General features: G+C 69.7%; 55 protein-coding genes and 2 tRNA genes (2 of these 57 cut by a window edge). 33 read left to right on the forward strand and 24 right to left on the reverse strand.

The genetic code is table 11. The features are described 5' to 3' along the window. The 3 genes in view from ACFC1J_RS15445 to ACFC1J_RS15455 are tightly spaced (at most 58 nt apart) and all read left to right on the forward strand, a layout consistent with a single transcriptional unit that may run on beyond the window. Nucleotides 1-2,113: the 3' portion of a DNA polymerase III subunit gamma and tau gene (locus ACFC1J_RS15445; protein ID WP_375908382.1), read on the forward strand. Its footprint begins 335 nt before the window's first position; only the last 2,113 of its 2,448 coding nucleotides appear in the window; its start codon lies off the left edge, out of view; the stop codon is at nt 2,111-2,113. Nucleotides 2,114-2,171: 58 nt separating this feature from the next. Further along, entirely contained in the window at nt 2,172-2,765 is a 594-nt protein-coding gene (gene recR, locus ACFC1J_RS15450) for a recombination mediator RecR (RefSeq protein WP_375907902.1), read from the forward strand. Further along, complete coding sequence (locus tag ACFC1J_RS15455) at nt 2,762-3,784, forward strand: DMT family transporter (RefSeq protein ID WP_375907905.1); 1,023 nt, start codon at nt 2,762-2,764, stop codon at nt 3,782-3,784. Before recR ends, ACFC1J_RS15455 begins: the two co-directional genes overlap by 4 nt. Here the strand turns inward: ACFC1J_RS15455 and ACFC1J_RS15460 are convergent. Further along, a complete protein-coding gene (locus ACFC1J_RS15460; RefSeq protein ID WP_375907907.1) occupies nt 3,750-4,223 on the reverse strand; it encodes a DUF2871 domain-containing protein in 474 nt (157 codons plus the stop codon). The two genes, ACFC1J_RS15455 and ACFC1J_RS15460, sit on opposite strands and share 35 nt — an antisense overlap. Before the next feature lie 96 nt (nt 4,224-4,319). Here ACFC1J_RS15460 and ACFC1J_RS15465 point away from each other — a divergent pair, with 96 nt between their 5' ends. The 8 genes from ACFC1J_RS15465 to ACFC1J_RS15500 all read left to right on the forward strand — a co-directional run bounded on the left by ACFC1J_RS15465 (nt 4,320) and on the right by ACFC1J_RS15500 (nt 13,194). Further along, the gene (locus tag ACFC1J_RS15465) at nt 4,320-5,612 is read left to right on the forward strand and encodes a sensor histidine kinase (protein ID WP_375907910.1); all 1,293 of its coding nucleotides are present in this window, start codon (nt 4,320-4,322) and stop codon (nt 5,610-5,612) included. After that, a complete protein-coding gene (locus ACFC1J_RS15470; protein ID WP_375907913.1) occupies nt 5,609-6,226 on the forward strand; it encodes a response regulator in 618 nt (205 codons plus the stop codon). The genes ACFC1J_RS15465 and ACFC1J_RS15470 overlap by 4 nt, the downstream gene beginning before the upstream one ends. Before the next feature lie 140 nt (nt 6,227-6,366). Then, complete coding sequence (locus tag ACFC1J_RS15475) at nt 6,367-7,653, forward strand: aspartate kinase (RefSeq protein WP_375907916.1); 1,287 nt, start codon at nt 6,367-6,369, stop codon at nt 7,651-7,653. 170 nt (nt 7,654-7,823) lie between these two features. Further along, nucleotides 7,824-8,888: an aspartate-semialdehyde dehydrogenase gene (locus tag ACFC1J_RS15480; protein WP_375907919.1), complete on the forward strand. Its 1,065-nt coding sequence runs from the start codon at nt 7,824-7,826 to the stop codon at nt 8,886-8,888. Between the two features lie 80 nt (nt 8,889-8,968). Then, nucleotides 8,969-10,429 (forward strand): malate dehydrogenase (quinone), encoded by a 1,461-nt coding sequence (gene mqo, locus ACFC1J_RS15485; RefSeq protein ID WP_375907922.1) that lies wholly within the window; start codon nt 8,969-8,971, stop codon nt 10,427-10,429. 9 nt (nt 10,430-10,438) lie between these two features. Beyond that, entirely contained in the window at nt 10,439-11,059 is a 621-nt protein-coding gene (locus tag ACFC1J_RS15490; RefSeq protein ID WP_375907925.1) for a thymidine kinase, read from the forward strand. 131 nt (nt 11,060-11,190) lie between these two features. Next, nucleotides 11,191-11,916, forward strand: a complete 726-nt coding sequence (locus ACFC1J_RS15495; RefSeq protein ID WP_375907928.1) for a FadR/GntR family transcriptional regulator — start codon at nt 11,191-11,193, stop codon at nt 11,914-11,916. Between the two features lie 15 nt (nt 11,917-11,931). After that, entirely contained in the window at nt 11,932-13,194 is a 1,263-nt protein-coding gene (locus ACFC1J_RS15500; protein WP_375907931.1) for an alpha-hydroxy-acid oxidizing protein, read from the forward strand. Between the two features lie 61 nt (nt 13,195-13,255). Here ACFC1J_RS15500 and ACFC1J_RS15505 read toward each other — a convergent pair whose 3' ends face one another. From ACFC1J_RS15505 to ACFC1J_RS15520, 4 genes are all read right to left on the reverse strand, one after another. Next, nucleotides 13,256-14,041, reverse strand: coding sequence for an HAD-IIB family hydrolase (locus tag ACFC1J_RS15505; protein WP_375907934.1), 786 nt, complete (start codon nt 14,039-14,041; stop codon nt 13,256-13,258). Between the two features lie 179 nt (nt 14,042-14,220). After that, nucleotides 14,221-14,297, reverse strand: a tRNA-Pro gene (locus ACFC1J_RS15510). An 84-nt stretch (nt 14,298-14,381) separates the two neighbouring features. Further along, nucleotides 14,382-15,317 (reverse strand): metallophosphoesterase, encoded by a 936-nt coding sequence (locus tag ACFC1J_RS15515; RefSeq protein WP_375907937.1) that lies wholly within the window; start codon nt 15,315-15,317, stop codon nt 14,382-14,384. Continuing rightward, the gene (locus tag ACFC1J_RS15520; RefSeq protein WP_375907940.1) at nt 15,314-17,911 is read right to left on the reverse strand and encodes a transglycosylase domain-containing protein; all 2,598 of its coding nucleotides are present in this window, start codon (nt 17,909-17,911) and stop codon (nt 15,314-15,316) included. Before ACFC1J_RS15520 ends, ACFC1J_RS15515 begins: the two co-directional genes overlap by 4 nt. Nucleotides 17,912-17,985: 74 nt before the next feature. Here ACFC1J_RS15520 and ACFC1J_RS15525 point away from each other — a divergent pair, with 74 nt between their 5' ends. Both ACFC1J_RS15525 and ACFC1J_RS15530 read left to right on the forward strand, forming a co-directional pair. Further along, a complete protein-coding gene (locus ACFC1J_RS15525; RefSeq protein WP_309342382.1) occupies nt 17,986-18,210 on the forward strand; it encodes a hypothetical protein in 225 nt (74 codons plus the stop codon). Further along, a complete protein-coding gene (locus ACFC1J_RS15530) occupies nt 18,207-18,665 on the forward strand; it encodes a RidA family protein (RefSeq protein WP_375907944.1) in 459 nt (152 codons plus the stop codon). The genes ACFC1J_RS15525 and ACFC1J_RS15530 overlap by 4 nt, the downstream gene beginning before the upstream one ends. An 82-nt stretch (nt 18,666-18,747) precedes the next feature. Here ACFC1J_RS15530 and acs read toward each other — a convergent pair whose 3' ends face one another. Continuing rightward, complete coding sequence (acs, locus tag ACFC1J_RS15535) at nt 18,748-20,712, reverse strand: acetate--CoA ligase (protein WP_375907947.1); 1,965 nt, start codon at nt 20,710-20,712, stop codon at nt 18,748-18,750. 522 nt (nt 20,713-21,234) lie between these two features. Here acs and ACFC1J_RS15540 point away from each other — a divergent pair. From ACFC1J_RS15540 to ACFC1J_RS15585, 10 genes are all read left to right on the forward strand, one after another. After that, nucleotides 21,235-22,224, forward strand: a complete 990-nt coding sequence (locus ACFC1J_RS15540) for a TadA family conjugal transfer-associated ATPase (protein WP_375907949.1) — start codon at nt 21,235-21,237, stop codon at nt 22,222-22,224. Continuing rightward, nucleotides 22,218-23,174: a type II secretion system F family protein gene (locus ACFC1J_RS15545; RefSeq protein WP_375907952.1), complete on the forward strand. Its 957-nt coding sequence runs from the start codon at nt 22,218-22,220 to the stop codon at nt 23,172-23,174. Before ACFC1J_RS15540 ends, ACFC1J_RS15545 begins: the two co-directional genes overlap by 7 nt. Before the next feature lie 124 nt (nt 23,175-23,298). Continuing rightward, entirely contained in the window at nt 23,299-23,508 is a 210-nt protein-coding gene (locus ACFC1J_RS15550) for a DUF4244 domain-containing protein (protein WP_045273627.1), read from the forward strand. Continuing rightward, the gene (locus ACFC1J_RS15555) at nt 23,505-23,969 is read left to right on the forward strand and encodes a TadE family type IV pilus minor pilin (RefSeq protein ID WP_375907954.1); all 465 of its coding nucleotides are present in this window, start codon (nt 23,505-23,507) and stop codon (nt 23,967-23,969) included. The genes ACFC1J_RS15550 and ACFC1J_RS15555 overlap by 4 nt, the downstream gene beginning before the upstream one ends. Beyond that, the gene (locus ACFC1J_RS15560) at nt 23,969-24,310 is read left to right on the forward strand and encodes an Rv3654c family TadE-like protein (RefSeq protein ID WP_375907957.1); all 342 of its coding nucleotides are present in this window, start codon (nt 23,969-23,971) and stop codon (nt 24,308-24,310) included. The genes ACFC1J_RS15555 and ACFC1J_RS15560 overlap by 1 nt, the downstream gene beginning before the upstream one ends. Before the next feature lie 62 nt (nt 24,311-24,372). Further along, the gene (gene topA / locus ACFC1J_RS15565) at nt 24,373-27,222 is read left to right on the forward strand and encodes a type I DNA topoisomerase (RefSeq protein ID WP_375907960.1); all 2,850 of its coding nucleotides are present in this window, start codon (nt 24,373-24,375) and stop codon (nt 27,220-27,222) included. Beyond that, a complete protein-coding gene (gene tmk / locus ACFC1J_RS15570; protein ID WP_375907962.1) occupies nt 27,219-27,854 on the forward strand; it encodes a dTMP kinase in 636 nt (211 codons plus the stop codon). Before topA ends, tmk begins: the two co-directional genes overlap by 4 nt. A gap of 84 nt (nt 27,855-27,938) precedes the next feature. Beyond that, entirely contained in the window at nt 27,939-29,096 is a 1,158-nt protein-coding gene (locus tag ACFC1J_RS15575; protein ID WP_375907965.1) for a DNA polymerase III subunit delta', read from the forward strand. Next, the gene (locus ACFC1J_RS15580; protein ID WP_375907967.1) at nt 29,093-30,649 is read left to right on the forward strand and encodes an alpha/beta hydrolase; all 1,557 of its coding nucleotides are present in this window, start codon (nt 29,093-29,095) and stop codon (nt 30,647-30,649) included. The genes ACFC1J_RS15575 and ACFC1J_RS15580 overlap by 4 nt, the downstream gene beginning before the upstream one ends. 136 nt (nt 30,650-30,785) lie before the next feature. Continuing rightward, nucleotides 30,786-30,858 (forward strand) — tRNA-Thr (locus tag ACFC1J_RS15585). 191 nt (nt 30,859-31,049) lie between these two features. On the opposite strand, the gene ACFC1J_RS15590 is transcribed toward ACFC1J_RS15585, so the two are convergent. The 6 genes from ACFC1J_RS15590 to ACFC1J_RS15615 form a co-directional block, all read right to left on the reverse strand. Beyond that, nucleotides 31,050-31,508, reverse strand: coding sequence for a GNAT family N-acetyltransferase (locus tag ACFC1J_RS15590; protein ID WP_375907970.1), 459 nt, complete (start codon nt 31,506-31,508; stop codon nt 31,050-31,052). Nucleotides 31,509-31,761: 253 nt separating this feature from the next. Further along, nucleotides 31,762-32,478, reverse strand: a complete 717-nt coding sequence (locus tag ACFC1J_RS15595; protein WP_375907973.1) for an SDR family oxidoreductase — start codon at nt 32,476-32,478, stop codon at nt 31,762-31,764. 16 nt (nt 32,479-32,494) lie between these two features. Beyond that, a complete protein-coding gene (locus ACFC1J_RS15600) occupies nt 32,495-32,809 on the reverse strand; it encodes a carboxymuconolactone decarboxylase family protein (RefSeq protein ID WP_375907976.1) in 315 nt (104 codons plus the stop codon). Nucleotides 32,810-32,813: 4 nt separating this feature from the next. Further along, on the reverse strand, nt 32,814-33,236 hold the full coding sequence (locus ACFC1J_RS15605; RefSeq protein WP_375907979.1) for a cupin domain-containing protein: 423 nt from the start codon (nt 33,234-33,236) through the stop codon (nt 32,814-32,816). Beyond that, nucleotides 33,236-34,093 carry a helix-turn-helix transcriptional regulator gene (locus ACFC1J_RS15610; protein WP_375907982.1) on the reverse strand — a complete coding sequence of 286 codons (858 nt, stop codon included), beginning with the start codon at nt 34,091-34,093 and terminating at the stop codon, nt 33,236-33,238. Before ACFC1J_RS15610 ends, ACFC1J_RS15605 begins: the two co-directional genes overlap by 1 nt. Nucleotides 34,094-34,097: 4 nt before the next feature. After that, nucleotides 34,098-34,976, reverse strand: coding sequence for an aldo/keto reductase (locus ACFC1J_RS15615; RefSeq protein WP_375907984.1), 879 nt, complete (start codon nt 34,974-34,976; stop codon nt 34,098-34,100). 101 nt (nt 34,977-35,077) lie between these two features. On the opposite strand from ACFC1J_RS15615, the gene ACFC1J_RS15620 reads away from it, so the two are divergent. From ACFC1J_RS15620 to ACFC1J_RS15635, 4 genes are all read left to right on the forward strand, one after another. After that, on the forward strand, nt 35,078-36,529 hold the full coding sequence (locus tag ACFC1J_RS15620; RefSeq protein ID WP_375907987.1) for an MFS transporter: 1,452 nt from the start codon (nt 35,078-35,080) through the stop codon (nt 36,527-36,529). Nucleotides 36,530-36,645: 116 nt separating this feature from the next. Then, nucleotides 36,646-37,182, forward strand: a complete 537-nt coding sequence (locus ACFC1J_RS15625) for a flavodoxin (protein ID WP_375907989.1) — start codon at nt 36,646-36,648, stop codon at nt 37,180-37,182. A 227-nt stretch (nt 37,183-37,409) separates the two neighbouring features. After that, nucleotides 37,410-38,042 carry an isochorismatase family protein gene (locus ACFC1J_RS15630; protein ID WP_375907992.1) on the forward strand — a complete coding sequence of 211 codons (633 nt, stop codon included), beginning with the start codon at nt 37,410-37,412 and terminating at the stop codon, nt 38,040-38,042. Then, nucleotides 38,039-38,584, forward strand: a complete 546-nt coding sequence (locus tag ACFC1J_RS15635) for a DUF1697 domain-containing protein (protein WP_375907995.1) — start codon at nt 38,039-38,041, stop codon at nt 38,582-38,584. The genes ACFC1J_RS15630 and ACFC1J_RS15635 overlap by 4 nt, the downstream gene beginning before the upstream one ends. On the opposite strand, the gene ACFC1J_RS15640 is transcribed toward ACFC1J_RS15635, so the two are convergent. Continuing rightward, a complete protein-coding gene (locus ACFC1J_RS15640) occupies nt 38,571-38,837 on the reverse strand; it encodes a hypothetical protein (protein ID WP_375907998.1) in 267 nt (88 codons plus the stop codon). The two genes, ACFC1J_RS15635 and ACFC1J_RS15640, sit on opposite strands and share 14 nt — an antisense overlap. Nucleotides 38,838-38,862: 25 nt before the next feature. On the opposite strand from ACFC1J_RS15640, the gene ACFC1J_RS15645 reads away from it, so the two are divergent. Beyond that, nucleotides 38,863-39,381 carry a CGNR zinc finger domain-containing protein gene (locus ACFC1J_RS15645; RefSeq protein WP_375908001.1) on the forward strand — a complete coding sequence of 173 codons (519 nt, stop codon included), beginning with the start codon at nt 38,863-38,865 and terminating at the stop codon, nt 39,379-39,381. On the opposite strand, the gene ACFC1J_RS15650 is transcribed toward ACFC1J_RS15645, so the two are convergent. Next, nucleotides 39,360-40,007, reverse strand: a complete 648-nt coding sequence (locus ACFC1J_RS15650) for a TetR/AcrR family transcriptional regulator (protein WP_375908004.1) — start codon at nt 40,005-40,007, stop codon at nt 39,360-39,362. The genes ACFC1J_RS15645 and ACFC1J_RS15650 overlap by 22 nt on opposite strands. Before the next feature lie 47 nt (nt 40,008-40,054). Here ACFC1J_RS15650 and ACFC1J_RS15655 point away from each other — a divergent pair, with 47 nt between their 5' ends. Next, entirely contained in the window at nt 40,055-40,510 is a 456-nt protein-coding gene (locus ACFC1J_RS15655; RefSeq protein WP_375908007.1) for a nuclear transport factor 2 family protein, read from the forward strand. Between the two features lie 53 nt (nt 40,511-40,563). Here the strand turns inward: ACFC1J_RS15655 and ACFC1J_RS15660 are convergent, their stop codons facing one another. Together ACFC1J_RS15660 and ACFC1J_RS15665 are read right to left on the reverse strand one after the other, a co-directional pair. Further along, on the reverse strand, nt 40,564-41,976 hold the full coding sequence (locus tag ACFC1J_RS15660) for an APC family permease (RefSeq protein WP_375908010.1): 1,413 nt from the start codon (nt 41,974-41,976) through the stop codon (nt 40,564-40,566). A gap of 13 nt (nt 41,977-41,989) precedes the next feature. Next, the gene (locus ACFC1J_RS15665) at nt 41,990-43,711 is read right to left on the reverse strand and encodes an amidohydrolase (RefSeq protein ID WP_375908013.1); all 1,722 of its coding nucleotides are present in this window, start codon (nt 43,709-43,711) and stop codon (nt 41,990-41,992) included. Between the two features lie 144 nt (nt 43,712-43,855). Here ACFC1J_RS15665 and ACFC1J_RS15670 point away from each other — a divergent pair, with 144 nt between their 5' ends. Next, entirely contained in the window at nt 43,856-44,470 is a 615-nt protein-coding gene (locus ACFC1J_RS15670; protein WP_375908016.1) for a TetR/AcrR family transcriptional regulator, read from the forward strand. A 90-nt stretch (nt 44,471-44,560) separates the two neighbouring features. On the opposite strand, the gene ACFC1J_RS15675 is transcribed toward ACFC1J_RS15670, so the two are convergent. Both ACFC1J_RS15675 and ACFC1J_RS15680 read right to left on the reverse strand, forming a co-directional pair. After that, entirely contained in the window at nt 44,561-44,827 is a 267-nt protein-coding gene (locus ACFC1J_RS15675; RefSeq protein WP_375908019.1) for a Txe/YoeB family addiction module toxin, read from the reverse strand. Continuing rightward, the gene (locus ACFC1J_RS15680; RefSeq protein ID WP_375908022.1) at nt 44,824-45,066 is read right to left on the reverse strand and encodes a type II toxin-antitoxin system Phd/YefM family antitoxin; all 243 of its coding nucleotides are present in this window, start codon (nt 45,064-45,066) and stop codon (nt 44,824-44,826) included. The genes ACFC1J_RS15675 and ACFC1J_RS15680 overlap by 4 nt, the downstream gene beginning before the upstream one ends. A gap of 498 nt (nt 45,067-45,564) precedes the next feature. Between ACFC1J_RS15680 and ACFC1J_RS15685 the strand changes: the two genes are divergently transcribed. The 3 genes from ACFC1J_RS15685 to ACFC1J_RS15695 all read left to right on the forward strand — a co-directional run bounded on the left by ACFC1J_RS15685 (nt 45,565) and on the right by ACFC1J_RS15695 (nt 48,095). Continuing rightward, complete coding sequence (locus ACFC1J_RS15685) at nt 45,565-46,194, forward strand: DNA-directed RNA polymerase subunit beta (protein ID WP_375908025.1); 630 nt, start codon at nt 45,565-45,567, stop codon at nt 46,192-46,194. A 228-nt stretch (nt 46,195-46,422) separates the two neighbouring features. Then, nucleotides 46,423-47,313 carry an aminodeoxychorismate lyase gene (locus ACFC1J_RS15690; RefSeq protein WP_375908028.1) on the forward strand — a complete coding sequence of 297 codons (891 nt, stop codon included), beginning with the start codon at nt 46,423-46,425 and terminating at the stop codon, nt 47,311-47,313. A gap of 50 nt (nt 47,314-47,363) precedes the next feature. Further along, complete coding sequence (locus ACFC1J_RS15695; protein ID WP_375908031.1) at nt 47,364-48,095, forward strand: flavodoxin family protein; 732 nt, start codon at nt 47,364-47,366, stop codon at nt 48,093-48,095. Between the two features lie 72 nt (nt 48,096-48,167). Here ACFC1J_RS15695 and pstB read toward each other — a convergent pair whose 3' ends face one another. The 6 genes from pstB to ACFC1J_RS15725 form a co-directional block, all read right to left on the reverse strand. Next, nucleotides 48,168-48,947, reverse strand: coding sequence for a phosphate ABC transporter ATP-binding protein PstB (gene pstB / locus ACFC1J_RS15700; protein WP_375908034.1), 780 nt, complete (start codon nt 48,945-48,947; stop codon nt 48,168-48,170). An 18-nt stretch (nt 48,948-48,965) separates the two neighbouring features. Next, a complete protein-coding gene (gene pstA, locus ACFC1J_RS15705; protein WP_375908037.1) occupies nt 48,966-50,060 on the reverse strand; it encodes a phosphate ABC transporter permease PstA in 1,095 nt (364 codons plus the stop codon). Then, nucleotides 50,057-51,070, reverse strand: a complete 1,014-nt coding sequence (pstC, locus tag ACFC1J_RS15710; protein WP_375908040.1) for a phosphate ABC transporter permease subunit PstC — start codon at nt 51,068-51,070, stop codon at nt 50,057-50,059. Before pstC ends, pstA begins: the two co-directional genes overlap by 4 nt. Before the next feature lie 165 nt (nt 51,071-51,235). Beyond that, nucleotides 51,236-52,363 carry a PstS family phosphate ABC transporter substrate-binding protein gene (locus ACFC1J_RS15715; protein ID WP_375908044.1) on the reverse strand — a complete coding sequence of 376 codons (1,128 nt, stop codon included), beginning with the start codon at nt 52,361-52,363 and terminating at the stop codon, nt 51,236-51,238. A 122-nt stretch (nt 52,364-52,485) separates the two neighbouring features. Continuing rightward, entirely contained in the window at nt 52,486-53,493 is a 1,008-nt protein-coding gene (locus ACFC1J_RS15720; protein WP_375908047.1) for an NUDIX domain-containing protein, read from the reverse strand. Further along, nucleotides 53,490-55,346, reverse strand: partial view of an RNA degradosome polyphosphate kinase gene (locus ACFC1J_RS15725; protein ID WP_375908049.1) — the 3' portion only. Its footprint extends 309 nt past the window's final position; only the last 1,857 of its 2,166 coding nucleotides appear in the window; its start codon lies off the right edge, out of view — the gene reads right to left on this strand; it ends in the stop codon at nt 53,490-53,492. The genes ACFC1J_RS15720 and ACFC1J_RS15725 overlap by 4 nt, the downstream gene beginning before the upstream one ends.

Genomic DNA, 55,346 nt, shown 5'->3' on the forward strand with positions numbered 1-55,346 from the left:
GGCGCACATGGTGACGCCGCAGGGCTTCAACGCCCTGCTGAAGCTCGTCGAGGAGCCGCCGCCGCACATCAAGTTCATCTTCGCGACCACCGAGCCCGAGAAGGTGCTCGGCACGATCCGCTCTCGGACGCATCACTACCCGTTCCGGCTGGTGCCGCCCGCGGCGATGCTCGAGTACGTCGAGAAGCTGTGCGCCGAGGAGGGCGTGACCGTCGCCCAGGGCGTGCTGCCGCTCGTCGTGCGCGCGGGCGGCGGGTCCCCGCGTGACACGCTCTCGCTGCTCGACCAGCTCATCGCGGGCTCGGAGAACGGCGACGTCGGCTACGAGCGCGCGGTCGCGCTGCTCGGCTACACGCACTCCGCACTGCTCGATGAGATCGTGGACGCGCTCGCCGCGGGCGATGCGGCCGGCGCCTTCCCGGCGATCGACCGGGTGGTGCAGACCGGACAGGATCCGCGCCGCTTCGTCGACGACCTGCTCGAGCGGCTCCGCGACCTCATCGTGATCGCGGCGGTCGGGGACGCGGCCTCCGCAGTGCTGCGCGGGGTCCCGGAGGACGAGCTGACCCGCATGCGCGGCCAGGCCGCGGCGTTCGGCGGTCCGCGCCTGTCGCGCGCGGCGGATCTCGTGAGCTCGGCGCTGGACGACATGTCCGGAGCGACGTCGCCGCGTCTGCATCTCGAACTGCTCGTCGCCCGCGTGCTGACCGCGCTCTCCGGAGGCGGGGAGACGGCGCCCGCGGCGATTCCCGCTGCTGCGGCTGCTGCCGCCCCTGCTGTTCCCGCGGCTGCTCCCGCGGCGGCTGCTCCGGCTGCGGCGCCGTCCGCTGCCCCGGCTCCGTCGGCGAAGCGCGATGCCTCGACGCCGCCCACCGGCGCTGCGGTCCCGGCCTCCGTCGGCGCACCCGAGCCCGCGGCTGAGCCTGCCCGGGCCTCCGCGGCCGAGACCGCGCCTGCGGTCGATGCCGAGCCTGCCCCGGCGGCCGAGGCGACACCCGTCGCCGAGCCCGCCCCCGCATCGGAAGCGGCCCCCGTATCGGAAGCGGCCCCCGCGGCCGGTCCCGTCGACATCGACCGGGTCCGCGCCGCCTGGACCGCCGTGCTCGGACGACTCGAGAAGATCAGCCGCGGATCCTGGCTCGTGGTCACCGCGGTGCAGCCGCTCGCCTACGACGCCGAGACCGAGGTGCTCACACTCGGGTTCCCCGGACCGAACGATGTCGCCCGGTTCAAGGGCACGAAGCCCGGTGACGGCCCCTCCGACCACCTGCGCGCCGCGATCGAAGGCGAACTCGCCGTCAAGGTCAAGTACCTGCCGGCTCCGCTGCCCGGGGCGGCTCCCGAACGGAACTTAGCCGAGAGCGGGAAGGCCCCGCGCCCCTCCGACCAGACCTCGTCCGAGCCCGAGGAGCGCGGCTCCGACGCGACGACGCCCCCGGTGCCCTCCTCGAGCGCGGCTCGCGCACCGCGGCGCCCGGCCCCGACGTCCGCCGCCCCCGTCACGGAGTGGGCGGTCGCCGCGATCCCTCGGGGGGAGACGGAACCCGCCCCGCCGGCGGATACTGCCAGCACCGCGCCGGTGGCGTCCGAACCCACCGTGCCTGTGACCGAACCCACGACGTCTGCGGACGCCGGACCGGCCGCATCCGAACCGCGGGTCGCGCAGTTCCCGGTCGACGAGGAGCCCGCCGACGTCGAGGCGATGCCGGCGTCCGGCTGGTACGAGCCGGGGCATGACGGCGACGTCCTCGACGACGAGCCGCCGTTCCCCGACGACGCCGACGACCCGGGCCCGGATGCCGGTCCTGGTCCGGATGCCGGTCCTGGTCCGTACGGCGCCCCCGAGCCGGCGTTGGCTTCGGTCGGACAGACCGCGTCCGAGATCGGCGGGGCGGATCCGAGTCCTGCGTCCGCGGCACGACCGGGTCCTGCGTCCGCCGCACGGCCGGATCCCGCGCCGCGTGCCGCGTCTCCCGCACCCGCGGTCGCCGACCGGGCCCCGCGCTCCGGCGCGCCGGGCGTGCAGCGCTACGGCGAGGCGGTGGTGCGTCAGGTGCTCGGCGCGAGGTTCCTCCGCGAGGAGCCGTACGAGCCGCAGACCCGGTTCCAGTGAGGAACCGTGGCAGCGGCGACCCAGTGAACAGTGAACGAGCGATCATGAGGATCACGAGATGTACGACGGCATCGTCCAGGAGCTGATCGACGAGTTCGGCCGCCTGCCGGGCATCGGCCCGAAGTCCGCCCAGCGCATCGCGTTCCACATTCTGCAGACGCCCTCCTTCGACGTGAAACGGCTCTCCGAGCTGCTCGTCGAGGTGCGCGAACGGGTGCGGTTCTGCGAGATCTGCGGCAATGTCGCGGAGCAGGAGCGCTGCGCGATCTGCCGCGACCCGCGCCGCAACGCCGCGCTGATCTGCGTGGTCGAGGACGCCAAGGACGTCGCGGCGATCGAGCGCACGCGCGAGTTCCGCGGGCTCTACCACGTGCTCGGCGGCGCGATCAGCCCGATCGCCGGCATCGGACCCGACGATCTGCGGATCGCCCAGCTGATGACGCGGCTCGCCGACGGCACCGTGCAGGAGGTCATCCTCGCCACGAACCCGAACCTCGAGGGCGAGGCGACGGCGAGCTACCTCAGCCGGCTGCTCACCACCATGCAGATCACCGTCTCGCGTCTCGCGTCGGGGCTGCCGGTGGGCGGCGACTTGGAGTACGCGGACGAGGTCACGCTCGGGCGAGCCTTCGAGGGGCGGCGCGTACTTTGAGCGGAACCGGCTTCACCCGTCGGGGCTGGCTGCTCTTCGGCGCGATGTGCCTGCTCTGGGGCGTGCCCTACCTGCTCATCAGCGTGGTCGTGGAGTCGTTCTCGCCGCCGGCGATGGTCGCGGGGCGCACCCTCATCGCGGCGCTGCTGCTGCTCCCGTTCGCGATCCGCAGCGGTGCGATCAAGGCCGCATGGAAGCACTGGCCCTGGGTGCTCGCGTTCGGCCTCGTGGAGATGGCGGGTCCGTTCCTCCTCCTCGGCCACGCCGAGCAGTCCCTGCCGTCCGGGCTGACGGGCCTGCTCGTCGCCACGGTCCCCCTGTTCGCGGCGCTCATCGCGCTGGGCGGCGGAGACCGGGGCGTGCTGAGCCCGGCGCGGCTGATCGGCCTGCTGGTCGGGTTCGTCGGCGTCGGCGTCGTGGTCGCGGGCCCCGGCCTCGCGGGCGGGAAGGTCGACTTCCTCGCGGCGGGGGAGGTGCTGCTCGTCGCCGTGCTCTATGCGACCGCGCCGTTCATCGTCGCCCGCAAGCTCGGCCATGTGCCGTCGATCGGCACGATCACGCTCGCGCTGCTGTTCATCGGGATCCTCTATCTGCCGGTCGCGCTGCTCACGCAGCACACGGTGCCGACCGTGCCGTCGATCGTCGCGCTGATCGCCCTGGGCGTCGTCTGCACCGCGATCGCGTTCCTCGCCTTCTTCGCCCTCATCAAGGAGGTCGGCCCGGTCCGCGCGCCGCTGTTCACCTACGTCAACCCGGTGATCGCGATCCTCCTGGGGGCGATCGTGCTCGCCGAGCCGCTCACCCCTGGGCTGATCATCGGGTTCCCGCTCGTGATCATCGGGTGCTGGTTCGCCGGAACCGGCGGCCGGCTGCGGCCCAGAGCCGCCGTCGACGAGACCGCGGTGGAGCTGACCGCCGAGCCGGTGCCGCCGGTGCCTGTGGTGGTGGCGCCGCGCCCGGGGGATGCGGCCGTGCCGCCGGAGGTCAGGACGCCCGACGGATCCCCTTCCACAGAGTGATCAGCAGGAGCACGAAGGCCGCTCCGATCAGGATATGACCGGCACCCGCGATGCCGGAGATGGCCTTGGACGCCTCGACCTTGAGCACGTCGAGGATCCCGTGCCAGGTCATCATCGCGCCCGTCACGAGCACGCCGGCGTTGTAGATCCAGAAGAACCACGAGAACAGGCGGCTCGCGGACAACGCGAACGTCTTCTCGAGCGCGAGCACGATGAGCGTCACGAGCGCGCCGAGCGCGAGCAGATGGGTGTGTACCAGCGCGAGCTGCCCGCTCACTCCGTCCGGGAAGCCCTGCGCCTTCGTGAACTCCCGGTAGAACAGCCCTGCCACGAGGCCCAGTGCGATCCAGACGACGGCGGCGACGAAGAGCTGGGTGAGGGCGCGTCGCTGTGCGGGCGCGGAGGAGGACGGGGCGGTGATGTCGGCAGAAGCGGTCATGATGCCAGCCTGCGCGCATCCCTCGCGAGGCGCATCCATCGAACGAACGAGGCCCGGCGCTGGGCAGACGCCCCGTCCGCGCGGGAGAATCGGAGCATGAACCGCGCATCCGGATCCGCCCGTCAGCGGATGCTGCGCGGCGCACGGTTCGCCCTGCACCTCATCACGGTCGTGCTGGTCGTCGTCACCACGGCGCGCGCGGGCGTCGAGGGGGAGCTGCTCCCGGTTCTGCTCGCCGCCGCGGTTTACCTCGCGTGGTACGGCGCCGGCGCGGGTTTCGCGCACAAGCGTGCCGCCGTCTGGTGGATGCTGGGGCTGCTCGCGATCTGGGTCGGGATGCTCGCCCTGTCCGCGGAGTTCGTCTGGCTCGCATTCCCGCTCCTCCTTCTCGCCGGGCACGTGCTGCGGTTGCCGTGGTCCTTCGCGTTCATGGTCGTGGTGCTCGCGGCATCGATCCTCGCGCCGATGCTGCATCCGGGCGGCGTGCAACCGGGCACGCTGCTCGCGCACCTGATCGGCCCCCTCGTCGGCGGTGGGTTCGCGTTCGCGGTGTCCCTGGGATACGACGCGATGCTGCGCGACGCGGCCGAGCGGGAACGCCTCATCGACTCGATGCTGCGCGCTCAGCACGAAGCGGAGCGTCTGCACGACGAACTCGCCGCGAGTCAGCGCGAGGCCGGCGCGACGCGCGAGCGCACCCGGCTCGCCCGCGACCTGCATGACACGATCGCGCAGGAACTCAGCACGATCGTCATGCTCGCCCGTCTGGATCCGCCGGCCCCCGCGGGTGGCGTCGCCGCGCACCAGACGCCCCCCGTCGCCGGGATGCGCCAGGATCGCACCGCGCAGATCGAGCAGCTCGCCCAGCACTCGCTCACCGAGCTGCGCCGCATCGTCGCGGCCCTCGCACCCGCCGACCTCGACGAGTCGGCCCTCGCCGCCGCACTCGCCCGCATGCTCGACGCCCTGCGCGACGAGATCGGCATCGCCGGCACGCTGCAGGTGGATCCGGACCTCCCCGCACTGCCGACTCCGGTGGAGGTCGCCCTGCTGCGGGTCGCCCAGTCGGCGCTCGCCAATGTGCGCCAGCACGCGCAGGCGCAGACGGTCCAGGTCTCGCTGACGTCCGGCGGCGGATCCGTGCGCCTGCGGCTCGAGGACGACGGGGTCGGGTTCGATCAGGCCGTGCGCCGCTCCGACGCGTCCTACGGCCTCGCCGCGATGCGCTCACGGCTGCGAGAGGGAGGCGGGGAGCTCACGATCCGATCCGCGCCGGGCGCGGGAACGACGATCGAGGCGTCGCTGCCGCTCGGCACCAGCACCAGCACCAGCACCGGCGCCGGTCTTGGCGCGGGCAGCGGCGGCGACGCGGCCGGGGGAGCGGCATGAGCGTCCGGCTGATCATCGTCGACGATCACCCGATCGTGCGCGCAGGGATCCGTGCGGTCGTCGAGGCGCGCGGCTTCGACGTCCTCGCCGAGGTCGGCACCGGTGAGGAGGCCGTCGAGGCCGCCCGCACGCTGCATCCCGATGTGGTGCTGTGCGATCTGCGTCTCGGTGACGGCATGGACGGCGTCGCCACGACCGCGGCGCTGCGGGCGCTCCCGGCGCCGCCCGCGGTGCTGATCCTCACCACGTTCGACCACGACGCCCAGATCGTCCGCGCGGTGGAGGCGGGTGCCGCCGGGTACCTGCTCAAGGAGGTCGGGGTCGAGGTCATCTCCCGCGCGATCGTGGACGCGGCCGCCGGATCGACCGTTCCCACCCCGGGCGGGGACGAACGCCTCGTGGCCGCGCTGCGCGCACCTCGGGTCGAGCTCACCGCGCGCGAGCAGGAGGTGCTGGCGCTCGTGGCGGAGGGGCTCAGCAACCGCGAGATCGCGGTGCGTCTGTTCGTCACGGAGGCCACCGTCAAAACCCATATCGTGCACCTGCTCGACAAGCTCGGGGCGGAGAGCCGCACCGGCGCCGTCTCCGAGGCCCGCCGCCGCGGTCTGCTCTGAGAAGCACCGCGAACGAGCCCCGCCCCGCGAGCCCGACCTCGCCCCGGCCGCCGTCACATACCGGATCCGGCATGGAGGGCGCTCGTAGAATGTGCGATGGTGCGCCGCCTCCGGCGCCCGGCATCCCCCAGGAGTGATCCGTGGCCCTCATCGTGCAGAAGTACGGCGGCTCGTCCGTCGCCGACGCAGAGAGCATCAAGCGCGTCGCGAAGCGCATCGTCGACACGCGTCGTGCCGGGCACGACGTCGTCGTGGCCGTGAGCGCGATGGGTGACACCACGGACGAGCTGCTCGACCTCGCGGCCCAGGTCGCGCCGATCCCCGCCCCGCGCGAGCTCGACATGCTGCTCTCCAGCGGAGAGCGCATCTCGATGGCGCTGCTCGCGATGGCGATCCACTCCATGGGCTTCGACGCGCGCTCCTTCACCGGCCCGCAGGCCGGGATGCGCACCGACAGCAGGCACGGATCCGCGCGCATCGTCGAGGTCACCCCGACGCGCCTGCGCGAGGCGCTCGACGAGGGCGCGATCGTCATCGTCGCCGGCTTCCAGGGCATCAACGACGACACGCAGGACATCACGACCCTCGGTCGCGGCGGATCCGACACCACCGCCGTCGCCCTCGCTGCGGCGCTCGGCGCCGACGTCTGCGAGATCTACAGCGACGTCGACGGCATCTACACGGCGGATCCGCGCGTGGTCCCGCTCGCGCACAAGCTCTCGCACGTGTCGAGCGAGGAGATGCTCGAACTCGCCGCGAACGGCGCCAAAGTGCTGTACATCCGCGCCGTCGAGTACGCGCGCCGGCACGGCGTCCTGATCCACGCCCGGTCGACGTTCACGTCGAACGAGGGTACCTACGTTCTGGGCGAGGGCATGAAGAACCCCCGCGAATCCGAGGGAGAAGCCATGGAAGAGCCGATCGTCGCCGGTGTCGCCACCGACCTCAGCCAGGCCAAGGTCACCGTCGCGGGCGTTCCCGACGTGCCGGGGAAGGCCGCGGAGATCTTCAAGATCGTCGCCAAGTCCGGCGCGAACGTCGACATGATCGTGCAGAACGTCTCTGCGGCGTCCACGGGACGAACCGACATCTCCTTTACGCTGCCGAAGTCGGACGCCTCCGCGGCGCTCAAGGCGCTCGCCGCCGAGCAGGCCGACGTGGGCTTCGAGAGCCTCCTGCACGACGACCAGATCGGGAAGCTCTCGGTCGTGGGCGCCGGCATGCGCACGCACTCGGGCGTCTCCGCGATCCTCTTCGAGGCGCTGTCGACCGCGGGCGTGAACCTGGAGATGATCTCGACCTCCGAGATCCGGATCTCCGTCGTCGTGCGCGGCGACGAGCTCGCCGAGGCCGCGCGCGTCGTGCACGCCGCGTACGGCCTGGACGGCGAGGTCGAGGCCGTCGTCGCCGCCGGCACCGGTCGCTGACCCGTCCCGCTCGACCACCCCTGCGCCGGGCTCCCTTCGGAACCCGGTAGAATCGCCCAAACCCTGACACCGGCGCCAGGCGCGGACCGATCCGCCACACCCGGCGACCGCGCCTCCGCCTCGTCCGCCGTCCGGCACCCGCCACGGCACGAAGCCAAGGAAGCATCCCCATGACCCGCATCTCCGACTCAGGATTCTCCGTCGCGATCGTCGGCGCCACCGGCCAGGTCGGCACCGTCATGCGCGACATCCTCGCGGAGCGCTCCTTCCCGATCCGCGAGCTGCGCCTGTTCGCCTCGGCCCGCTCGGCCGGCACGGCGATCGACTTCGGCGGCACGCCGGTGATCGTGGAGGATGTGGAGACCGCGGATCCGGCCGGTGTCGAGATCGCGCTGTTCTCCGCGGGCGCCACCGCGAGCCGCGCCTACGCCCCCCGCTTCGCCGCGGCCGGCGCCGTCGTGGTCGACAACTCGAGCGCCTGGCGAATGGACCCCGAGGTGCCGCTCGTGGTGAGCGAGGTCAACCCCGAGGCGATCGCCGACGCCCCCAAGGGCATCATCGCGAACCCCAACTGCACCACGATGGCCGCGATGCCCGTGCTCAAGGCGCTGCACGCCGAAGCAGGGCTCGAGCGCCTGATCGTGAGCACGTACCAGGCCGTGAGCGGGTCCGGCCTCGCCGGCGCGCAGGAGCTGCTGGGCCAGGTCGAGGGCGTGCTCGCCCAGGGCGACACCCTGAAGCTCGTGCACGACGGATCCGCGCTCGACTTCCCGCAGCCGGAGAAGTACGTGGCGCCGATCGCGTTCGACGTCATCCCGCTCGCCGGATCCATCGTCGACGATGGTCTCAACGAGACCGACGAGGAGAAGAAGCTCCGCAACGAGAGCCGCAAGATCCTCGGGCTGCCGGACCTCCGCGTCGCGGGGACGTGCGTGCGCGTGCCGGTCTTCACCGGGCACTCGCTGTCGATCAATGCCGAGTTCGCGAACGACATCAGCCCGCAGCGCGCGTACGACGTGCTCGCCGCGGCTCCCGGCGTGGTGGTCGAAGAGGTGCCGACGCCGCTGTACGCCGCGGGCAAGGACCCGAGCTACGTCGGGCGGATCCGTGCCGACCAGTCCGCGCCGGAGGGCAAGGGGCTCGTGCTGTTCATCAGCAACGACAACCTGCGCAAGGGCGCCGCGCTGAACGCGGTCCAGGTCGCGGAGCTGGTCGCCGCTCGCCTCGGCGACTGACCTCCGCCGCGGCGAATTCCGCTGGCCGGATGGCCGCTGCGGCGAATATCGGCGACCTCGGGGCGAACTAGACTGGTCGCGTGACTGAATCCGTCGACGTCGTCCTCATCGGCGGTGGCATCATGAGCGCCACCCTCGGAACCCTGCTCCGCGAACTCCAGCCCGACTGGAAGGTCGTGGCCTTCGAGCGACTCGGCGACGTCGCGGAGGAGAGCTCGAACGCGTGGAACAACGCGGGCACGGGGCACGCCGCCCTGTGCGAGCTGAACTACATGCCTGAGGGCAAGGACGGCGCGCTCGACCCGGCGAAGGCGATCGGCATCAACGAGCAGTTCCAGCTCAGCCGCCAGCTGTGGTCCACCCTCGTCGACCGCGGCGTGCTCGACGCCCCCACGACCTTCATCAACTCCACCCCGCACATGACGTTCGTGCGCGGGCAGAAGGACGTGGACTACCTGCGCCACCGCTACGAGGTGCTCAAGGAGCAGCCGCTGTTCGCGGGGATCGAGTTCAGCGAGGACTCCCGCGTCATCAACCAGTGGGCGCCGCTGCTCATGGAGCAGCGCCGCAAGGGCGAGCCCTTCGCCGCGACCAGGGTGCCCAGCGGCACGGATGTGGACTTCGGATCCCTCACCCGCCAGCTCTTCGACCACCTCACCGAGGACGAGCGCTTCACCCTGCGGCGCAACCACGAGGTCCGCAAGCTCTCGCAGCGCAAGGACGGCACCTGGGACGTGCGCTTCCGCAACGTGATCGGGCGCACCCCGGGGGCGATCAACGCGCGCTTCGTGTTCGTCGGCGCGGGCGGCTGGGCGCTCAAGCTGCTGCAGGGATCCGGCATCTCCGAGATCAAGGGCTACGGCTGCTTCCCGATCGGCGGGCAGTGGCTGAAGACGTCGAACCCGGCGATCGTCGCCAAGCACCAGGCCAAGGTGTACTCGCAGGCCCCCGTCGGGGCCCCGCCGATGTCGGTGCCGCACCTGGACACCCGTGTCGTGGACGGCGAGACGAGCCTGCTGTTCGGACCGTTCGCCACCTTCAGCCCGAAGTTCCTCAAGCAGGGCGGGATGCTCGACATCGTGACGCAGGTGCGCCCGCACAACCTGGGCAGCATGCTCAAGGTCGCGTTCACGAACTTCGACCTGATCAAGTACCTGGTCAGCGAGCTTCTGAAGACGCACCACAAGAAGGTCTCGACGTTGCGCGAGTTCATGCCCACCGCCGCGGACGGCGACTGGGAGCTGCTGCAGGCCGGCCAGCGCGCACAGGTCATGAAGGGCGGCAAGCTGCAGTTCGGCACCGAGGTCGTCGCGGCCGCCGACGGCACGATCGCGGGCCTGCTGGGTGCCTCTCCGGGCGCGTCCACCGCCGTTCCGGTGATGCTCGACGTGCTTCAGCGCTGCTTCCCCGAGCAGTACGGGGAGTGGGAGCCGAAGCTGCAGAAGCTGATCCCGACGCTCGGTGAGAAGCTCAACGACTCCGCGGCCGATGCGCGCGCGTCGATGGGCGCCACCGCGAAGACGCTCGATCTGACGGCCTGATCCCGCGCCGTGGCCAAGCTGTACTTCCGCTACGGGGCGATGAACTCCGGCAAGTCCACGGCGCTGCTGCAGGCCGCCTACAACTATGAGGAGCGCGGCCAGCAGGTGCTGCTCGCGAAGCCCGCGATCGACACCAAGGGCGCCTCGCAGATCGAGAGCCGCCTCGGCATGACCCGCGAGGTCGACTTCCTCATCGCCGCAGGGGAGAGCGCGAGGGAGCTGTTCCGGAGCGAGCGGTCCCGGGCGCAGCAGGACGGATCCGACATCGCCTGCCTCCTCGTGGACGAGGCGCAGTTCCTGGAGCCGGAACAGGTCGACGACCTGTTCCGCATCGCGGTGGAGGACGACATCCCCGTGCTCGCGTACGGGATCCGCAACGACTTCCTCACGCATGCGTTCCCGGGATCCGGGCGGCTGCTCGCGATCGCGCACACGCTCGAGGAGCTCAAGACGATCTGCCGCTGCGGGCGCAAGGCGGTCTTCAACGGTCGTCGGATCGGCGACCGCTTCGTGTTCGACGGCGACCAGGTCGCGATCGACGGAGCCCTCCGTCAGGCCCAGGGACCGGTCGCGTACGAGTCCCTCTGCGGCCACTGCTACCTCGAGGAGTCCCACGGCCGCCTGGGCTGACCCCTATCTTCCGAGTCGTCCCCCTCAGCGCACCCCATGGCGTGCGCTGAGGGGGACGACTCAGTTGTGGCGGGGGCCGTTGCGTGGTCTGACCACAGGGGGTATCGTGTGGTCTGACCACAGGAGGGGCGATGAGCGAACACGGGGATGCGCCCGCGCGCACCTGGCGCACGGTGCTGCAGCACGTCGAGCAGCGCCTGCTGGACGGCGAGTTCGGTCCGGGGGACCGGCTGCCGAGCGAGCGCGACCTCGCGGCCGAGCTGGGCGTGGGGCGCTCCAGCGTGCGCGAGGCGATCCGCGTGCTCGAGGTGATGGGGCTCATCCGCACCTCGACCGGATCCGGCCCGCAGGCGGGTGCGATCGTCATCGCCGCACCAGGAGGGGGCCTGTCCGCGCTCCTGCGGCTCCAGGTCGCTGCGCAGGGCTTCCCGATCGCGGACGTCGTCGGCACGCGCCTGATCCTGGAGCAGGCCGTCGTCGCGGCTCTCGCCGGGGGAGAGGGCGACACCGCCGAGATCCACCGCCTCCTCGACGCGATGGATGCCGAGCTCGGCGCCGCCGACTTCCTCGCGCTCGACGCGCAGCTGCACCTCGCGCTCGCCGAGGCCAGTGGGAACGCGGTCGTCGCCGCGATGATGACGGGGCTGCGGGACAGCATCGAGTCCTACGTGCGGACCGGATCCGCGGGGATCCAGGACTGGGCCGGCATGGCGGCGCGACTCCGCGCCGAGCACCGCGACATCGTCCGTGCGATCGACGAGGGGCGCGCCGACACCGCCGCAGCCCTCGTGCACGACCACATCACCGGCTATTACGCCGCGACCGGCCTGGCCGGCGCGGACGACACGACTCCCTGATCGGAAGGACCCACCATGGTGCAGCGGCAGCTTCCCAACCCCGCCGAGATCTTCGACCTGATGAAGTTCAAGGCCCCCGAACTCGACGGCACCAAGCGCCGCCTCGAGGGCGCGCTGACGATCTCGGATCTGCGGACGATCGCGAAGCGCCGCACGCCCAAGGCCGCCTTCGACTACACGGACGGCGCCGCCGAGGGCGAACTGTCGCTGGCGCGCGCCCGCCAGGCGTTCGAGGACGTGGAGTTCCACCCCGGGATCCTCGCGCCGGCACCCGAACTCGACACCTCCACCACGATCCTTGGCGGCCCGAGCGCGCTGCCGTTCGGGATCGCGCCGACGGGATTCACGCGTCTCATGCAGACCGAGGGCGAGTTCGCCGGAGCCGGCGCCGCAGCCGCCGCGGGGATCCCCTTCACGCTGTCCACGCTCGGCACGACCTCGATCGAGGACGTGAAGAAGACCAACCCCGCGGGGCGCAACTGGTTCCAGCTGTACGTCATGCGCGACCGGGAGATCTCCTACGGCCTCACTCGCCGCGCGGCCGAGGCCGGCTTCGACACGCTCATGTTCACGGTCGACACCCCGGTCGCCGGCGCCCGCCTGCGGGACAAGCGCAACGGCTTCTCGATCCCGCCGCAGCTCACGCTCGGCACGATCATCAACGCGATTCCGCGGCCGTGGTGGTGGATCGACTTCCTGACCACCCCGAAGCTCGAGTTCGCATCGCTGTCGACGACGGGCGGCACGGTCGGGGAGCTGCTCGACGCGGCCATGGACCCGACGATCGGCTATGACGACCTCGAGGTGATCCGGGGCATCTGGCCGGGCAAGCTCCTCGTCAAGGGCGTGCAGACCGTCGAGGACGCGGTGCGGCTGAAGGACACGCACGGCGTGGACGGCGTGGTGCTCTCCAACCACGGCGGCCGGCAGCTCGATCGCGCCCCCATCCCGTTCCACCTGCTCCCGCAGGTGCGCAGGGCCGTGGGCGATGACTTCACCGTGATGGTCGACACCGGCATCATGAACGGGGCCGACATCGTCGCCGCGGTCGCGCTCGGCGCCGACTTCACCCTCATCGGCCGCGCCTACCTCTACGGCCTCATGGCGGGCGGGCGCCGCGGCGTCGACCGCACGATCGCGATCCTGCGCAGCGAGATCGAGCGGACGATGCGTCTGCTCGGGGTCTCGTCGCTCGCCGAATTGGAGCCCCATCACGTCACCCAGCTCGCCCGCATGGTTCCCGTAGCGCAGGGCGCGGCGGAGGTCGCCGCGCGATGAGTTCGGGCGCTGCGGGCGCGATCCTGTCGCTGTCCTGAGGCGTCGGAGCGCCCGGCGGACGTCAGAGCGCGCGCGGGGTGGCGGGAGCGGCCGTCAGCGCGGGCAGGAGTGCGTCCAGGTGGTCCGCGGTGTCCTCCCAGCCCTCCACGGCGACGCAGGGCACGCCGAGGGCCTTGACGGGGTAGTCGTTGCCGCCCTCGTCGAGGCGATCGCCGTAGAAGAGCATCTCCTCGAAGGGGATGCCCGTGCGCTCGGCGAGCTCGGTCATGCCGTAGGCCTTGTCGATCCCGGCGCGCGTGATGTCGATCGACGTGGATCCGCCGGAGCGGACCTCGAGATCGGGTACGCGGGTCGCGACGGCATCGCGCAGGGCGGCGCGGCGGGATCCGTCGGGGTCCCAGGCCTTCTTCGCGTCGTGGGGCGCCTTCTGGCCGAGGGCGGAGAAGGTGATCTGCGAGCCGCGGTCCTCCAGGATCGGCCCCCAGGTCTCGCTCTCCCAGAGCCCGAGGCGGCGGGCCTCCTCCTCGAGGGAACGGAGGGCGGCGGCCTTCTGCTGATCGCTGAGGTCGCGGGCGTAGATCAGGGAGAAACCTGATCCATCGTGGCGGAGGTAGCGCGTGCCGCAGGTCGGCAGCAGATGGATGCGCTGCAGGAGCTCCGTGTCGGCGTCGCCGAGCCGGGCGATGACCTGCGCGCGGAACTGCTCCTCGTTGCCGCCGGAGATGATCGCGACCTCCACGCGGCGCGCGAGCGCGAGGAGCAGGTCGGCGATACGGGGATCGATCGCGGCCTTGGAGGGGGCGAGGGTGTCGTCGAGGTCGAAGGCGACCAGGCGGGGCATCATCATAGCGATTCCAGCGTAGAGGATCCGGATGGGAGAGAGCCTGTGTATGGCGGTCGGGGTGCGTCCCCGGGTGCTTCTCCGCACGTCGCATCCGCGACACGCGGAGCCTCCCCGCTGGGGCCCACCTGACATCACGAAACAACGTCAGAGGGACCGACCCTGCGGGTCGGTCCCTCTGATGTTGGTCGGGGTGACAGGATTTGAACCTGCGGCCTCTTCGTCCCGAACGAAGCGCGCTACCAAGCTGCGCCACACCCCGTGGCAACCGTTCAAGTCTATACGGAGACGAGCCGAGGGGCGAATCGAGGTGGAACCCGCGCGTGGCGCGGAGGCGCCGAGTCCATCAAGCCCGCGGCAGCAGCGTCAGCAGAGTCGCCTCGGGGCGGCACGCGAAACGCACCGGCGCGTAGATCGAGTGTCCGCAGCCGGCGCTGACGTTGAGGGGCACCGTACGGCCGGCGTGGGACCACGTGCTGAGGCCCTTCGCCTGCTTCAGGGGGATGTCGCAGTTCGCCACGATCGCGCCGAAGCCCGGGATGCACACCTGGCCGCCGTGCGTGTGGCCGCCCAGGATCGCGTCCGCGCCCAGATCGGTGAACGAGTTCAGCACGCGCTGGTACGGCGCGTGCGTGACCCCCAGGACGGGCACGTCGGCCGGGCGGGAGCCCAGCGCGTCGATCGCGGCGGGAAGCGCGTCGAGCTCGTCCCAGTCGCGATGGGCATCATCGACGCCGAACAGATCCACCCGGGATCCGGCGATCTGAAGCGTGGTCGCGGTGTTGTCCAGATCGACCCAGCCGAGGTCATCGGCGAAGAATCGGTCCAGAGCCTCGGTGTCGAGCTCCGGGGCCGTGATGGAGCGCGCCGAGGGGCCCATGAAGTACCGGAACGGATTGCGGGGCGATGGTGCGAACTTGTCGTTGGATCCGTGCACGAAGACACCGGGCGTTCCCGCGAACGGAGCGAACGCCGCGCGGACTCCCTCCAGGCCGTCCTTGTGGCCGAGGTTGTCGCCGGTGTTCACGACGAGGTCGGGGCGGAGATCCGCCAGGGAGGCGAGCCAGCGCTGCTTGCGATGCTGCCAGGGCGCCATGTGCGCGTCGGAGACGTGCAGGATGCGCAGCGGCCGGGATCCCGCCGGCAGCGACCGCGCCGTGGCGTGGCGCAGCGTGAAGAGGTAGCGCTCGATGCCGATGCCCCAGGTGGCGGCCGCGACACCGGCGGCCCCCACCGCACCGAGTGCGATGAGGGCCGAACGGGTGGTGCGTGAGGACGTCATCCCTGGCAGTTCTTCTTCACGTAGTTGAGCGTGACGGCGGAGCCCTTCGGGGCGGCTGTTCCGGCAGCCGGGGACGTGGCAGACACGGTGCCGGAGTCATCTCCGTTGCCGGGCGTGCATGTGCCCTTCGCGGCCTGGAAGCCCGCGGCCTTGAGCGCGTTGGCGGCGTCGCCCATGGTCATCCCGACCACGTTCGGGACCGAGGCGCCCTGCCCATTGCTCGGTGAGATCGTGATCGTGCTGCCGGTGACGACCTGACCGGGGCCCGGATCCTGCTGGGCGACCTGGTCCGTTGGCAGATTGCTCTGCACGGCGGGGCCCACGGAGACCGAGAATCCTGCACCCTCGAGCGTCTGCGTGGCCTGGTCGACGGTCATGCCGACCACGCTGGGCAGGTTCGTGTACGACTGCTTGAGCAGACTCTGCGACGGGTCGGGGAAGGCGCCGCCCGGGAAGAGCTCATCCGCTGCTGCGGTGATCTGGCGGCTGAGTCCGTAGCGGATGTCGGGGACGTTGACGTCGTGCGAGTAGAAGTTGTAGATGTCGGCGTCACCGTTGGCCTGGCCGACCCACACGGCGGTGGTCGCCGCGGTGGACGAGTCGACCAGCATCGTCTGCGCGCTCTCGTGCGTACCCGTCTTGCCGATCAGCGGGGTGCCGTCATCGGGGTTCGCGCGCGATCCGGTGCCGCCCGAGTTCATGACGCCCTGCAGCGCGTACGCCGCAGTGGCCGCGATCTCGGGCTTGATGACCTCGGTGCAGGCCGGCGGCGGAAGCGGGATGTCGGTGCCGTCGGGACCAGTGATCTTGTCGATCGCATACGGCGCGCAGCGGGTGCCGTTGTTGGCGACCGCTGCGTAGGCGGATGCCATGTCGAGTGCGGCGATGTTCTTAGAGCCGAGCACGTCGAACGGCACGTTCTGATCCGTGACGCTGCCGCCGTCGCCCAGATGCACGCCCATGCGCTGCGCGACCTGGTTGATGTCGCAGAGATCCAGCTTCGAAGCCATCGAGAGGAAACCTGAGTTCAGCGAGTCGCGAGTGAACTGCATCGGGGTCCCGGTGTAGCCGCTCTGGTTGTTGAAGTTCTTGATCGGCGTTTCCGTCGACATCGTGGAAGTGCCGCACTTCATGGTGTAGTTCTTCACGGGGGCCGCCAGGGTCTCCCGCACCGAGTGCCCCTTCTCCAGCCAGTCGATGAGCGTGAAGATCTTGTACGTCGAACCCACGGAGAAACCGATTCCTCCGCCGTGCGCCGCGTCGGCGCCGTAGACGATCGACGTCAGGCCGCTCGTCGCGGTATCGGTCTGCTCCTCGGTGAAGCCGGTGTTCTGCGCGAGGGCGAGGATCCGTCCCGTCTTCGGGTCGATGGTTGTCGCAGCCGCACCGAAGTCCATCCCCTCGATGGTCGGCGTGGTGTGATCGGCCATCGCCTGCAGCGCTGCCCCTTGCATCGGGGCGGAGAGCGTGGTGTAGACGTTGAGGCCGCCGCGCAGAAGCTTGTCGGAGCGGTCCTTCACCGGACCCAGCACCGAGTCGAGCGACGTGTCGTTCTCGAGAGTCGCCTTGACGTACTGGCAGAAGAAGGCGTTGCCGCCCGCGTCCCCGCAGCCCGAGGAGGGCGTCTTGATCGCCGGGGTGATCGGCTGCTCCTTGGCGGCCTCGTACTCCGCCTTGGTGATCTTTCCGAGCGCCTCCATGCGGCTGAGCACGTAGTTCCGGCGCACCAGGGTGTCGTGGTAGCCGTCGGCCTGCGAGTTCTTGCAGTTGTTGCCGTCCTTGTCGCAGTCGTACGTGCCACCGGGCATGTCGATGCGGAAGGCGTTGGGGTTCTGCACCATGCCGACCAGGGTCGCGGCCTGCACGGCGTTCAGCTGCAGCGCCGAGACGCTGAAGTAGCGCTGCGCCGCGGCCTCGATGCCGTAGGTGGTGCCGCCGAAGTTCACCAGGTTCAGATACCCGATGAGGATGTCGTTCTTGGAGTACTGCTTCTCGATCGCCGTGGCGTAGCGGATCTCCTGCAGCTTGCGCGCGATGCCCTTGGACCCGACGGCGGAGGCCGCGTCGAGCCAGCACTGCTGCAGCTTGTCGTCGCGCTTCTCGTCGCTGAGCGGCACGCCCTTCTCGCACTCCTGCAGCAGCACGTTCTTGACGTACTGCTGGCTGATCGAGGATCCGCCGTTCGTCGAGGACCCGCTCACGTTGCCTACGACCGCCTTGATCGTTCCGGCGATGTCGATGCCGCCGTGCGTGTAGAAGTTCTTGTCCTCGCTCGCCAGCAGCGCATCGAACAGCACCGGGGCGACCTGGTCGTACTTCACAGGGATGCGGTTCTGGTCGTAGAACCGCGCCATGACCTGGTCGGCGCCGTTGGCGTCCTTGGAGTAGATCGTGGTCGGCTGCATGGGGCGATCGACCTTCAGATTCGAGGGCAGGCCCTCGAACAGGTCGATCGACTGAGCGGCGGCAGCACCGGTGACGGCGAACACCGGAGTGACGGTGGCCGTGACGAGCACACCGGCGACGACGCTGAGACCGACAAGGCCGGCCAGGCCGCTGAGCACACCGGTGAGCGTGCGTTTGGTCTGAGGCATACGCTTGATCGTAGGGGAGTTCCCTGAACGCAAACTTTGACGCGCCAGAGCGCGTCCGTCCCTCCGGGAGAGCCATGACCACGTGGGAATACCTCACCACACCGCTGCTGATCCACAACACCGCCGCCATCCTGAACAACTGGGGCAAGCAGGGCTGGGAGCTCGTGCAGGTGGTGACCGGGCCCGAGGGCGGGCTCGTCGCATACCTCAAGCGTCCGGTCGGCGGCGATGCGGCCGCCAACACCGGTCTTTCCGCGGCGGCAGAGGCCGCGCGTCAGTTCGAAGGAGAATCCGCATGACCATCAGCGCTCGTCTCGCCGAGCTCGGCATCGAGCTCCCGTCCGTCGCCGCTCCGGTCGCCGCCTACGTGCCGGCCCGTGTGCACGCGGGCCTCGTCCACACCTCCGGCCAGCTGCCGTTCGTGGCCGGATCTCTGCCCGCGACAGGCAAGGTCGGTGCGGAGATCCCCGCCGAGGACGCCAAGGGACTCGCCCGCCTGTGCGCGCTCAACGCGATCGCCGCGGCGGCCGACGCGGCCGGCGGCGTGGACCGTCTCGGCGGCGTGCTGCGGGTGAGCGGCTTCGTCGCCTCCGATCCGTCTTTCTCCGGCCAGCCCGGCGTGATCAACGGGGCGAGCGAGGTGCTCGGCGAGATCTTCGGCGACGCCGGCAAGCACGTCCGCGCGGCGGTCGGCGTGGCCGTGCTGCCCCTGGACAGCCCGGTCGAGGTCGAGGTCGTCTTCACGCTCGCCTGAGTCCTCACGACAGAAGGGACGCTCTCGGGGGAGAGCGTCCCTTCTGCGTTCGGGGATCCGGATCCTCGACGGGTTCGGATCCCTACTTCACCTGCGCCGAGATGGTCGACATCACCATCGTGTCCGCGAGCGTCGTGGTGTCGCCGACCTCACGGCCTTCGGCGACGTCACGCAGCAGGCGGCGCATGATCTTGCCGGAGCGGGTCTTGGGCAGCTCGGCGACGATGTAGACGTCGCGCGGGCGGGCGATCGGGCCGATCTGCTCGCCGACCCAGCCGCGCAGCAGCTGCGCCAGGCCTTCGGGGACGTGCACCTTGAGATAGCTCTCCTTGATGATCACGAAGGCGACGACCGCCTGGCCCGTGGTCTCGTCGGAGGCACCGACCACGGCGGCCTCGGCGGTGGCCTCATGCGCGACGAGCGCCGACTCGATCTCGGCGGTGGAGAGCCGGTGGCCGGAGACGTTCATCACGTCGTCGACCCGGCCGAGCAGCCACAGGTCTCCGTCCTCGTCGAAGCGCGCGCCGTCGCCGGCGAAGTAGTAGCCCTGCTTCTCGAACTTCTCCCAGTACGTCTCCTTGAAGCGCTCCGGGTCGCCCCAGATGCCTCGGAGCATGCTCGGCCACGGTTCGGTGATCGCCAGGAGTCCGCCGCCGCCCACGCCCTGAGGCCTGCCGTCGTCGTCGACCACGTCGATGGACACCCCCGGCAGCGGCACCTGCGCCGAACCCGGCTTGGTCGCGGTGATGCCGGGAAGCGGGGAGACCATGATCGCCCCGGTCTCGGTCTGCCACCAGGTGTCCACGATCGGCGTGCGGCTGCCGCCGATGACGTCGCGGTACCAGATCCAGGCCTCGGGGTTGATCGGTTCGCCGACCGAGCCGAGCAGGCGCAGGGAGGTCAGGTCGTACTGGTTCGGGATCTCGCGACCGAGCTTCATGAAGGAGCGGATCGCGGTGGGCGCGGTGTAGAGCGTGGTGACGCCGTACTTCTGGATGATGTCCCACCAGCGTCCCTGCTGCGGAGTCTCGGGCGTGCCCTCGTACATGACCTGGGTGGCGCCGTTCGCGAGCGGTCCGTAGGTCACGTACGAGTGTCCGGTGACCCACCCGATGTCGGCCGTGCACCAGTAGACGTCGGTCTCGGGCTTCAGGTCGAAGACGACGCGGTGCGTGTACGACGCCTGGGTGAGGTATCCGCCCGAGGTGTGCAGGATGCCCTTGGGCTTTCCGGTCGTGCCGGAGGTGTAGAGGATGAACAGCGGGTTCTCGGCGGGGAACGCCTGGGCCTCGTGCGCGTTCGAGGCAGCACCGACGACGTCCTGGTACCAGAGGTCGCGCTCGTCGTCCCAGTCGATCTCGTTCTCGCAGCGCTTGACCACGATCACGTGCTCGACCGTGTTCTGCTCGCCTTCGCCGCGATCGGCGAGCGCCTGGTCGACCGTGGGCTTGAGCGCCGATGCCTTGCCCTTGCGGTAGCCGCCGTCGGCGGTGATGACGAGCTTCGCGCCGGCGTCGTCGATCCGGGAGCGCAGGCTGTCGGCGCTGAACCCGCCGAACACGACCGAGTGGATCGCTCCGATGCGGGCGACGGCGAGCATCGAGGCCACCGCTTCGGGGATCATCGGCAGGTAGATGGCGACGCGGTCGCCGTGTCCGATGCCGAGGCCCTCGAGCACGTTCGCGAGGCGCTTGACCTCGTCGGTGAGCTCGGCGTAGGTGACCCGCCGCTCGTCGCCGGGCTCGCCTTCCCAGAGCAGGGCGACGCGGTCGCCGTTGCCGGCCTCGACGTGCCGGTCGAGGCAGTTGTAGGCGACATTGAGCTCGCCGTCGGCGAACCACTTCGCGAACGGCGGGGTCGACCAGTCCAGCACCTCGGTGAACGGCGTGTTCCAGTGCAGCTCGCGAGCCTGCTTCGCCCAGAACGCCTCGCGATCGGTGGCCGCCTCCGTGTAGATCTCCGGCTGCGCGACGGCCGCCGCGGCGGATTCGGGAGAGGGCGGGAACACCCGGGTCTCGTCGAAGACGTGATCGATCTGGCTGCTCATGGTGAGGGGTCGCTCCTTTGCGGCGGGGAGATCGCGGCGTGAGCCGTGACATCGGCGAATCTAGCTGCGCCCATCGTCTCTCACTACCGACGGAAGTCGGTAGTGAGGTCCGTTTTGTATGGCGCCTTTTCGGACGTACACTGTCCGACGGCCGATCAATCGAATCCGGCTTTCCTGCGGCTCCGACGGTCCCCCTCCGTCGGCCGCAGTCGGGCGGCATCCCATTCCCCCCGTGGGGTGCCGCCCACTCTTCTTTCCACGGTCGCATTCCTCCGTCGTGTCTGGTTGGCTCGACGCCGGAGCCCGTCCGCTGGCCTGCAGATCTGCAGGACGTTCGCACGTCTGCAGGAGGATTCGGCCGGATCCATCCTTCGGAGTGGCACTTCTCCTGCGGAGTCACCGCCCACGGCCGCACACTTCCACAGCGGACGCTCGTTCCGCACAGGCCCGTGGAGCAGCGGGTAGTGCACGGATTGCGCGGACCGAGCCCCGAGCCGGTTCGCGGGTGCCTAGCGTCGGGACATGGCCTCGCCCTTCGTGATCGTCCCGCGTGGATCCTCAGCCGCCGCCGAGCGACTGGACCTGGATCCGGCGTTCGGCGACCTCGCCGCGCATGCGGTCGATCCGCAGGTGACCGATCTGTTCCTGAACGGCGCCGCCGGACTCTTCCTCGACCGCGGCGCCGGCGCCGAGGCAGTGCCCGGATGGACCGCGTCCGAGCGGGAGGTGAGGGAGCTCGCCGTGCGCCTGGTGGCCCTCGGAGGCAGACATCTCGACGATCAGGCTCCCTGCGTGGACGTGCGACTCGCGTCGGGCGTGCGCGTGCATGCCGTGCTCGCCCCGGTGTCGACCGGCGGCACCGCCGTCTCGGTGCGCATCCCGCGGGTGCGTGCGGCGGATCTGGACGATCTCGGGCGGCTCGGGGCGATCGACCGGGCGCAGCGGGCCTGGCTCGAGCAGACGGTGCACGACAGGAGGAACGTCCTGATCACGGGCGGCACCGGGACGGGAAAGACCACGATGCTGGCGGCCATGCTCGCCCATGTCCCGCCGCACGAGCGGATCGTCACCGTCGAGGACGTCGCAGAGCTGCGGCCCCGACATCCGCACCATGTCTCGCTCGAGGCGCGGCAGCCGAACCTGGAGGGGGTCGGCGCGATCAGCGTGGCGCGGCTCGTCCGGGAGTCGCTGCGGATGCGGCCCGACCGGCTGATCGTGGGGGAGTGCCGAGGCGAGGAGATCCGCGACCTGCTGACCGCGCTGAACACGGGTCATGACGGCGGAGCGGGCACGCTGCACGCGAGCGGGCTCGCCGACGTTCCGGCGCGGCTGGAGGCGCTCGGCGCCCTCGCGGGGATGGATCCGCCGGCGCTCGCGCGCCAGGCCGTGAGCGCCTTCGCGTACGTGCTGCATCTCGTGCGCGTCGAGGGCGGGATCCGCCGGCTCGCGCAGGTGGGCGTGCTGCGGCTGGACGGCGAGCATCTCGGCATCGAGGAGGTCCGGCCATGGTGAGCGACGGGTATGCGCGCCGTGGCGCCCGCGGCCATCGCCGTGCGCGGCGTCCGCGTCGACGCGGCGGGGAGATCTCCGAGGGCGAGGTCGCGGCGGTCGTGCGGACACTGGCCGTCCTGCTGCAGGCGGGAGCGGCCCCGCTCACGGCCTGGCGGCACCTGGCGGAGAGCGGTTCGGTGGATGCGGTCGAGGTGCTCGCCGACGTGGAGCGGGGACGTGCGCTGGTCGACGCCATCCGTGCCAGGGGCGGGACCTGGCGCATGGTGGGTGCGGCGTGGGGGATCGCCGCCACCGTCGGTGCGCCTCTGGGCGAGGTGCTGCGAGCGATCGCGGCGGCGCTCGAGGGCGCCAGTGAGATCAGGGCCGAGATCTCGGTCGCGCTCGCCGAACCCGCGGGCACCGCGCGTCTCATGCTGTGGCTGCCGCTCGTGGGTCTGATGCTCGGAATCGCGCTCGGCTTCGACACCGTCACGGTGCTGCTGACGCAGCCCGCAGGGTGGATCTGCCTGGCCATGGGGCTCGGGCTGCTCCTGGTCGCGAGGGCATGGACGAGGGCGCTGGTGCGCCGCGCTGCGCCCTCTCCGGGCATCCCCGGATTCCGCGCGGAGCTGCTCGTCGTCGCGCTCACCGGGGGAACGGCGATTCCGCGTGCCCGTGCCCTCGTCGAGCAGGAGATCGGGGCGGACGACGATCCCGCAACAGCGGGCGAGGAGATCGAGCGCGTGCTGCGCCTCTCCTCCGCCGCCGGAGTGCCGGCCGTGGAGCTCCTCCGGGCGGAGGCGGATCGCGCGCGCCGTGATGCCCGCACCGCCGGCCGCACCAGGGCGGCACGGCTGAGCTCGCGCCTGCTGCTCCCGCTCGGGGCATGCACGCTCCCGGCGTTCATGCTGCTCGGCGTCGCTCCTCTGGTCCTCAGCGTGCTGTCCACGACCCCGCTGCCGTTCGCCTGAGTCCGACGGCGCTCGACCGGGCGCCGTCATCCCGAAGAAGAAAGAAAGAAGGAACACCATGAATCAGATCCGTCCTACCGCGTCGACGACGCGGTCGTCGGCACCGCCCAAGATTGCCGCCCCGATGACGCCGGTCGCGCGAGCGCTGCCACCGCTCACCCGAGGCCGTGCCGCCCTGCTGTTCGGCGACGACACCGGCGCCGCCACCGCGGAGTACGCCATCGCGACGATGGCCGCGGTCGCCTTCGCCGGCCTGCTCGTCGTCATCATGCGCTCGGATGAGGTGCGCGGGATCCTGACAGACCTCGTGCGCCGGGCGCTGACGGTGGCATGACCCGTCCGGCGCGCCCGACGGCGCGGACCCGAGCCGGTCGCGGCGGGGCGCTCTCAGGGGGCGGGGTCCGCGACCCGGCGCATGCGGAACGCGCCGACCGCGACCGCGCGCTCGCCGCGGGCGCCCGCCACGACCGGGAGCGCGGCTCCGCGACGGCGGAGGTCGCGGTGGCACTGCCGATCGTCGTGCTGACGCTGCTCCTCGGCGTCGGCGCACTCGGGGCGGGCGTGCGCACGGTGGCGCTCCAGGACGCGGTGGCCGACGCGGCGCGCATCATCGGGCGCGGCGACGATGCGGGTGATGCGCACGCCGCGGTGGCGCGTGCGGATCCTGCCGCCGGGTTCACGGTGAACAGGTCCGATGCGCTCGTCTGCGTGACCGCGTCGGCCGAGGCCCGCATCCTCGGCGGCATCGCCGTGCCGATCCGTGCGACCGGCTGCGCGCTGGACGGAGGTCGGTGATGGCGGGGTCCGTGCTCGCGCTCGGCGGGATCGCCGTGATCGCGGCGCTCGGACTCGGCGCGGCTATGGTCGGTGGAGCGGGAGCGACGTCGCAGCGGCTGGCGGCCGCGGCCGATGCTGCCGCGCTCGCGGGCGCCGATGCTCTCTCCGGTGCGATCCCCGTGCCGGAGGAGCCGTGCGCCCTTGCGGCCAGGGTCGCCGTGGCGCACGCCGTGGCCCTGCAGGACTGCCGGATCGACGGCGCCGTGGTCATCGTGCACGTCTCAGCGGCGTACGCTGGATTCCCGGCCGTCGCCGGATCCCGTGCAGGACCACCCGAACCTCCTGCCGGCGACGGATGACCGCGCTGAGTCCCCGACTCCGGTGCGGTGTGTATGGTGTGCTTCGACGAAAGGACGCACCCGTGGCGCAAGGCAAGAAGCTTGTCATCGTCGAGTCTCCGACGAAGATGAGGTCCATTCAGGGCTATCTCGGCGACGGCTTCGAGGTGCTCAGCTCGGTGGGTCACATCCGTGACCTCGCCGACAAGAAGGACATCCCCGCTGCTGACAAGCAGGCGTACGGCAAGTACTCGATCGACGTCGACAACGACTTCGATCCCTATTACGTGGTCTCGGATCGCAAGACCAAGACCGTCGCCGAGCTCAAGCGCGCGCTCAAGACCGCCGACGAGCTCCTGCTCGCCACCGATGAGGACCGCGAGGGCGAGGCCATCGCGTGGCACCTGCTGGAGACGCTGAAGCCGAAGGTCCCGGTCAAGCGGATGGTGTTCCACGAGATCACCAAGGACGCGATCCAGGCCGCGGTCGGCAACACCCGCGAGCTCGACCTCGCGCTCGTCGACGCGCAGGAGACCCGCCGGATCCTGGACCGCCTCTACGGCTGGGACGTCTCTCCCGTGCTCTGGTACAAGGTGAAGTCCGGACTCTCCGCCGGCCGCGTGCAGTCCGCCGCCACCCGTATGGTCGTGGACCGTGAGCGCGAACGCATGGCGTTCGTGTCCGCCGAGTACTGGGACGTCGACGCCAAGGCTGCGGCCTCCGGCACCGCGTTCAGCGTGCGCCTGGTGCGCCTGGACGGCGGCGCGATCGCCCGTGGCACCGACTTCGACGACAACGGCGCGCTGAAGAAGGCCGTCGTCGTGCTGGACGAGAAGGCCGCCACCGCGCTCGCCGCGGCCGTCGACGCGGTCGGATCCGGCACCGTCTCCAAGGTCGAGGCGAAGCCGGGAACGCGCAGCCCGTACGCCCCGTTCACCACCTCCACGCTGCAGCAGGAGGCGGGACGCAAGCTCTCGATGAGCGCGAAGCAGGCGATGAGCGTCGCCCAGCGTCTCTACGAGAAGGGCTTCATCACCTATATGCGCACCGACTCGACCGCGCTCAGCACCCAGGCGGTGCAGGCGGCCCGGTCGCAGGCGGTCGCGCTCTACGGCGACGCCGCCGTGCCGCTCAAGCCGCGTGTCTACAAGTCCAAGAGCAAGAACGCGCAGGAGGCGCACGAGGCGATCCGCCCGTCGGGCGAGCAGTTCCGCACGCCCGCGTCCGTCTCCTCGCAGCTGGACCGCGAGGAGCAGCGCCTCTACGACCTCATCTGGAAGCGCACGGTCGCGAGCCAGATGTCCGACGCGAAGTACGAGACCACCACCGTCACGATCGCGGTGAATGCGGACGGTCGCACCGCGGAGTTCACCGCATCCGGCACCGTCTACACCTTCAAGGGCTTCCTGGAGGCGTACGAGGAGGGCAAGGACGAGCGTCGCAACGCCGCCGACGCCGCCGAGAACCAGTCGCTGCCCGCGGTCGCCGTGGGCGATGTGCTGGGCGTCGCGGATGCCGAGGCCAAGTCGCACCGCACCACGCCGAAGCCCCGCTACACCGAGGCGTCGCTGGTCAAGGCGCTCGAGGAGCACGGGATCGGCCGGCCGTCGACCTTCGCCAGCACCATCGGCACGATCATCGACCGCGGCTACGCGACCAAGCGCGGCCAGGCGCTCGTGCCGACGTGGATGGCGTTCAGCGTCGTGCGGCTGCTCGAGCAGCACTTCGCCGACCTCATCGACTACGACTTCACCGCGGCGCTCGAGGATGACCTCGACGCGATCGCCCGTGGCGAGCAGAAGCGCATCGAGTGGCTGCACTCCTTCTATTTCGGATCCGACGCGCACGTGGGCCTGCGTCAGGTGGTCGACAACCTCGGTGAGATCGACGCACGGGCGCTGAACGCCACGCGGATCACCGACACCGCGACCCTCCGCTTCGGAAAGTACGGCCCCTACCTCGAGGTCGCCGACCCCGCGCAGCCCGATGCGAAGCCGCGCATCGTCAACGTGCCGGAGGATCTCGCCCCGGACGAGCTGACGGCGGTCAAGGCGCAGGAGCTCATCGACGCTCCCGTCGCCGGCGACCGCGTGCTCGGGGAGAACCCCGACAACGGCAAGGTCATCGTCGTCAAGGACGGTCGCTTCGGCCCGTACATCCAGGAGAACGATCCGGTCTCCGACGACGACCAGGTCGATGAGGCCACCGGCGAAGTCGTGGAGGCTCCCAAGCCGAAGCGCGGCGCCAAGAAGGAGACGGCCCCCAAGCCGCGCACCGCATCGCTGTTCCGCTCGATGTCGGTCGACACGATCGATCTCGACACCGCGCTCAAGCTCCTCGAGCTCCCGCGCGTCGTGGGCGTCGACCCGGCGACCGATGAGGAGATCACCGCGCAGAACGGCCGTTTCGGGCCATACCTGAGGAAGGGTGCGGACTCGCGCTCGCTGGAGAGCGAGCAGCAGATCTTCGACATCGACCTCGATCAGGCGCTGGCGATCTACGCCCAGCCCAAGTACGGCGCTCGGCGTGCGTCGAGCGCGCTCGCCGAGTTCGACGCGGATCCCGTGAGCGGCAAGCCGATCCGGATCCGCGACGGCCGGTTCGGGGCATACGTCACCGACGGCGAGACCAACGTGACGATCCCGCGCGGTCAGCAGGTGCAGGACGTCACGTTCGAGACCGCGGTGCAGATGCTGGCCGAGAAGCGCGCGAAGGGGCCGGCCCCCAAGCGCGGATCCCGCACCACCGCCGCGAAGAAGGCCCCCGCCAAGACCACGGCCAAGAAAGCGCCGGCCAAGACCGCGGCCAAGAAGGCGCCGGCCAAGAAGGCGGCGGCGAGCGACGCCGACAAGGCCGCCGCCCGCTCCGCAGCAGCGAAGAAGGCTGCAGCCACCAGGGCCGCCAACGCGGCGAAGAAGCAGGCCGGGGCGTGAGCGAGAGCCGCGGCCTCTGGATCACGCTCGAGGGCGGCGACGGCACGGGCAAGACCACCCAGGCCGCGCTGCTGGAGGAGTGGCTGCGGGGGCAGGGGTGGAAAGCCCTGCGCACGCGCGAGCCCGGCGGCTCCGAGGTGGGCGTGCTCATCCGCGACATCGTGCTGCATCACCGCGGCGACATCGCGCCCCGCGCCGAGGCGCTGCTGTACGCCGCCGACCGCGCGCACCACGTCGCGACGGTCGTGCGTCCCGCGCTCGATCGCGGCGAGGTCGTGATCCAGGACCGCTACCTCGACTCCTCGGTCGCGTACCAGGGCGCCGGCCGGGTTCTGGATGCGGACGAGGTGCGCGGGCTGTCGCTGTGGGGCGCCGAAGGCGCTCTGCCCGACCTCACCGTGCTGCTCGACCTCGACCCCGCCATCGCGCGCCGCCGCCTGGATTCGGCGGAGAAGCCGTTCGACCGGCTCGAGGCCGAACGCGAGGAGTTCCACGGGCGGGTGCGCGATTCCTTCCTCGCGCTGGCGGCGGCCGAGCCGGAGCGATTCCTTGTCGTCGACGCCGCTCAGGATCCCGGCGAGATCGCAGCTGCGGTGCGCGCCCGGGTGGCGGCGCTGCTGGCCCGGGCCTGATCCGGACCGAACACGAGCTTGAGTCGAGCCGCTCCCCCGCGGACGGGGCGTGCGATGTCGCCCGCCCCGGTTAGGCTTGACCGCATGCCGGCCACCGTTCTCGCTCCCTTTCCGTGGACGGACGTGTGGGGGCAGGACGCGGCCGTCGAGACGTTGCGCACCGCCGTTGCCGATCCCGCCGCGATGTCGCACGCGTGGCTCATCACCGGCCCGCCCGGATCGGGTCGTTCGACGCTCGCCACCGCGTTTGCGGCATCGCTGATCTCCGAGCGCCCCGATGACGAGCAGACCATGCGCCAGGTGCTCGCCGGCACCCACCCCGACGTGACGGTGCTGCGCACGGAGAAGGTGATCATCTCGATCGCCGAGGCGCGGGCACTCGTCGAGCGGTCCTACTTCGGCCCGTCCAGCGGGCGGTATCGCGTCATCGTCGTCGAGGATGCCGATCGCATGACCGAGCGCACCTCGAACGTCCTGCTGAAGGCGCTCGAGGAACCGCCCGAGCAGACGGTCTGGATTCTGTGCGCGCCGAGCGAGGCGGATCTGCTGCCTACGATCCGGTCCCGCGTGCGGTCCCTGCGGCTGCGCGAGCCCGATGTGTCCGCGGTCGCGGAGCTCATCGTGCGCCGCACCGGCGCCGATCCCGTCGTCGCCGAGCAGGCCGCGCGGCATGCGCAGCGGCACATCGGCATGGCCCAGCGGCTCGCGACCGACCCCGCCGCCCGCGCCCGCCGCGAGCAGACCCTGCGCGCCGTGCTGGGCGCCCGCGGGGTCAACGACGCCGTCGAGGTCGCCGGGCAGATCGTGCAGGCCGCGACCGACGATGCGAAGGCGCTCACGGCTGAACGGGACGAGGCCGAACGGCGCTCCCTGCTGCACACGGTGGGGATCGCCGAGGGGCAGGCGGTGCCGCCCGCCGTGCGCTCGCAGATCAACGCTCTCGAGGACGAGCAGAAGCAGCGCGCCAAACGCAGCGTGCGCGACGGTCTCGACCGCGTGCTCACCGATCTGCAGTCGCTGTTCCGGGACGTGGTGATGCTGCAGTTCGACCGCGACGACGTGTTGATCAACGCCGAGCTCGCACCGGAGCTCGCCGCCCTCGCGGCCGCCTGGCAGCCGGAGCGCACGCTCGTCGTGCTCGACCATCTCGCCGAGACCAGGGAAGCGCTGGAGCGCAACGTCGCCCCCGCGCTCGCCCTCGAGAGCTTGCTCGTGACCGTCACGAGCGGGAGGAGACCATGAACACGCGTTCCCCCTCGCGCCTGCGTCGTACCGCGGTGGTGGTGGCGGGTCTCGTCGTCGCCGCGATCACGTTGTCGGGCTGCCTGTATTCGATGATCCCTGCGCAGTCCACGTCGGCGGGGCCGGCGGCGAGCCCCGACACGTCGGGCATCGCCGAAGACCTCAAGCCCTTCTACGGGCAGAAGCTGAGCTGGTCGGCCTGCGGAAGCGGCATGGACTGCACCACCGTGAAGGCGCCGCTGGACTGGGAGGACCCGGCGAAGGGATCCCTCGACCTCGCCGTGGTGCGCCACCGGGCCACCGGTGCGTCCAAGGGCTCCCTCCTGACGAATCCTGGCGGACCCGGTGCGAGCGGCCTCGACCTGATCAAGTCGAGCCTCGACTACGCGGTCAGTCCCACGCTCATCAAGAACTACGACGTGATCGGCTTCGACCCGCGCGGCGTCGGATCCTCCACCGCCGTGAAATGCCTCGACGCGTCGCAGATGGACGACTACCTCTACGGGCTCAGGCCCGGCGCCCGCGGTGGCGACGAGTGGACGGCAGCGCAGAAGACCGCCAACAAGGACTTCGCCGACGCCTGCAAGCAGAACAGCGACCGGATCCTGCCGTACATCACGACGGTGAACTCCGCACGCGACATGGACCTGCTGCGCGGCGTCCTCGGCGACAAGAAGCTGAACTACCTCGGCTACTCCTACGGCACCTTCCTCGGCGCGACCTACGCCGAGCTGTACCCCGAGCGGGTCGGGCACCTGGTGCTGGACGGCGCCCTGGATCCGGCCGTCTCCAACCTCGACGTCAGCACCACGCAGGCCGTCGGATTCGAATCCGCTCTGCGCGCGTACATGGCCGATTGCCTGAAGGACAAGAAATGCCCGTTCCAGGGCACGGTCGACGACGCCATGAGCGACCTCAGCGCCCTCCTGGCGAGCGTCGACCGCTCGCCGCAGAAGAACGCGGACGGCCGCATGCTGGGCGCGGACACGCTGATGACCTCGATCGTCGCGGCGCTCTACTCGCAGGACAGCTGGTCGTACCTGACTCAGTCGCTCACGGCGGTGCTGAAGGGAGATCCGTCGGTGGCCTTCCAGCTCGCGGACTTCTACAACAACCGCGAGAACGGGAAGTACTCCGACAACTCGACCGAGGCGTTCCGGGCGTACAACTGCATGGATTACCCCCTGGAGGAGGACGCGGCGGCCAAGGCGGCGTCCGACGCCAAGATCAAGGCCGAGGCGCCGACCATCGCCCCGTACTGGGACGGCCCCGACCCCTGTGAGCAGTGGCCGTACCCGCCCACGGGCAAGCGCGGGGAGATCACGGCGGCGGGATCCGGTCCCATCCTCGTGGTCGGCACGACGAACGACCCCGCGACCCCGTACGCCTGGGCCGAGTCGCTCGCGAAGCAGCTCGAGGGTGGAATCCTCATCACCCGCGTGGGCGAGGGGCACACCGGTTACAACAAGGGCAACTCGTGCGTGGACGACGCTGTGGACGCCTACTTCGTCGACAGCACCGTGCCGGACAAAGCGGGGATCCGCTGCGAGTAGCGCCCCCGGCGGCCCGGTCACGGTGATCACCGTGACCGGGCCGCGCCCGGGCTGCGCGTGGTTCGCAGCACACCCGCGGACAGGGTAGGATCGTTGATCGTGCGGTTCACCCGCATGCGCACCTCTCGGGGTGTGCGCCGCCCTAGCTCAGTCGGCAGAGCATTTCACTCGTAATGAAAAGGTCAAGGGTTCGATTCCCTTGGGCGGCTCGATGGGAACCCTCGGTTTCCCGCAGAATCCTGCGGAGAACCGGGGGTTCCGCCGTTTACCCGTCAGAGGATGCCCCGCGCCCTGCCAGGGCGAGAGGCATCTGTTCCCGATTGGCCATTGCTCGTTGCCTCCCACGGTCTTGGTGCGCGTCTCGCGCGGGCGCATCATCCCAATGAGGATCGTGTCGACCTCAGTGATGCAGTGAGAGGTGCAGGATCGGGTAGGGACGGCCGTCGCCGTCGAGATCGTCGCGCCCCGTCTGGGCGAAGCCCCGGCTCAGGTAGAAGCCGAGTGCGCCGGCGTTCTGCTCGTTGACGTCCACCCGCGTGACTGCGAGGTGATCGATGACGTGCTGGAGAAGAAGCGTGCCCACCCCTGAGCCCCGTGCGTCGTCGGCGACGAAGAGCATTTCCAAGGAGCCGTCCGCGGCTCCGGCGAAGCCGACGGGTTGTTCGTCCAGCTCCGCAACGACCAGCGTCACTGCAGGGAAGTATGCCGAGGCGAGTTTGCTCTCGATACGCGCGAAGTCTTCATCCGCGAGGAAGTCGTGCGTGGCGCCAACAGCACTGCGCCAGATATCGACGAGTCGCGGGTACTCGTGGGTGCCGAGCGAAGGGCGGACGGCTACGGGAGTCGGGTCGACGGACATTCTGCGATCCTGCCAGAAGCGCTTCGGCGGGGTGAAACTCAGGTAAGCGGCGCGATAGCGCTCGGGCCGTCGCGGTCGACAGCGGGTGTGGTCGACCTTCCGATCGACGACGTCCTGCCCGATCGTGGACGCGATCGCGGCGCGGGATCTTCGCGCCCTTCTCGCCGGCCCACTCGACGTGGCCGTGCGTCGGGACGCCGCGGCCCGGCACTGTCGGCGGGGGAGGTGTTCGTGAAGGAACTGTTCCGCTTGCTCAGACCTGGCCGGCGGGCCGGAGGAGGATCTCGTTGATGGCGAGGTGGCGGGGGCGCTGGATGGCGAAGGCGATGATCTCGGCGATGTCGTCGGCGGTGACTTCAGCGTGGCTGTACATCTCGTTGACGGACGTGTTGGTTTCGGTGTGCGTGATGTGGGTGGGCAGCTCGGTCGCGACCACGCCGGGTTCGATGAGGGTCACGCGCACCGTGGGAAGCAGCTCCTGGCGGAGGGATTCGGACCACCCGTTGACGCCCCATTTGGTGGCGGCATAGACGCCGTTGCCGGCGCGGGCGGTGCGCCCGGCGACCGAGGAGATGTTGATGATGTCGGCGGCCCCGCCGGCGGTGAGCTGGTCGAGGAACACTTCGGTGGCGGTGATCGCGCCGAGCAGGTTCACCTCGATCATCTGCCGGTAGTCGTCGCGCTGGTCGGCGGAGAACGGGCCGAGCAGCATGACGCCGGCGTTGTTGACCAGGACGTCGGCGCCGCCGAGCTCCTGGACCTGGTCGGCTGCGGCGAGGAGGGTGTCGCGGTCGGTGACGTCCGCGGCGATCGCGGTGGCCCGGTCGCCGAGTTCCACGGCGAGCTGCTCGATGCGCTCGGTACGGCGCGCGAGCAGCACGACGTGGTGGCCGGCGTCGTGGAGTGCGCGGGCGGTGGCGGCGCCGATGCCTGAAGACGCACCGGTGATGACAGTGATAGGGGTGGTCATAAGGTGCTCCTGGGTGTCAGTCGGTGAAGACGGTCTTGGCGACCTGGATGGCAGACATCGCTTTGGGCCAGCCGGCGTAGAAAGCCAGGTGGATGATCGCTTCCTTCAGCTCGTCCTCGCTGAGACCGTTGTCGCGGGCGAGGCGGAGGTGGCTGGGCAGTTGCTCGAACGCGCCGCTTGCGACGAGTGCGGCGACGGTGACGAGGCTGCGGTCGCGGCGGCCCAGTTCGGGGCGCGCCCACACGTCGCCGAACAGGACGGTGTCAGTGAGGTCGACGAGCTTGGGGGCGAAATCGCCGATCGCACGCTGCGCGGGGGTGGATTCGGTCATCGGTTCATTCCTTCTCCGCGGCGCGTACCGCCGCGTCGTAGTCCCGCTCGGTGACGTGCTCGGCCCAGGTCACTGGGGGGCCGTCGCCGTGGGGAACGGTGTCGGACAGGGCCAGGTGCGTCATCGGCTCGTCCGGGGTCGCGCCGTGCCAGTGCCATTGGCCGGCTGGGGTGTGCACGGTTTCCCCGGGACGGGCGATGATCGTCTCGCCATCTCGGGAGTGCACGATCGCGATACCGTCGAGGATGTGCAGGGTCTGCCCGCGGGCGTGGACGTGCCAGGCGGTGTGCGCGCCGGCCGCGAACCGGACGATCCCGCCGATCACCATCGGCGGCTGGTCACCGCCGGCGATCGCGTCGACCCGCACCTCGCCCGAGAACCTCTCCGCCGGGCACTCCGTGGTCGGGGGCGGTTCGTACAGGCGCATCAGGACACGGTCTTCGGCGTCGCGGCGAGGCTGCCGAGCAGCTGCAGGCGTTCGGCGGTGGGGGATCCGGGTTCGACGGTGCAGGCATACAGGATCAGCCCGTCGCTGCCGGGCAGAACGAACGCCTCGTACTCGAACTGAAGGTCACCCGCGATCGGGTGGTGGATGCGCTTCGTACCGTTGCGGTGGAAGCGCACGTCGTGCGCCGCCCACAGGGTGCGGAACACATCGCTGCGGGTGACGAGCTCACCGATGAGATCGGTGAGCTCCTTGTCGTGCGGGTTCTGGCCCGCATCGATCCGAAGGGAGGCGACGATGCTGCGGGCTCCCGCTTCCCAGTCGGGGTAATAGACGTGCGATGCGGGGTTCAGGAAAGCGAACCGCGCGTTGTTGCGCCCGTTGGCGGGGTCGTCCAGGACCGGCGCGAACACCGCCGCCCCGAGCGGGTTGGTCGCGACGAAATCCTTGCGTCGATTCGACACGTAGGTGGGGGTGTCGGTGATCGTGTCCAGGAACCGTTGCAGGGTCGGCCGCACCGCCGTCGCTTCTTTCCGTCGCCGGCGGACGGGGCTGGCAGGTGCGGCGGCGCGGGCGAGGTCATGCAAGTGCGTGGTCTCGGCGTCGTCGAGCTGCAATGCGCGGGCGAGAGCATCGAGGACTTCCGGGGACACGCCGGACAGGTTCCCGCGCTCCATCTTTGCGTAGTAGTCCACGCTCATCCCGGCGAGCATCGCGACCTCTTCCCGGCGCAACCCCGCAACCCGCCGCCTGCCACCGCCGATGATCCCAGCCTGTTCCGGGGTGAGGCGGGCCCGGCGAGTGGTCAGGAACTCACGGACCTCAGCGGACGTGTTCACGACGTCACACCTCGGGAATGTCGCGGCCAAAGCTCTCGAGAGTGATCGCCTCGGGCTCGGGCCCGCCACGCACGCCCTTGTCGAGCGCGTCGATGCGGCGAAGCTCGTCGTTGGTGAGCGTGAAGTCGAACACGTCGAAGTTCTCCCGGATCCGCTTCGGCGTGACCGACTTCGGGATCGCGGAACGGCCCTCCTGCAGGTGCCAGCGCAGCATCACCTGCGCCGCCGTCTTCCCATACCGCTCGCCGATCTCGAGAATCGTCGGATCGGTGAACGTGCTCGTCGTCGTCTTGCCGCGGTAGGACGTGATCCCGCCGATCGGAGACCACGCCTGGGTGAGGATGCCGCGCTCCACGTTCGCGGCCTGCACGTCCGGCTGCGTGAAGAACGGGTGCACCTCGACCTGGTTCACCGCCGGCACCACCTCGGTCTCGGCGAGGAGGGCGTCCAGGTGGGTGCGCATGAAGTTGCTCACCCCGATTGCGCGGACCTTCCCGTCCGCGAGCAGCTGCTCGAGCGCCCGGTAGGCGGCGACGGTCTTGTCGAACGCGCCCGGCAGCGCCTGGTGCAGCAGCAGCAGGTCGATCTGGTCGACGCCGAGCTTGCGGACGCTCTTCTCGAACGCGTGCAACGACTGGTCGTACCCGTAGTCGCTGATCCAGACCTTCGTCTCGATGAAGACCTCGTCCCGGGCAAGCCCCGACTCGCGGATCGCATCGCCGACACCACGCTCGTTGCCGTACGCGGCCGCCGTGTCGATCAGCCGGTACCCGGTCTGCAACGCCGCCGTGACGGCATCCGTCGTCTCTGCCGGTGGGGTCTGGAAGACACCGAAGCCGAGGGCGGGCATCGCGACGCCGTTGTTCAAAGTCACTGTGCTCATGACCTCGACGCTACGCGCGCCCGAGTCCGTGCGGGAGTGACTGCCAGTACACGGATAACCCGTCACTGCCACCGCACTGTGCGGGCGCGTGGAATGGCTTCATGATGTCGACGAGTACCTCGAGCACCACCACGGCCCGTGCCGCCCGCCCTGCTGCGATCCTCGCGATCGTGCTGGTCAGCTACTTCATGATCGTGCTCGACAACTCGATCGTGTTCACCGGCCTGTCCCGCATCCGCACCGAGCTCGACTTCACCACCGCGGGTCTGTCGTGGGTGCAGACCGCCTATGCGCTCGTGTTCGGCGGGCTGCTGCTGCTCGCCGCGCGCGCCGGAGATCTCGTCGGCCGGCGCCGCCTCTTCCTCATCGGGCTGGCGATCTTCTCCCTCGCCTCTCTGTCGATCGGTCTCGCTCCCACCGCGGAGTGGATGATCGCTTCCCGCGCCGTGCAGGGCATCGGGTCGGCGATCCTCGCGCCCACCTCGCTCGCGCTCCTGACGACCACGTTCGTCGAGGGGCCGGCCCGCACGCGCGCCGTCGCCGCGTACGGGTCGACCGCCGGTATCGGGGCGAGCCTCGGCCTTGTCGTCGGCGGGCTGCTCGCCGACATCGCATCCTGGCGGGTCGGGTTCCTCATGAACGTCCCGATCGGCGCCGCCCTCCTGAGCGCTACCGTCGTCTTCGTCCGCGAAACCCCACGCACAGGTGGCCGGTTCGACATCGCCGGGGCCATCGCCTCCACCCTCGGCATGACCGCCCTCGTCTACGGCATCACCCGCACCTCGGATGCCGGGTGGGCCGACCCCATCGCCCTCGCATTCATCGCTGCGGGGCTCGTCGTCCTCGTCGGGTTCGCCGTCATCGAATGGCGCACACCGCAACCGATCCTGCCGTCCAGGGTGCTCGCTGACCCGGCCCGCGGCGGCGCATTCCTGGCCCGCATGCTGTTCGCCGGCGCCATCTTCGGCTACTTCTTCTTCGCGTCCCAGTACATGCAGCAAGCCCTCGGATTCAGCCCGCTGGCAGCCGGGCTGGGGTTCCTTCCGATGACGGTCGTCCAGTTCGCACTCTCACTCACCGTCCCCCGACTCACCCGCCGCTACGGCAATAGCAGCCTCGTCGTCGTCGGCCTCGCGATCACCCTCGCCGGCATGATCTGGATCAGCTTCGTCCGACCTGATAGCAGCTACTGGACCGCCCTTGCGCTGCCCATGCTGCTGCTCGGCGCCGGGCAGGGCATCGGTTTCGCACCCCTCACCGCGGCCGGCGTCACCCGCATCGAACCCAGAGACGCTGGTGCCGCCGCTGGCGCGGTCAACGTCGCCCACCAGCTCGGTGGGGCCCTGGGCGTGAGCATCATGGTCGCCGTCGCAACGGCCGGCATCACCGGCACCGACCCGACAGCCATCGCCGCCGAAGCCTCCACCGGGCTCGCCGCCGGCGCCGTCCTCCTCGCACTCGCCCTCGCGGCGGCGTTGTTGCTCATCGTTCGGTGGCGAAACAACGAGACGACCCCTGTTCCCGCCACCTCGGATACGACGGAGAACCGATGATCAGCCGCCGCGCAGCCCTCACCACGATCCTCACCGGCGTGGGAGGCATGATCCTCACCGGCTGCACGCGCCGACCCGGCAGGTCGGCGACGACCTCTCAACCGCAAGGAACTCCTATGCCCACCCCGACACAGGACCGCGCTCTGCTGGTCTATTTCTCCCGCGCTGGGGAGAACTACTCCTACGGCGATCGCGTCGATCTCGAGGTCGGCAACACCAAGGTCGCCGCACGCCTGATCCGCGACCTCATCGACGTCGACGAGTACGAGATCATCGCCGCCGACCCCTACCCCGACGACTACGAAGCCGCCGTCCGACGAAACGTGCAAGAGGAAGGTGACGACGCTCGCCCCGCGATCGTGGGCCTGCTGCCCGACCTTGCGACGTACGACACCATCCTGCTCGGCAGCCCCGTCTGGAACGTCCAAGCACCCATGATCATGCGTACCTTCATCGAGTCCGTCGACCTCGCGAGCAAGACCATCCACCCCTTCGTCACCTACGCGGTCAGCCGCCTGGGAAGGGTGCGCGACGACTACGCCGAGATGCTCCCCGACGCGACCGTCACCGATGGGCTCGCGATTCACGGTGAGACGGTCCGCGATGCCGGGCCCGAGATCCAACGCTGGCTGCAGACCATCGGACTCAGCTGACGAGCATCGGGCGACGCTCCGCTCCACTGGCCGCAGGAATCTGCGATGTTGCGTGGAATCACGGCCTCGAGATCGCTGCCGAATGCCGTGGGAACCGCGACAAAGGTCGCCATCTCGAGCGGGAATCTACACGTGCGGAAAAGGTCAAGGGTTCGATTCCCTCGGGCGAATCGACCGGAAACCCCCTCCTCGGAGGGGGTTTCGTCGTTCCGGCGTACGCTCGGGGTATGTCCCGTGCGCTGCTGATCGTCGATGTCCAGAACGACTTCACCGAGGGAGGCGCCCTCGCCGTGGCCGGAGGCGACGACGTCGCCCGCGGTATCACCGCCCTGCTCCGCGATCATGCGGCCGACTACGACGTGATCGTCGCCTCGCGGGACTGGCACGACGCGACGGGGGACAACGGTGGGCACTTCTCCGATGCACCGGACTACATCGACAGCTGGCCCGTGCACTGCGTGGCCGGCACCGAAGGCGCCGACTACGACCCCTTGCTGGAGACGGCGGCCGTCACGCATCACGTGCGCAAGGGGCAGGGACGCCCCGCGTACTCGATGTTCGAAGGAGTGACGGATGCGGAGGAGACGGTCGCCGGGATCCTCTCCGCGCACAGCGTGCTCGCCGCCGACGTGGTCGGCATCGCGACCGACCACTGCGTGCGCGCCTCGGCGTCCGATGCGATCGCGCACGGCGTGCACGTGCGGATCCTGACGGACCTCGTCGCAGGCGTCGGCGCCGAATCGAGCGCGGCGGCGCTGGCCGAGCTCGCTCATGCCGGGGCGGAGCTCGTGCCGAGCGACGCGGAGCCGGGTGCTCCGGCGGACGGTGCGGCCGCACCGACCGACGGCGCCGCCGAATGACCGTCGAGCGCTGCGCCCTGCTCTTGCGCGCCGTGAACGTGAGCGGCGCGAACCGGGTCCCGATGGCGGAGCTGCGCGCACTCATGAACGACCGCGGGGGATTCGGTGCGGTGACCACCTACATCGCGAGCGGCAATGTCATCTGCGATCCTCCCGAGGATCCCGCGGCGGTCTGCGCGGAGGTGCGGGCCCTGATCCACGACGCATTCGGAGTGGACACCCCGGTGATCCTGCGCACGCACGACGATCTGGTCCGCGCGATCGAGGAGAACCCCTTCCCGGACGCCGCCGCAGACAAGATGCTGCACGCGATGTTCCTCGAGGGTGAGCCGAGGGCCGATGCGGTCCAGACGCTGACCGCGCGACTGCAGCCCGGCGAGCGGATCGCCCTGCGCGGAAGCGACCTCTGGATCGACTTCGGCGCCGGGGGAGTGCACTCCAGCAAGCTCACGCGCCCGGTTCTGGACCGCGCGCTCGGCGTGGCCGGCACGGCGCGTAATCTGCGGACGGTGCGGAAGCTCGCCGAACTCAGCGCCGACTGACCGCCTCGGGCGGCGGGGACGTCGGGCCGGCTCGGAGCGCGCGGCTGAGCGCGGTCGGGGCTGCCGTGCCCGCCGCATGCAGGTCCACGCGCTGCGCGCCGCACGCCACGCAGCGCACGTACAGCAGCATGCCGTCGGCCGTTCGGTGTCGGGATCGCGTCTCCCAGGCATGCTCATGCGCCGGCGCGGAACGAGACGGATCCGGAGGCGCGAGCGGAATCGATGCGGTGTCGGCAGAGGATGCGGCGGTCATGCCTCCACGATGATGTAATGCCATTATGCATCTCAACCCTTACGGAGAGTACGCGGTGCTGATGGCGGCGTCGCTCGCCAACGACTGGCCGGCCGATCGAGCCGGCATCGAGCAGCGCACCCGCGACTTCGGGATGACGATGGTCTTCCCGGCAGGTCCCGGGGATCACGCCGACACGCGAAGGGTGATCGATGACTGGCTGCGCGTCGTCGATGCGCCGGCGCCGGACGAGCGTGCGGCATTGCTGAATGCGGAGATGGCGGCCGCGGCCGCGTATCCGCGACTCACCGACCATGACGGCGAGGGCTGGCACCTGCACTACCGCGGTGAGGAGGATTCCCTGCCGCGCGTGCTGCGTGCCGTGATCACGGTCGGCACCTCCTTGCACCTGGTCACGCGGGGGATGACGCGTCTGGGGCGCTGCGCAGCGGCACCGTGCACGAACGTCGTGGCCGATGTGACCCGCAACGGGCGGCAGCGCTACTGCTCTGTGCGCTGCGCCAACCGCGACGCCGTGCGACGTCACCGCGCCCGACGGGGATAGCGCCCCTCCTCGTCGATGCTGTCGAGCGACGACAAGGCTCGCCGATCGCCGACGCAGCCGAGCGAGTCGAGCGCGCTGTGAACGGTCCGCGCAAGGAGTGCGCCATCGATCCGGGGCATGCCGGGAAAGGCCACGCGCATGAGGAGCGGACCGGTCAGCAGGTCGGCGATCCAGGCGGGATCGCCGACCTGCGGGATCTCCCCGCGGGCCACGGCGCGTTCGAGGATCACCCGGGTGTAGGCGCGGCGAGGGCCGAGATAGTGCTCGAAGAATGGTCTGCCCTGCTCGGGGTCGGCCTCCACCTCTGCCAGCCAGCCGGCGATGCCTCGCGTCACCACCGGGTCGGTGAAAAGACGCTCCTGACGTCGTTGCACTTCGATCAGGTCGCCGGCGAGGCTGCCGGTGTCGATGTCTGTGTCGACGCCGTGGCGGGAGGCCAGTACCCGGGGGACGACCTCGGCGACGTTCTGGAATCGGCGGTAGAAGGCCGGTTTGTTCGTGCCGGCGCGTTCGATGATCGCAGTGACCGTGAGGCGGGCGTATCCCAGGTCGGTGATGAGCTCGGCGGTCGCCTGCAGAATCGCATCGTCGATCGAGCTCTTGCGGGGACGTCCGGAGGTCACCATAATGTGACTCATAGTAACGTATCTCTGCCTCGAAGAGAGGGCTGGTCATGGTGTATACGCGGATCGTCAGTGCGAAAGTGCGTGCCACGTTCGACCGGATCAACGACGGCGACTATCGGACGATGGTCGATGGACTCGCCCCCTCGTTCCAGTACCGCTTCCACGGCGACCACGCGCTCGGCGGAGTTCGCACGACGAGGGAGTCGATGCTGCGATGGTGGGAGCGCGTCGTGAGGCTGCTGCCGGGTGCGCGTTTCGAGGTCCAGGACGTGCTCGTCAATGGCGGCCCCTGGAACACACGCATCGCCGTCCGGTCCCTGGTCTCGGGCGAGCTGCCGGACGGCACCCGCTACGAGAACACCGTCTTCCAGTTCATGACGCTCGTCTGGGGCCGGGTGTCATCGGTCGAGACCGTCGAGGATCTGCAGGTCCTCGAACGCGCCCTGGAGGCCGTGGCCGCAAGCGGTGTCGAGGAGGCGCGCGCCGCGCCCATCATCGACTGAGGAAGGGCCTTCGGGCGCCAGCCGGATCCGGCTGGCGCCCGCGCGTACAGCCGTCAGTCGTACATGCCGACGTTGATCGGCCCGGTCAGGTCGGGGGGAGCGGCGCGGAAGCCGCGCGTCTTGATGAGCAGGTAGACGACCCCGATCGCGGTCCAGGCGCCGCCGATGATCATTGAGATCCCGTCCAGGCTGAGCCACAGCGCCACGTTGATCACGACGCCGATCGCGGGGATGACGACGAAGCCGATCCAGGATCCGATCGTGCGCTTGGTGATGAACCGGAAGAACACGAAGATCACCGACAGGTTCACGAACGTGAAGGCGATGAACGCGCCGAAGTTGATCATCGACGACGCCTGCTCGAGGTTCACGAACAGCGCGGTCAGGGCGATCGCTGCGACGATGAGGACGTTCGCGACCGGCACGCCGGTGCGCGGATTCACGCGGCTGAACAGGCCCTTCGGCAAGGCGCCGTCGCGGCCCATCGCATACAGCAGGCGCGCCGCGCTCATCTGCTGGGTGATGCCGCAGCCCAGCACCGCCATCATGTAGCCGCCGACGAAGATCGCCTGGAACGCGGCGCCCCCGATGTACTTCGCGATCTCGGGGGAGGCGCCGACGATGTTCTCCAGCTTCGTGACGTCGGGGAACAGCGTCTGCATCACATAGGTCACGGTGAGGAAGAACGCTCCGGCCGCCGCGACGATGATGAAGATCGCCCGCGGAATGTCCCGGGTGGGACGCTTCGCCTCCTCGGCGAGCGTGGAGACGGCGTCGAAGCCGAGGAACGACAGTGCGAGGATCGCGGCGCCGCCGGCGAGGGCCGCGGCCTGGACGTCGTCGGAGAAGAACGGCCGTACGGTGAAGGCCGCGCCGTTGGCGCCGTTCGAGATGTTCACGACCGCGAGCACGACGAAGAGCACGGCGACGACGAGCTGGATCCCGACCAGGATCACGTTCATGCTCGCCGCCAGTCGGACGCCGACGAGATTCAATGCCGTGCAGATGGTGACCGTGAGCAGCACCCACACCCAGAACGGCACCTGCGGGTAGATCGCGCCCATGTAGATCCCGGAGAGGATGGCATTGATCATGGGCAGCAGCAGGTAGTCGAGGGTCGCCGCCCACCCCACGAGGAAGCCGACCGCCGGGTGGATCGACTCCTTCGCGTACGTGTAGGCGGATCCCGCGATCGGGAAGAACCGCACCATGCGCGAATAGCTGAACGCCGTGAAGAGCACCGCGATCAGCACCACCAGATAGGCGAGCGGCACGTGGCCGCTGGTCTGGTCGGCCACGATCCCGAACATGTCGAACACGGCGAGAGGAGCCATGTAGGCGAGGCCGATGAAGACGAGGTGACGCAGCTTCAGGGTGCGCTTGAGTGCTCCCGGTTCGTGCGTGACGGCGTGGGCGAGCTGATCGTCGCCGGCGGCGACGGCGGAGTGGGATGGCAGCGTTGACATCGTGGGATCGTCCTCAGTGGGTGTGCGAGTGGCAGTGGTGGTCGGCGGAGGGCTCGGTGCAGCTCTGCCCGGCTCCGCCCGGATCCTGGACGGGCACTGCGGATGCGGCCTTGCCGAGCTCGCCGCGCGCGTCGTGCACCGCGGTGCCGCCGACGACCGTGAGATCGGCACGCTGCGCCAGGATCTCCGCGGGCTCCATGGAGTAGAGATCGCCCGACCACACGACCAGGTCGGCGAGGTATCCGGTACGGAGCATTCCTAGGCTGTTCTCGTGGTGGAACGCCCCTGCGCCGCCCTTCGTGTAGGCCTCGAGCGTGCGGTCCAAGTCGAGGCGCTCGCCCGCGGTCCAGGCGTCGCCGCCGTCGAGACGGGCGCGGGTCATCGCGCTGTAGACGCCGACGAGCGGATCCATCTCGCCCACCTGCCAGTCGCTCGAGAACGTCACGCGCGCACCGGACTCGACCATGGAGCGGAACCGCCACGCGCGATCCCAGCGTGCTTCTCCGACGTTCTCCATCCAGGTTCCGGCGACGAGGTCGGGGGAGGCGTGGCGAGGCTGCATCGCGGCGACGACGCCCAGGTCGCGGAAGCGGGGCAGGTCCTCCGGGGCGAGGCACTCCACGTGCACGATGCCGTGCCGGGCGTCCCGCGTGCCGTTCGCGCGCTGGGCGGCCTCGATCGCGTCGAGGGTGAGTCTGATCCCCCAGTCGCCGGTCGCGTGCGTGTGGACCTGGTAGCCCAGGCGGTCGAGCTCGACGAAGAGCCGGGTGAACTCGAGCGGCTCGAGGCTCGTGTGCCCACGATGACCCGGACGGTTCGCGTAGTCCTCGAGCATCGCTGCGGTGTGCGGCTCGATCACGTCGTCCGCGTACAGCTTCACCATGCCCAGGCGGAAGCGGTCGTGCTGCGGAGTCTCCCGGATCGCCTCGGTGATCCGGGTACGGAAGTCGCCGTCGGATCCGACCGGGTGGTAGATCGCGGCGATCGTCCGCGCGGTGAGCTTGCCCTCGCGCTCGGCCCTGTCGAACAGCGGCAGCTCGGCGAGCGGCACCTGCGGCTCGACCACGGTCGTGATGCCGAAGCGGCGTGCCATGTCGAGGCTGTTCACGATCTTGCGGTAGCGCCGGTCGGGGGAGTACATCGGGATGTCGCGCTGCAGCTCGGCGAGGCCGTCGGTCGTCATGGCGCTCGTGTAGAAGTCGGTGACCCAGCCCGTGGGCTCACCCGTGCGGTGGTCGATCTCGGGGTTTCCCCAGGCGATGTCGCCGCCGCCGAGGACGCCGAGCTTCGCGAGCGCGGGCCGGTTCAGCCACACCGAGTGCTGGTCGTACGTGGTGATGAAGACGGGCCGGTCGGTGACGCCGGCGAGGTCGTCGGCGCGCGGGCGTCGGCCCTCGATGACCGAGTAGAGGGCGTTCTCGGCGCAGATCCACTCCAGGTCAGGGTGGGCCTCGGCGAAGGCCGCGATCCGCGAGCGCACGACATCGAGGCTCTGCACCTGATCCAGGCTCACGGCCAGGTCGTCGTAGCCGAGCAGCAGGTGGTTGTGGGTGTCGGCGACGCCGGGTGTGAGCAGGCGACCCTCGAGGGCCACGGTGCGCAGGCTCGCCGGTGCGTCGGCGGCGGATCCCACATAGGTGATCCGGTCGCCGGTCACGCCGACGGCCTCGGCCCAGGGCTGTTCGGGATCGAAGGTGCGGACGCGTCCGCCGGTGTAGAGGGTGTCGACCGCCATGTCGGTGCTCCAACGTCTCGGGGCGGCGCTGCTCGAGGGGAGCGGCCGCAGTTCTTTGACTCAAGAGTAAATTAATTCACTCAGATGTCAAGAAACTCGTCCGATCGGATCCGGATCCCTCCACAGGACTGCGATACTGGCTTCATGGCACGCCCGAGCACGCAGGAGCAGCGCCGCCGCGAGGTGGTCGACGCGGCGCTCGACGCCGCCGCCGAGCACGGGCTGCGCAATCTCTCGCTGACGGACGTCGCGAATCAGGCCGGGGTCACCCGAGGGGCGCTGCTGTACTACTACGAGGACCTCGACGCGATCCTCGTCGAGGCCCACGCCGCCGGCATGCGCCGGGTCGGCGAGGAGCGCGAGGCGCTCGTGGCTCAGGCGGAGCGTCCGGCGGAGCAGCTCGCGATCGCCGTCCGCGCCGGGCTGCCGAGCGGCCCGGATGACGCGCTCATGCGGCTGCTCTACGAGTTCGACGTGCTCGCGGGCAAGTCGCCGCTGCACGACGAGCTCGTGCAGCGGCTCTACGGCGAGCAGCTCGGGCTGTACCGGCGGATCCTGCAGGCCGGCGCGGACAACGGGGATTTCTCGTTGACCGGTCCGCTCGACGACATCGCGATGAACTTCGTCGCCTTGGAGGACGCCTACGGCCTGCACATCGTCGCCGGCGGCAGCATCTCCGTCGCCGACGCGGAGCGGGCCATCGCCCTGTTCGCGCGGCAGGCTGGTGCGCCGCTGCCGGAAGGGGCGGGCCCGCAGTAGCCCGTCGGTGTGTGGCTCGCCTGCTGTTGCCGGCGCCGCGAGATACCGCGCCTCCGTCGCCGATTTCGTGCTGGTCCCAGGGCTGTGCCGTCAGTAGTGGTAGCGCGCCTGCAGGATGACCGCGTACGCGTCGTCGACCAGGTACACGAGCCTGTTGGCTTCATCGATGCGTCGCGACCATGCCCCGGCCAGCGCGTGCTTCAGCGGCTCCGGCTTGCCGATGCCCTCGAACGGATCGTCGCGCAGGATGTCATCGATCAGGAGGTTGATCCGCTTGAGCGTTCGTCGGTCCTGGCTCTGCCAGTAGAGGTAGTCCTCCCAGCCGCCGGCTGTCCAGGCGAGCTTGCGGTCACTCACTGCAGCTCGTGCTCAGCGATGTCTCTCGAGCGGGCACTCTCGATGGCGTCGATCAGGCGGCGCGCATTCTTGGGAGAGCGCAGGAGGTAGGTGGTCTCGAGCAGCGAGTCGTACTCGTCCTTCGACATCAGCACGGCCGAACCGCGCTTGGATGTGATCTCGACTTCGGTCTGGTCGAGGTTGACGCGCTCGATGAGGCCGAACAGGTCACTGCGAGCTTCGCTTGCGGTGATGGCCATGATTCCTCCTAGTGGTACAGGATATCGTACCACTCTTCTGCTGAGGGCGGTCAGCAGTTGCGGCAGCGCACACCGGCGACATTCCCGCGGTAACAACGGCAAGAGGGGCCCGGTCATTTGATGACCGGGCCCCTCTTCACGGTGGGCCCCGTGGGGCTCGAACCCACGACCCGCGGATTAACCTGCCACTTCGGCTTTCGCCGCCGCCCGATGGGCGTTCGTGGTCTGGACTGTCCCTTCACCCTGGCTTGCGCTGTAGGTGCCACCCGTCCAGTCTCTACACCTTCCGGACTCGCGTCCGGCTTGGCTCGGGATTGCCAACTGGTCTCCCAGGAAGGGTTCCCCGACTTTGAGTGGTGTCATCCCCGGGGTTTCCCCCGAGGCGCTCCTATTGTGTTGAAGTCCGATGCTCTGCCAACTGAGCTAGAGGCCCGTACTCCCGAGTCTATCGGTCGCGACTGGGTGCCCTGCGTCGGACAGCGCGCGTAGCCTGGGTCGGTGCCCTCGCCCTTCCACCGCCCCGTCCGCCTCTCGCCGGAGACGTTCGACCACCTGCTCGGATCCCACGATCCGGCGGAGCAGACGCGGATGGCGCACGCCACGGCGTCGGCGCTGCTGGCGCGGGTGAGGGCGGACGACAGCGGAGTGAGCGCGGAGCGGCTCGTGGCGTACGCGACCGAGCACGGGATCGACGAGGTCGCGGAGCTCTGGGCGAAGAGCCCCGCCGTGTCCCTGCCTGGAGCCCTCTGGCGGCTGTACTTGCTGCAGGCATCGATCCATGCCGATGCGCCCCTCGCCGCGCTCCTGCACGAGCGCGGCCGCATCGAGCTGCCCTCGGTCGACGCGCTGGTCGCGGGGGCGCCGGTGCCGGCCGGCCCGGAGGAGCTCGTCGGGCTGATCGACACGATCCTGCACGGCGCGTTCTCCGGCGACTTCGCGATCGCGCTCGAGCGGGCGGCCGCGTTCTGCCGCGTGCAGGCCTCCGGCGCGACGCACGTCGCCGACGACTACGAGCACACCGAACCGGCGCGGGCGAGCGAGCTCACCACCCGCGCATCGCGCCTCAGCGCCTATGCGCAGGATCTCACTGCCTCGGCCGGCGCCTGGCGCGATGGATCGCTGAACTGAGCGGATCCGAGTAGACGGAGACCGGAATCACGGGCGTCTCTGCGCCGCAGCGCCCGGACATGAAGAAGCCGGGCCGCAAGAACGCCTCTCGGCGGAAGGCCGCTCGCAGCGGCGAAAAATGGAGCCCGGGGTTATGCGGCCCGGCCGATCAAGTGTAACGCGTCGGGCGCAGCGGTATTCCCGTCGTCCCCGATGCCGGGCGCGTCGTCCACGCCCTAGGCTCGGAGCATGGCCGCTGCCCGATTCGCCCTGCTGATCACGCCCGCCGAGTCCACCGACGAGGAGCGGGCCGATTTCAGCGACAGCTTCCGCCGGATCGATCCGAGTGCTCCGGCGCTCAGCGTGGGTGAGCTGAGCACGCAGCGCGGCGACGGGATCTTCGAATCGATCGGCGTCGTCGACGGCCACGCCCAGGAGGTCGAACCGCACGTGCAGCGCCTGGCCCATTCGGCCGCGCTATGCGATCTGCCGGAGCCGCATCGCGAGCAATGGCGTCAGGCGGTCGCGCTCGCGGCGGCCGAGTGCGGCCCCGGCGAATGGGTGATCAAGCTCATCCTCAGCCGCGGCGTCGATCACGGCCCGGCGCCGACCGCCTGGGTCACGGCCGCGCCCGCTGCGGACTTCACCGCCGCACGCACGGAGGGCATCCGCGTCGTCACGCTCGACCGCGGCTACGACAGCGGAGCTGCGGAGCGCTCGCCGTGGCTGCTGCTCGGCGCGAAGACGCTCTCGTACGCCGTGAACATGGCGGCGCTCCGCGAGGCGCACCTCCGCGGCGCCGACGACGCGATCTTCGTCACCACCGACGGCGTCGTGCTGGAGGCTCCCACGGCCTCGCTCATCCTGCGCTTCGGCGACCGCTTCGTCACCCCTGCTCCGCACGGCGGAATCCTGCAGGGCACCACCCAGATCAGTCTGTTCGCGCACCTCGAGGCCCAGGGCTATGCCACGGAGTACGCCACGGTGCCGACCTCCGATCTCGCCACCGCCGATCAGGCCTGGCTCCTGTCCAGCGTGCGCCTGGCCGCACCGATCACCGCGATCGACGACGCGGTCCTCGCGGTCGACCACGCCTTCACCGACGGCCTGAACGTCTACCTCCTCTCGCCGCGCGACTGAGCTCCGCGAGGGGGCTGGTCGGCCGAGGGCGATGGCCGTAGTCTGCCCCCATGGCAGAGCAAACGTCCGCTCCGGCGGCCTACGACGATCTCCGCGCCGTGTTCGTCAACTGCACGCTCAAGCGCAGCCCCGAACTCAGCCACACGCAGGGCCTGATGGATCGCAGCATCGCGCTGATGCGGTCGCAGGGCGTCACCGTCGACAACATCCGCTTCATCGATCACGACGTCGCGACCGGCGTCTATCCCGACATGCGCGAGCACGGCTGGGCCGAAGACGAGTGGCCGGACGGGATCTGGCCGCTGATCGACGCCGCCGACATCCTCGTGGTGGGCGGGCCGCTGTGGCTCGGGGACAACGCCTCGATGACCCGCAAGCTCATCGAGCGGCTCTACGCGATGAGCGGCCTCTTCAACGACAAGGGCCAGTACGTCTACTACGGCAAGACCGGCGGCGCGATCATCACCGGCAACGAGGACGGCGTGAAGCACGCCGCGATGTCGATCCTCTACAGCCTGCAGCACATCGGCTTCACGATCCCGCCCGCGGCGGATGCGGGCTGGATCGGCGCCATCGGACCCGGCCCGAGCTATCTGGATCCGGGTTCCGGCGGCCCGGAGAACGACTTCACGAACCGCAACACGACGTTCATGACCTGGAACCTGCTGCACACCGCGCGGCGGCTCAAGGACGCCGGTGGCATCCCCGCCTACGGGAATCTCCGCGAGGCCTGGAACGACGGCGAGCGCTGGGGCTACGAGGCGAACCCCGAGTACCGCTGATCGCGGCGTCCCGGAACGCAGGAGGGGCTCGGCGCCGCAGCGCCGAGCCCCTCCTCACGGATCAGGCGGGAATCACCCGAAGCGGCCGGAGACGTAGTCCTCGGTCGCCTGCTCCTTCGGCGACGTGAAGATCGTCGCGGTGTCGGAGTACTCGATGAGCTTGCCGGGCTTGCCCGTGCCCGCGATGTTGAAGAAGGCCGTCTTGTCGCTCACGCGCGAGGCCTGCTGCATGTTGTGGGTCACGATCACGATCGTGAACTCGTTCTTGAGCTCGGTGATGAGCTCCTCGATCGCGAAGGTCGAGATCGGGTCGAGGGCCGAGCACGGCTCGTCCATCAGCACGACCTGCGGGGAGACGGCGATGGTCCGGGCGATGCAGAGGCGCTGCTGCTGACCGCCGGAAAGACCCGCGCCCGGCTTGTCGAGACGGTCCTTGACCTCGTTCCACAGGTTGGCGCCGCGGAGCGACTTCTCCACGAGGTCGTTCGCGTCCGAGGCGGAGATCCGCTTGTTGTTGAGGCGGACGCCGGCCAGCACGTTCTCCTTGATCGACATCGTCGGGAACGGGTTCGGCCGCTGGAACACCATGCCCACCTGGCGGCGCACGAGCACCGGATCGACGCCCGGTGCGTACAGGTCCTCACCGTCGATGTACACGTTCCCCTTGACGGTCGCGCCGGGGATGACCTCGTGCATCCGGTTGAGGGTGCGCAGGAACGTGGACTTCCCGCAGCCCGACGGACCGATGAAGGCGGTCACCGTGCGGGGCTCGATGTTCATGGACACACCCTCGACGGCGAGGAAGTCGCTGTAGAAGACGTTCAGATCGTTGACTTCGATGCTCTTGGACACGCTGCGTGCCTTCCTGAGTTAGCGGCTCTTCGGCGCGAATGCCTTCGCGACGATCCGAGCGATGAGGTTGAAGATGACGACGACGATGACCAGCAGCAGGGCGGCGCCCCAGGCCTGCGCCTGCGAGGCGGCGATGTCCTTGCCCGGGAAGCTGTAGGCCGTGTAGGCCATCACCGGGAGGGTCTGCATGGGCCCGCTGAAGGGATTCGCGTTGAAGTTGTCGGTGAAGCTCGCCGCGATGAAGATCGGGGCGGTCTCGCCGATGACACGGGCCACGGCGAGGACGACGCCCGTCACGATGCCGCTCGCGGCCGTGCGGAGCACCACCTTGATGATGGTCGTCGCGCGCGGCACGCCGAGGGCGAGCGAAGCCTCCCGCAGCTCGTTCGGCACCAGACGGATCATCTCCTCGGTGGAGCGGATCACGATCGGGATCATCAGCACGCACAGGGCGATCGAGGCGGAGAAGCCGCTGAACGCCTTCGGGCCGACGATGAGCGCGAACAGTGAGAACGCGAACAGACCGGCGACGATCGAGGGGATGCCCGTCATGACGTCCACGAGGAACGTGATCGTCCGGCGCAGCGGGTTGCTCGGCTGCGCGTACTCCGTCAGGTACACGGCGGCGAGGATGCCGATCGGCACGGAGATGAGTGCGGCGATTCCGGTGATGATCAGCGTTCCGACGACCGCCTGCAGTGCTCCGGGGGTGTTCGTCACGGCCAGCGTGTTCGGGTCGAACACGCTTCCGCCGACCTTGGTCACGAAGTCCCAGGTCAGCACCTTGAGGCCCTGCTCCACCACGGTCCAGAGCGTGGAGATCAGCGGCGCCACGGCGAGGACGAAGGCGCACACCACGAGGCCGCGCACGACGCGGTCGACGGCCTTGCGGCGCCCCTCGACGATGCCCGATCCGATGCCGATCGCGATGAGGTAGATCATGGCGGTGAGCACGAGCCACACCGCCGGGTTGAACAGCTGGATCACCAGGAGCACGGCCGCCACGACCACGGCGGTGCCGATCGCGAGCACGGGTTCGATCCAGCGAGGCAGCTGCCCGCTGGTCAGGCTCAACGGCTGTGCCGTCACCGGAGCCGAACTGACGGCGGTCATACGCGCTTTCCAATCTTCGGCGAGGTGCGAGCCTTGCGATCGGAACGGCCGAGGATGCCGCGAGCGATCATGTTGACGGCGAGCGACACCACGAACAGCATGAGGCCGGTGCCGATCAGTGCGGAGCGCTGCAGGTCGGTGGCGATCGGGAAGTTGTTCGCGATGTTCGCCGCGATCGTCTGCGAGTTGTATCCGTCGGTGAGTACGGCGACCGAGAACAGCAGTGACGGCGAGATGATCAGCGCGATCGCCATCGTCTCGCCGAGCGCCCGCCCGAGTCCGAGCAGGATGGCGGAGACCATGCCGCTGCGTGCGTAGGGGAAGACCGCCAGCCGGATCATCTCCCAGCGCGTCGCGCCGAGCGCCAGGGCGGCCTCCTCGTGCAGCCGAGGCGTCTGCAGGAAGATCTCGCGGGTGAGCGCGGTGACGATCGGCAGGATCATCACCGCGAGGACGACGCCTCCGGCGAGCATGGTCGAGCCCGTGCTCGATACAGGGCCCTGGAACAGGGGGATCCACCCGAAGTACTGGTTGAGGAACTCGGCGAGCGGCAGCAGGAAGGGGCGGATCACGATGACGCCCCACAGGCCGAACACGATCGACGGCACGGCGGCGAGCAGGTCGACCACATACGCGAGCGCGCTGGCGAGCCGGCGGGGCGCGTAGTGCGAGATGAACAGCGCGATGCCGATCGCGACCGGGGCGCCGAGGACGAGTGCGATCAGCGCCGACCAGATGCTGCCCCAGAGCAGCGGGGCGACGTAGTTCCAGAAGCTGCCCCAGTTCTTGTTCTGGTAGCCGGCGAGGTCGCTGTTCGTCTCCCAGTTCGCCGTGATGGCGGGAAGGCCCTTGAGGATCAGGAAGATCGCGACACCGGCGAGGATCACCATGATGGACGCGGCGGCCGTCGTCGACAGGCCCAGGAAGAAGCTGTCGCCTGCGCGACGCTTGCCGATGAGTTTCTCGGAGACGATCGGGGTCGTCTCCTCACGCTGCGCGACGTCAGTCACGGTGCCACTCTAGATCTCGCATGTGTGAGCGTCTTTCTTTGTGCTCCGGCCGGAGGCAGGAGAGGGATCGGGCCAGCACGGAAACTCGGCAGGGCCTCCGATCGGGTCGGCTGCCCAGCCCAGCCCGGGTCGGCTCCGAAGAGCCGACCCGGGCCGGCCTGATGCTTACTTGATGGTCGCGAGCGACTCCTGGGCTGCCTTGAGGACGGAGTCCGGGAGCGGCGCCGCACCGGCGTTCTTCACGGCGACCTGCTGGCCGATCGTGCTGTCGATGAAGCCGATGTAGCTCTTCACGAGCGCGGCCTGAGCCGGCGTCTTGAAGGTGGTGCACGCGATCGCGTAGGAGACCAGCGGGATCGGGTAGGTCTCGGCGGTCAGCTTCGAGTAGTCGAACTTCTTCGACAGGTCGCCGGCGACGCCGTTGGAGGCGTCCACCGCGGCGACGTCGAACGTCTTCGAGACGGCCTCGGGGCTGAACGCGACCGCCTTGCCGTCCTGCAGGATCGACGCGCTGGCGAGCTTGCCGATGGCGGAGTGGTCGGCGTAGCCGATGGTGCCGGTGCCGGCCTCCACGGCCTGCACGACGCCCGAGCCGCCCTTCTGCTTGGAGACGTCGCCCTCGACTGGCCAGTCCTTGCCCGCGGGGAAGGTCCAGACGGAGGACTGCGTGCCGGCGAGGTAGTTGGTGAAGTTCGCCGTGGTGCCGGAGCCGTCCGAGCGCGCCACCGTGGTGATCTTGCCGGCGGGGAGCGCCTTGCCGTTGTCCTTGGTGATGGCCTCGTCGGACCAGTCGGTGATCTTCAGGGAGAAGATCTTGGCGATGGTCTCGCCGCTGAGCTTGAGGTCCGTCACGCCGGGGACGTTGAAGACGATGGCGACACCGTCGAGGTACACCGGGATGTTCATCCCGCCCTCGGTGCACAGGGCCTTCGACGACGTGGTCTGGTCCGCGTTCAGCGGGGAGTCGGATCCGGCGAAGTCGTACGCGCCGCTGAGGAAGTTGGTGACGCCGCCGCCCGAGCCCTGGGACTTGTCGTAGTTGATGGTGACGCCCTTGACCTGCGCGTTGTATGCGGCAGTCCACGCAGCCTGCGCGTTGGCCTGAGCGCTCGATCCGCCCGAGGTGATCGTGCCGGTCAGCGACGCGTCGATCTTCGAGGTGATCGCGCTCGAGGTCGGCGCCGCCGAGGGGGAGTCGGTGCTCGTGCTGCTGGGCGTGGCAGAGCAACCCGCAAGCGCGATCGCGGCGAGCACGCCGGCAGCGCCGAGGGTGGTGATGCGGTTGAGCTTCACTATGTAAGTCCTTCGCTGTGTCGAGTGTGCCCTGGTGCAGGGCCACGCCAGACGATATGCGTCGTCTGTTACGCGATCAAAGATCGAAGGTAAACGGGGGGTGAACGACGATCTGCGCCGGTTCAGATCTTCGGCAGGTGCGTCTCGATCGAGATGATGCCGGATCCGGGGTTGGTCGCGCTGAGATGCACGACGCTGAAGGCTCCGACCTCGAGGGCGGAGGCGCTGCCGAGATACGAGCCGTGCATGGTGCCGGTGGCCAGCGCGATCTCGCGGAGGATGTCGGGCAGCACCGGTCCGTGGCTGCACAGGACGGCGGCCTTGCCCGAGCGCACGCGCTTCCCGATCACCGTGCGCGGATCCGACAGACCCTGCTCCCATGCGTCCTGGCTGAGCAGGTCGGTCTTGCGGATCTTGTGCCCGATGGCCTTGGACAGGGGCATCACCGTCTCCACGCAGCGACGGGCGTCGCTGGACACGATCCGCTCCACGCCGAACGCCCGCAGGGGCCCCACGATCGCCTTCGACTGGGCGTGGCCGCGCGGGGTCAGCGGACGCGACGCGTCGGATCCGAGCCACACGCCGCGGTTGGCGGCCTTCGCGTGCCGCAGCACCACGAGCGGGAAGGTGCGCAGAGCGCCGTCATCGACGAGCTTCGCGAACGCGTCCAGGATCTCGATGTCGACCGGGTAGCTGAGTCGCGCGCGCGCCTTCTTCAGGCTCACCCATTCGAGCGCCGCGATCTCGCGGTTGGGCACGAACGCGGATGCGCGCACGGCCTCGTCGGTGGCCTCCGCGGCCCAGTAGTGCACGACCTTCTGCTTGCGGTTGGCCATCGTGTACCGGGAGACGCCCACCGGAGCGCCGAGCGAGACGCGGATCCCGGTCTCCTCAAAGATCTCCCGCACCGCGGTCTCCGCGAGCATCTCGCCCGGGTCGACCTTTCCCTTGGGCAGGGTCACATCGCGGTACTTCGTGCGATGGATCAGCAGGATCCGCAGCTTGTCCTCGAAGACGCGCCACACCAGGCCACCGGCGGCGTACACGGCGCGGTCGGGGCGGTCGGCGACGACCGTGACACCCGTGGTGTCCGCGGTGGCGGTGGATGGTCCGAGGGGGCTGGGGGTCATCGCACCGCCCTGGCCCTGCGACGCTGCTGGATCTGCGACATGGTCCTATCCTGCAGGTCGACGAGCGGAGTACCAACCTCGGAGAACGCGCGCCGCGTCCAGACGCCGTCCGCTCCGAGGTGCCAGGACGACGTGCCGGGGGAGAGGGCGAGGTCGAAGAAGGCCAGCAGCTCATCGATGTGGGCGGGATCGGTGACCCGCACGAGCGCCTCCACCCGGCGGTCGAGGTTGCGGTGCATCATGTCGGCGCTGCCGATGAAGACCTGCGGATCGCCGTCGTTGTGGAACGCGAAGATGCGCGAGTGCTCGAGGTAGCGCCCGAGGATGGAGCGGACCGTGATGTTGTCGGTGACGCCGGGCAGATCCGTGCGCAGGCTGCAGATGCCGCGCACCCACACATCGACCGGCACGCCCGCCGCGCTCGCCCGGTACAGGGCGTCGATGATCTGCTCGTCCACCATCGAGTTCACCTTGATCCGGATGTGCGCCGGCTTTCCGGCGAGAGCGTTCTCGCGCTCCTTCTCGATGTGCCGGAGCAGGCCCTTCCGCAGGTGCAGCGGGGCGACCAGGAGGCGCTTGAACTTCTTCTCGATGGCATAGCCGCTGAGCTCGTTGAACAGGCGGGTGAGGTCCTTGCCGACCTGAGGGTCTGCGGTGAACAGACCGAAGTCCTCGTAGATGCGGCTGGTCTTCGGGTTGTAGTTGCCCGTGCCGATGTGGCTGTAGCTGCGCAGCACGCCGTCCTCCTCGCGGATGACGTTGACGAGCTTGCAGTGCGTCTTCAGCCCCACCAGGCCGTACACGACGTGCACCCCGGCCTTCTCGAGCTTGCGCGCCCACACGATGTTGTTCGCCTCGTCGAAGCGCGCCTTCACCTCGACGAGTGCGAGCACCTGCTTGCCGGACTCTGCGGCGTCGATGAGCGCCTGCACGATCGGGCTGTCGCCCGAGGTGCGGTACAGCGTCTGCTTGATCGCGAGCACGTGCGGATCCCGTGCGGCCTGCTCGAGGAAGGCGACGACGCTCGTCGTGAACGACTCGTAGGGGTGGTGCACGAGCACGTCCGCCTTGCGGATCGCCTTGAAGATGTCGATGCGCTCGTTCGCACCCGGCTTGAACGCCAGCGCGGTCGTGGGCACGTGCGGGGTGTATCGCAGGTCGGGGCGATCGATCCGGCCCAGCCCGAACAGGCCGCGCAGGTCGAGGGGTCCGGGGAGCCGGTAGACCTCCTGGTCGGTGATGTCGAGCTCGTTGAGGAGCAGATCGAGCGTCACGTCGTCCATGTCGTCGGTGATCTCGAGCCGGATCGGCGGGCCGAAGCGGCGGCGCAGCAGCTCGGCCTCGAGCGCCTGGATGAGGTTCTCCGACTCGTCCTCCTCGATCTCCACGTCCTCGTTCCGGGTGAGCCGGAACGCGTGGTGGTCGAGCACCTCCATCCCGGGGAAGAGGTCGTCGAGGTGGTTCGCGATCAGTTCCTCGAGGCGGATGAAGCGCAGCTCGCCATTCACCGAGGGCACCTCGACGAAGCGCGGCAGCATGGGCGGCACCTTGAGGCGGGCGAACTCCTGCCGGCCGGTGCGGGCGTTGCGGATCCGGATCGCGAGGTTCAGCGACAGGCCCGAGATGTACGGGAACGGGTGCGCGGGGTCGACCGCGAGCGGCATCAGCACCGGGAAGACATTCGCCTGGAAGTAGTCGGTGAGCTCGGCCTTGGCCTCGCCGTCCAGGTCGTCCCAGTCCACGATCGTGATGCCCTCGGCCGCGAGCGCGGGGCGGATCATCCCGGTCCACGCGGCGGCATGGCGCCGCTGCAGCGTGTGGGCGTCCGCGGAGATGTCGGCCAGCACGTCGGC

This window comes from Microbacterium sp. NPDC056052 (assembly GCF_042266785.1).
Classification (GTDB): domain Bacteria; phylum Actinomycetota; class Actinomycetes; order Actinomycetales; family Microbacteriaceae; genus Microbacterium.

Bases quoted from the DNA above. Each gene is read 5' to 3' on its own strand.
- ACFC1J_RS15655 (WP_375908007.1), top strand. From the start codon at position 40,055: ATGGTGTATACGCGGATCGTCAGTGCGAAAGTGCGTGCCACGTTCGAC.
- ACFC1J_RS15515 (WP_375907937.1), bottom strand. From the start codon at position 15,317: ATGACGTCCTCACGCACCACCCGTTCGGCCCTCATCGCACTCGGTGCG.
- ACFC1J_RS15630 (WP_375907992.1), top strand. From the start codon at position 37,410: ATGTCCCGTGCGCTGCTGATCGTCGATGTCCAGAACGACTTCACCGAG.
- ACFC1J_RS15580 (WP_375907967.1), top strand. From the start codon at position 29,093: ATGAACACGCGTTCCCCCTCGCGCCTGCGTCGTACCGCGGTGGTGGTG.
- ACFC1J_RS15505 (WP_375907934.1), bottom strand. From the start codon at position 14,041: ATGATGATGCCCCGCCTGGTCGCCTTCGACCTCGACGACACCCTCGCC.
- ACFC1J_RS15695 (WP_375908031.1), top strand. From the start codon at position 47,364: ATGGCAGAGCAAACGTCCGCTCCGGCGGCCTACGACGATCTCCGCGCC.
- ACFC1J_RS15550 (WP_045273627.1), top strand. From the start codon at position 23,299: ATGACGCCGGTCGCGCGAGCGCTGCCACCGCTCACCCGAGGCCGTGCC.
- ACFC1J_RS15635 (WP_375907995.1), top strand. From the start codon at position 38,039: ATGACCGTCGAGCGCTGCGCCCTGCTCTTGCGCGCCGTGAACGTGAGC.
- ACFC1J_RS15645 (WP_375908001.1), top strand. From the start codon at position 38,863: ATGCATCTCAACCCTTACGGAGAGTACGCGGTGCTGATGGCGGCGTCG.
- ACFC1J_RS15560 (WP_375907957.1), top strand. From the start codon at position 23,969: ATGGCGGGGTCCGTGCTCGCGCTCGGCGGGATCGCCGTGATCGCGGCG.
- ACFC1J_RS15555 (WP_375907954.1), top strand. From the start codon at position 23,505: ATGACCCGTCCGGCGCGCCCGACGGCGCGGACCCGAGCCGGTCGCGGC.
- ACFC1J_RS15595 (WP_375907973.1), bottom strand. From the start codon at position 32,478: ATGACCACCCCTATCACTGTCATCACCGGTGCGTCTTCAGGCATCGGC.
- ACFC1J_RS15640 (WP_375907998.1), bottom strand. From the start codon at position 38,837: ATGACCGCCGCATCCTCTGCCGACACCGCATCGATTCCGCTCGCGCCT.
- ACFC1J_RS15720 (WP_375908047.1), bottom strand. From the start codon at position 53,493: ATGACCCCCAGCCCCCTCGGACCATCCACCGCCACCGCGGACACCACG.
- ACFC1J_RS15690 (WP_375908028.1), top strand. From the start codon at position 46,423: ATGGCCGCTGCCCGATTCGCCCTGCTGATCACGCCCGCCGAGTCCACC.
- ACFC1J_RS15665 (WP_375908013.1), bottom strand. From the start codon at position 43,711: ATGGCGGTCGACACCCTCTACACCGGCGGACGCGTCCGCACCTTCGAT.
- ACFC1J_RS15650 (WP_375908004.1), bottom strand. From the start codon at position 40,007: ATGGTGACCTCCGGACGTCCCCGCAAGAGCTCGATCGACGATGCGATT.
- ACFC1J_RS15600 (WP_375907976.1), bottom strand. From the start codon at position 32,809: ATGACCGAATCCACCCCCGCGCAGCGTGCGATCGGCGATTTCGCCCCC.
- ACFC1J_RS15480 (WP_375907919.1), top strand. From the start codon at position 7,824: ATGACCCGCATCTCCGACTCAGGATTCTCCGTCGCGATCGTCGGCGCC.
- recR (WP_375907902.1), top strand. From the start codon at position 2,172: ATGTACGACGGCATCGTCCAGGAGCTGATCGACGAGTTCGGCCGCCTG.
- ACFC1J_RS15520 (WP_375907940.1), bottom strand. From the start codon at position 17,911: ATGCCTCAGACCAAACGCACGCTCACCGGTGTGCTCAGCGGCCTGGCC.
- ACFC1J_RS15465 (WP_375907910.1), top strand. From the start codon at position 4,320: ATGAACCGCGCATCCGGATCCGCCCGTCAGCGGATGCTGCGCGGCGCA.
- acs (WP_375907947.1), bottom strand. From the start codon at position 20,712: ATGAGCAGCCAGATCGATCACGTCTTCGACGAGACCCGGGTGTTCCCG.
- ACFC1J_RS15530 (WP_375907944.1), top strand. From the start codon at position 18,207: ATGACCATCAGCGCTCGTCTCGCCGAGCTCGGCATCGAGCTCCCGTCC.
- ACFC1J_RS15540 (WP_375907949.1), top strand. From the start codon at position 21,235: ATGGCCTCGCCCTTCGTGATCGTCCCGCGTGGATCCTCAGCCGCCGCC.
- ACFC1J_RS15500 (WP_375907931.1), top strand. From the start codon at position 11,932: ATGGTGCAGCGGCAGCTTCCCAACCCCGCCGAGATCTTCGACCTGATG.
- pstA (WP_375908037.1), bottom strand. From the start codon at position 50,060: ATGACCGCCGTCAGTTCGGCTCCGGTGACGGCACAGCCGTTGAGCCTG.
- ACFC1J_RS15615 (WP_375907984.1), bottom strand. From the start codon at position 34,976: ATGAGCACAGTGACTTTGAACAACGGCGTCGCGATGCCCGCCCTCGGC.
- ACFC1J_RS15625 (WP_375907989.1), top strand. From the start codon at position 36,646: ATGCCCACCCCGACACAGGACCGCGCTCTGCTGGTCTATTTCTCCCGC.
- ACFC1J_RS15590 (WP_375907970.1), bottom strand. From the start codon at position 31,508: ATGTCCGTCGACCCGACTCCCGTAGCCGTCCGCCCTTCGCTCGGCACC.
- ACFC1J_RS15620 (WP_375907987.1), top strand. From the start codon at position 35,078: ATGATGTCGACGAGTACCTCGAGCACCACCACGGCCCGTGCCGCCCGC.
- ACFC1J_RS15470 (WP_375907913.1), top strand. From the start codon at position 5,609: ATGAGCGTCCGGCTGATCATCGTCGACGATCACCCGATCGTGCGCGCA.
- ACFC1J_RS15670 (WP_375908016.1), top strand. From the start codon at position 43,856: ATGGCACGCCCGAGCACGCAGGAGCAGCGCCGCCGCGAGGTGGTCGAC.
- ACFC1J_RS15605 (WP_375907979.1), bottom strand. From the start codon at position 33,236: ATGCGCCTGTACGAACCGCCCCCGACCACGGAGTGCCCGGCGGAGAGG.
- ACFC1J_RS15525 (WP_309342382.1), top strand. From the start codon at position 17,986: ATGACCACGTGGGAATACCTCACCACACCGCTGCTGATCCACAACACC.
- ACFC1J_RS15660 (WP_375908010.1), bottom strand. From the start codon at position 41,976: ATGTCAACGCTGCCATCCCACTCCGCCGTCGCCGCCGGCGACGATCAG.
- ACFC1J_RS15495 (WP_375907928.1), top strand. From the start codon at position 11,191: ATGAGCGAACACGGGGATGCGCCCGCGCGCACCTGGCGCACGGTGCTG.
- ACFC1J_RS15680 (WP_375908022.1), bottom strand. From the start codon at position 45,066: ATGGCCATCACCGCAAGCGAAGCTCGCAGTGACCTGTTCGGCCTCATC.
- ACFC1J_RS15575 (WP_375907965.1), top strand. From the start codon at position 27,939: ATGCCGGCCACCGTTCTCGCTCCCTTTCCGTGGACGGACGTGTGGGGG.
- ACFC1J_RS15460 (WP_375907907.1), bottom strand. From the start codon at position 4,223: ATGACCGCTTCTGCCGACATCACCGCCCCGTCCTCCTCCGCGCCCGCA.
- ACFC1J_RS15545 (WP_375907952.1), top strand. From the start codon at position 22,218: ATGGTGAGCGACGGGTATGCGCGCCGTGGCGCCCGCGGCCATCGCCGT.